Raw genomic sequence first — 55,727 nt, forward strand, 5'->3', positions numbered from 1 at the left:
GGGGCACCGCGCCCCCGTCCGGCCCGCCGCCGCGCCGGGGCGGCAGTGGAGGCTCGGGTGGGCCCGGCGGCCGCAAGCCGGGGGCGAAAGGCACGGCGGCCAAGAAGAAGTCGCCGTGGCGCATCGTGCGCCGGGTGCTCTACGTGTTCATCGCGCTGGCCATCGTCGTGCCCAGCGCGACGTTCCTGGTCGCCTACTCCACGGTCTCGGTACCCAAACCGGGCGACCTCAGAACCAATCAGGTGGCGACCATCCTCGCCTCCGACGGCAACTCGGTGATCAGCAAAATCGTTCCGCCGCAAGGCAATCGGACCGATGTGACGATCAACGACATCCCGCCGCACGTCCGCAACGCGGTGCTCGCGGCCGAGGACCGCTCGTTCTACACCAACCCCGGCTTCTCCATCTCCGGCTTCGCCCGCGCGCTGCGCGACAACCTGCTGGGCAAGGAGAGCGCGGGCGGTGGCTCGACGATCACCCAGCAATACGTCAAGAACTCGATGGTCGGCAATCAGCACTCGCTCACCCGCAAGATGCGCGAGCTGGTGATCTCCGCCAAGATGGCGCGGCAGTGGGGTAAGGACGACATCCTCACCGCGTACCTCAACACGATCCCGTTCGGCCGCGGCACCTTCGGCATCGACGCCGCCGCGCACGCCTACTTCGGCAAGAGGGTCCAGGACCTGACGGTCGAGGAGGGCGCGATGCTGGCCGCGACCATCCAGCAGCCCTACGGCCTGGACCCGGAGAACAATCCCAAGGGCGCCGAGACCCGGTGGAACTACGTGCTCGACGGCATGGTCGCGATGAACAACCTGCCCGCCGCCGATCGCGCCAAGATGACCTACCCCAAGGTCCAGCCCTCCAGCGCGAACGAGGCCACCAACGACAGCTCCGGCCCCGAGGGCCTGATCAAGCGGCAGGTCATGCGCGAGCTGTCCGAGGCCGGTATCTCCGACACCCAGATCAACACCGAGGGTCTGCAGATCACCACGACCATCGATCAGAAGGCGCAGGACGCCGCGGTCGAGGCGGCCCGCAAGAACATGAAGGGCGAACCCGACAACCTGCGCACCGCGGTCGTGTCGGTGGACCCGAAATCCGGTGCGGTGCGGGCCTATTACGGCGGTGAGAACGGTCAGGGCTACGACTTCGCCAACGCCGGTCTGATGCCCGGTTCGGCGTTCAAGGTGTTCGGCCTCGGCGCGAATCTCGAGATGGGCAAACCGCTTTCGACGATGTACGACAGCTCCCCGCTGTCGGTGCACGGCATCAAGATCACCAACGTGGAGGGCGAGTCCTGCGGCACCTGCACCATCGCCGAGGCGCTCAAGCGGTCGCTGAACACCAGCTTCTACCGCATGGAGCTGGACATGGGCGAGGCCAACGGCCCGCAGAAGATCGCCGACATGGCACACAAGCTCGGCATCCCGGATGAGATTCCGGGCGTGGGCAAATCGCTGTCCGAACCCGACGGCGGCCCGCCCAACACCGGCATCATCCTGGGCCAGTACCAGGCCCGGCCGCTGGACATGGCCTCGGCCTACGCGACGATCGCCGCGCTGGGCCAGTACCACAAGGTGCACTTCGTGCAGAAGGTCGTCACCGCCGACGGGCAGGTCCTGCTCGACCGCGGCGACGTGGCGGGCGAGCAGCGCATCTCGGATGCCGTGGCCACCAACCTGATCGACGCGATGAAGCCGATCGCGCAGTGGTCGCGCAACCACAACCTGGCGGGTGGCCGCGAGTCGGCCACCAAGACCGGTACCGCGCAGCTCGGCGACACCGGCGAGAACCGCGACGCCTGGATGGTGGGCTTCACCCCGTCGCTGTCGACCGCGGTCTGGGTCGGCACCGAGCAGGGCGACAAGCTGCGCAACGCCAGCGGCGGCATGGTCTACGGCTCGGGTCTGCCCGCCGACATCTGGAAGGACACGATGGACGGCGCCCTCAAGGGCACGACCAACGAGAAGTTCCCGCCGCCCAAGCCGATCGGCGGCCAGGCCGGTGTGCCGTCCTGGACCGCGGCCTACACCCCGCCGTCGAGCACCGTGCCGGAGTTCGTGCCGCCGGTGGTCGTGACGCCGAGCGAGGTGGAGGTGCTGCCGGGCGTGCGCATCCCGGTGCCGGGCCTCGCGCCGAATCCGCAGTCGCGCCAGCAACAACCGCAGGCCCAGCAGCAACCGCAGGATTCGGGTGCGGGCCCGCTGCCCGGACAGCCGGTCGCACCCGCCGACGGCGCCTCGCCCTCGGCCACCGAATCCGGCGGCAACACCCGGCCGACGGCCGGTGCGGGACACGGCAATTCCGGTCCCCGGTAGCCTCGGGTGCCGTGATCGAGCAGCCACTGGTGACCGACGCGGCCGCCGGGAACGAGAAACCGGATACGCCAACCGGATTCACGTCCCCGGCGCCGCTGGCACCGGATCTGCGGTCGGCGGACCGGCGGGACAAGCCCAGCCGCACCGACTCGCTGACCGCCCAGTTGTCCACGATCGCGGGTGGTCCGGTCGGCCATCACGCGCTGATCGGCCGGGTCCGGTTCTGGACGCCGCTGCGGATCGTGCTCGCCTTCGCGGTGGTGTTCCTCGCGCTGGGCTGGGCCGGTAAGGCGGGGTGCGTTCAGCAGACCACCGACGGCTCCGGACATCTCACGCTGGACTGGAACAACGGCCGCCAGTACGTGGCCATGTGCTACTCGGACACGGTTCCGCTCTACGGCGCCGAACATCTCAACGAGGACGCGTTCCCGTACAAGAAGCGGTGGACCGAATTCGGCGCCGACGGCCAACCGCAGACCCGGTACATGGAGTATCCGGTGCTGTCGGGGCTGTACCAGTGGCTGGCGATGAAGATCTCCAACGGCTGGCTGCAACTGCGGTTGCCGGCCGCGCTGCCGGTGGTGGTGTACTTCGACGTCGTCGTGGTCGGGCTGGCGCTGGCCTGGCTGGTGACGGTGTGGGCGTCGACCCAGCTGGCCGGGCGGCGGATCTGGGACGCGGCGCTGGTCGCGCTGTCCCCGCTGGTGCTGGTGCACGCCTTCACGAATTTCGACGCGCTCGCAACGGCTTTCGCGGCCACCGGGCTGTTGGCATGGGCGCGGCGGCGGCCGGTGCTCGCGGGTCTGCTGCTCGGGCTCGGCGGGGCGGCGAAGCTGTATCCGCTGCTGCTGCTCGGGCCGATCGTGGTGTTGTGCCTGCGCAGCGACAGCCGTCAGCGGTTGCCCGCGCTGTGGGATCACCTGCGCCACAACCGTTCCGATCGGCTGGCCGGGCTGCGCGAGTACCTGGACGGCACCCGCGTGCGGCCGCTGCGCGCGGCCGGGGTGACCGTGGTGGTGGCGCTGGGCACCTGGCTGCTGGTGAATCTGCCGATCGCCGTGCCGTTCACCGACGGGTGGCGGGAGTTCTTCCGGCTCAACACCGAACGGCACGCCGATCCGGACTCGATCTACAACGTGATCACCTCGTTCACCGGCTGGTCCGGATTCGACGGTCCGCTGGCCCCGTCCGACACCCCGACGATCCTGAACGCCGTCTCGCTGCTGCTGTTCCTGCTGGCCTGCGCGGGCGTGGCCTACGTCGGGCTGACCGCGCCCCGGCGGCCGCGGGTGGCGCAGCTGGCCTTCCTGGTGGTGGCGGCGTTCCTGCTCACCAACAAGGTGTGGAGCCCGCAGTACTCGCTGTGGCTGGTGCCGCTGGCCGTGCTGGCGCTGCCGCATCGGCGAATCCTGTTGGCGTGGATGACGATCGACGCGCTGGTGTGGTTCCCGCGGATGTACTACTACCTGGGCACCGACAAGAAGGGCGTGCCCGAGCAGTGGTTCACCGGCACGGTCGTCCTGCGCGATCTGGCCGTCCTGGGCATCTGCCTGCTGATCGTGCGGCAGATCTACCGTCCGCTCGAGGATCCGATCCGCCGCGACGGCGTCGACGACCCGGTCGGCGGCATCCTCGACCGCGCGGCCGACCCACTCCTCCCCTGGCTGCCGAGCCCCCTGCGCCCCCGGCTCGCCCCCACGACCCTCACCCGTGTCCCCGTTCCGTCGGGGGTATCGGGGGGCCTCTGAGGCCGGGCCGTCGGGTTGGGCCGGGGGCGGGCGCGCGGGATACGGCGCTGGCGTACCGGTGGTCGGTAGGCGAGGATCGAACCATGAGCGCATTGAGCGACAAGGCCGCCGCATTTCTCGAGTTGCATCGACCCGGTGATCCGGTGATTCTGCCGACCGTCTGGGACGCCTGGTCGGCCGGATTCGTCCAGGAGGCCGGGTTCGCGGCCCTGACCGTGGGCAGCCATCCGCTCGCCGATTCGCTGGGCCGATCCGACGGCGAGGGGATGACGTTCGCGGAGTCGATGGGCCGGATCGCCGAGATCACCGCGGCCGTCGACCTGCCGGTGTCGGTCGATATCGAATCCGGGTACGGGCTCGAGCCCGCGAAGCTGGTCGAGGGCCTGTTGGCGGCGGGCGCGGTCGGGCTGAACATCGAGGACACCGTGCACGGCGAGGGCGGCCGGTTGCGGGAGGCGCGCGAGCACGCCGATTTCGTGGGTGAGCTGCGCCGGGCCGCCGACGCCGCCGGCGTGCACGTGGTGGTCAACGCCCGCACCGACCTGTTCCTGCGCGAGATCGGCGACCCGGCCGACCGGCTCGACCGCGCGCTCGAGCGGCTGCGCCTGGCCGCCGAGGCGGGGGCCGACGTGCTCTACCCCGTCGGCCGCCACGACCCCGACACGCTGCGGCGGCTGTGCGCGGAACTGCCGTTGCCGGTCAACTCGATCGCCCTGCCGGATCAGGGCGATCGTGCCGGATTCGCCGAATTGGGCGTGGCCCGAGTCAGTTTCGGGCCGTTCCTGCAACGCGCGCTGACCACCGAGGCGAACCGGCTGCTGGCGCGCTGGCGCTGAGGCTCAGACCAGCCCGCCGGTCACCATGCGCGGTTCGGACAGGCCCGCGGTCGCGGCCTGCCACTGATTCTGCGCGAGGTGTTCGAGCAGGCAGATCAGCAGCATCTTCCGATTGCGTTCGCCGCCACCCATTTCCGTGTGCGCCGCCAGTTCGGCGGTGATCGAGTTGCCGACCGGCGCGTCGGGCGCCGACAGGGCCCAGAACATCTCGGGCCCGAGCAGCACCGACGCGCCGCCGGTCTCGTTGAACCAGCGGCCCGCGTAGGCGATCAGCATGTCGGTGAACATCTGCGGGTTGGCCACCGCCTCGATGAGCTGGTTCAGCGCCCCGGCCCGCTCGGGGCCGGACTGCATCAGCGACGCCAATCGGCCTGCCAGTTCGCGATACTGACCCATATCCTGGTGCTGCACAACGCTTGTCGACATGCATCGGCTCCATCGGTCGAGTTCGGACGGTACGGGTGTGTTCAGGAGTGCACGAGCGGGCGGTGCTCCAGCGACGGCGCGAACCGCTTCGGCTGGGTGAGCGCGGCGTCGATGAACTGGCTCGCGGCGGGACGATCGGGTTCGGTGGGGAGGTCGGACATGTCGAACATGTCGGGCACCGAGAACTCCGCCGGATTCACGATCGGCTCCGCGGTGCGTTCGCGCCGCCGCCGCGCCCACAGCATCAGGGTGAGATGGACGGCGAACATCATCGTCATCGGCATTCCCGCGTAGATGCCGAGGGAGACGAAGTCGCCGCCGATCTCGCGGGCGTATTCGATGTTGCCCAGGACCGACAGCAGCGTCGACAGCACGAACAGCACTGTGGCGTACCACCATCCGAGCCCGCCCTTGCGGAACGACGCCGTGGCGATGATCGATCCGACCATCAGGCCGTCGGTCACGATCGGCACATTCGCGGCCAGTTCCGGTGCGACGAGATTGCGGATGGCCAGATTGTGCAGTGCGGCATAGGACATTTCGAACGATTTGTACGCCACCACACAGGAAACCACCGCCGACGCGTGCAGCGGGCCGGGACGGAACGCGATAACCCGCCGAATCCAGGAGGTCCGCTGCCGAGGCTCCGCACGGGGCGGTTCGGCGGCAATGGCCGCCTCCGAGGCGATGAGGGTCATAGACGGGCAGCGTAGCGGCTGCGGCTCCGAATTCGGATGAGCCGGTGGCCGCGCGTTTTTCGTTTCGCGCTCAGGCCGCCGGATAATCGGTGTAGCCCTCGGCGGTGCAGCCGTAGAGCACGTCCTCGCGAATCGGCGACAGCGGCCGCCCGAGCGTGATGCGCTGCACCAGATCGGGATTGGCGATGTACGCGCGGCCGAACGACACCAGATCGGCACGGCCCGAACGCAATACCGCCTCGGCCGCCGCGGCGGTGGTGGCGGGGCGATTCTCGCCCACATTCGCGATGAGCGTGCCGTGCCAGCGCGGACGCAGATCCGCGAGCGCGGGATAGTCGTCGTTGTCGATCAGATGCAGATACGCCAGCCCGTATCGATCCAATTCCGTCACCAATTCCCGATACAGCGGGGCCGGATCGTCCTCGCGCATCCCGAATTGCGGATTACCCGGCGACAGCCGAATCCCGGTGCGGTGCGAACCGGCCACGGCGACAACGGCTTCGGTGACCTCCAGCGCCAGACGCATCCGCCCGATGTGGGTCACACCGTATTCGTCGGTGCGCAGATTCGTGTTGTCGGCGAGGAATTGATGGATGAGATAACTGTTCGCGCCGTGGATCTCCACGCCGTCGAATCCGGCGGCGAGCGCGTTGCGCGCGGCGGCCGCGTAATGGCCGACAGCCGCGGCGATATCGGCGCGGGTCATGACGCGCGGGGTCAGCGAACGCGCCTTGCCGCCGTCGATCAGATGCAGCACGTCGTCGTCGGACACCGCCGACGGGCCCGCGGGCAGCGTGCCGTCGATGCGGGCCCGCGGGTGTCCCTTGCGGCCGCCGTGCATGAGCTGGGCGAAGATCCGCCCGCCCGCGTCGTGCACCGCGGTGGTCACCCGGCGCCACGCCGCCACGTGCGCGTCGGTCTGCAGACCCGGCACCCACGCCTCGCTCTGACCCGAGCTGTGCGGCCAGATGCCCTCGCTCACAATGAGTCCCGCGGTCGCGCGCTGGGCGTAGTAGTCGGCCACGTCGGCGGTGGGCGAGCCGTCGGGGTGCGAGCGCAGCCCGGTCATGGGGGCCATCACCACCCGGTTCGGAACTGTGAGGTGGGGCGTGCGGTATTCGGTCAGCAGCATCATGGGCGTACGGTAAAACCTGACATCAATGTCAGAGGCAAGGAGTGAAACGTGCGGATCGGTGAGCTCGCGCGCCGCACCGGGGTGAGCGTGCGGTCGCTGCGCTACTACGAGAGTCAGGGGCTGTTGACGGCCTCGCGCACGCCGGGCGGCCAGCGCGAGTATCCGGAGTCGGCGGTGGACCGGGTGATTCGCATCCAGGAGATGTTCGCCGCGGGCCTGCACAGCCGCACCCTGGCCGAACTGCTGCCGTGCGTCCACGACGCCGACGGCACGCCGAACGCCCGCGCCACCCCGTTCCTCACCGAAACCCTTGCCGCCGAACGGAACCGGATCGACGCCTGCATCCGGGATCTGCACCGCACCCGCGACGTGCTGGACGGGGTGATCCGGGCCGCCGAGGGCGCGGCCGACTAGGCCGGAACCGGTTCGCGCACCGGGGTTCTCGCCCGCGCGCGCTGGGCGGCGAGCACCATGCCGAGCACGCCGACCGCCAGCCCGGCGACGGTGAGCGGCCGCAGCGGCTGATCGATGATCACCCAGGCCAGCACCGCGGTGACCGCGGGCGTGGCGAAGAACAGTTTGCCGACGCGGGTGGTGTCCCAGCGCCGCAACAGGGCGTTCAGCAGCAGGAACGCGCCCATCGAATTCACCAGCACCATCCAGACCAGCGATTCGGCCAGCTTGCCCGCGTCGTATACGCGAATGTCGTTGTGCGCCAGCGCCAGCAGCCCGACCACCGGCGCGCTGACCGCGACGTGCAGCGCGGTCGCCGACCGGGAGTCGACGGCCGGGGTGAACCGCTTCTGATAGACCGTGGCCACGCTCAGTCCGAGCAGACCGACCACGCACAACACCAGGCCCGACACCGAGAGCCGGGATTGATCGGCCACGGCCAGACCGACTCCGACGCCGCCGACCCCGAAGCCCAGCCACTGCCGAGGTGTCACCGTCTCGCCCAGCACCCGCCCCGCGAACACCGCGATCACCACCGGGTTGAGCCCCTGGACCAGCGAGATGACCGCCGCCGACACGTGTTCGGCCATCGCGGTGTAGAACGCCGCGAACTGCACGAACTGCATCAGCAGGCCGGCCACGATCACATGGCCGAGTTCGGCCCCGCGCGGCCACCGCGCCCGCACCGCCAGGGCGTACAGGGTCAGCGCGATCGCCGCGAGGGTGAAGCGAACCAGCAGTACCAGCAGCGGCGGCGCCGCGCCGACGCCGATGATCCCCGCGATGAAGGCGCTGCTCCACATCAGGACGAAGGCCGTCGGCGCGACCACATCCAGCATTCGTGCGTGCACGAGTCCTCCCGTACATAACCGGTTCAGATGGTTACTACCGTCCCATCGCAGCCAACAACCTGTCAAGGTGGTTACTATGGGAGCGTGTTCACCTTCGTCAGCGGAAACCTCGCCCTCGACTTCGCGGGCACGGTGGGCAGACGCACGACCACGTACGAGGACTCCCTGGGCGGCCCGGCCGATCTCGCCCGCTGGCTCGTCGAGGCGCGGCTGGTCGACACCGCGCCCGACTGCGACGCGCCGGATCTGGCGCGCGCGGTCGAACTCCGCGAGGCGGTCTATCGATCGGCCACCGCCGTGCGCCTCGATCGACCCCTCGACCGGGCCGACCGCGCACTGATCAATCGTTTCGCCGCGGGCGCCCCGCCGAGCGTGGCACTCGACGACCACGGAAACGTCCGGCGCACCGGCGATCTCGACGCGGCCCTGGCCGCGATCGCCCGCGCGGCGGTCGAACTCCTGGGCGGCCCCGATCGCGGCCGCGTCAAGGAGTGCGAGCAATCCGACTGCACCCGGCTCTACCTCGACACCTCGCGCGCGAACTCCCGGCGCTGGTGCGATATGGCCCGCTGCGGCAATCGGATGAAGAGTGCCGCGTTCCGTGCCCGGCAGGCGCGCTGAATCAGGAAGCGACGCCGACCAATTCGCCGGATTCGGTGCTCGCGGCTGGGCGCGATTCGCGCGGCGTCCGGCTTCGCGCCCGCAGGAACAGGAAGAACAACAGCACCAGCAGCAGCGCGCGCCCCCACACGCCGAAGACGACGACGCGCTCCTCGACCTGGTACGGCTCCCCCATCCCCAGCGCGTAGAAGTAGCGGAACACCCCCACCCCGATGGCCGCGTCGGCCACCAGATACGCCCCGATCGCCGTCCAGGGCACCTCGAGCAGCACCAGGAACGGAATCAGCCACAGCGTGTACTGCGGCGAATGCACCTTGTGGAACAGCAGGAACCCGCACAGCATGGCCCCGCTCACGCCGACCCAGGGGAACTCGCCGGTGTCCTGAAACCGCTTCCAGCCCAATAACACCGCCAGCGCGAAGGCGGCCAGCACCAGCAGCGGCGACGCGGTGGACACCACGTTCTGGAACGTCGCCTCCCCGTGCGGGCCGTGGTCGAACAGCGGCCGCAGACCCCAGTACCAGATCGAATTCGTGGTGATGTCGGCCTGCCGCAACTGCTGGAAGGTGAACGAAGCGCGCCACCCCTCGTAACCGGCCAGGGCGAAGGGCAGATTGATCAGCGCGACCGTCGCGACCGCGGCGCCCAGCACGGCCAGCGCGCCCCGCATGTCGCGGCGGCGGTCCGCCCGCGGCTCGCCGACCAGCACGTACAGCGCGAGGGGGATCACGAAGATGCCCGGATACAACTTCAGGCAGAAGCCGATCCCCAGCAGGATCGCGGCCAGAATTCCCTTGGTGCGCAACGGGTATCGGCTCGGCCGGGCGACCACATACACCGCGGCCACCGACGTGCACACCACCGGCAGCTCCCAGTTGTGGAAGGCGTAGAGCACCAGCGGCGGACCCGCCGCCCACAGCAGCGCGGCCGCGCCCGACAACCGGCCCAGCAACCACGCGGTCACCAGCGCGAACGGGGCCAGCAGCAGCGCCGAGTGCAGCAGGAAGGCCGCGTCGTCGTGCGCGCCCGCCGCGCCCAGCCACATGAGCAACCCGCTGAGCACCGGATACTCCACGGCCCCGCCGGTGAGCGTGCCGTCGGGGGTGATGCCGCCGGTCACGTACGGGAAGACGTGCTCGTTGATGCCGCGACCCAGCCACAGGTACTGGATGTCGGAGTAGCAGACCTGCGCGTCCTTGATCCGGTCGAACATCTCGCTGCGACCGTCGGCAGTGAACGGGGGCCCCGCGCAGCGCGCCTTGTTCAGATAGGCGGCGATCAGCGCCAACCCGCACAGCACGGTCGCGACAACACCGGCGGCGGGTCGGTTGGGCATGCGCACCACGATAAGAGGGTTACCTCCTCGCCGCCCGCATTCCGTCCGCGGGGTATCGATTTCGCTGGTGGGAACCCGTTCATGTAGCCTTGTCGGGTTGCTGACGCGACGACCCTCCTGCCCACGGACCGTCCGTGGGCCGTTCCCAGTCCACAGGAGGTGATGGGTTCCCGTGCGTCATTACGAAGTGATGGTCATTCTCGATCCGAACCTGGACGAGCGCACCGTCGGTCCGAACCTGGACAAGATGCTCAGTGTGGTCTCCCAGCAGGGTGGCAAGGTCGACAAGGTCGATCTGTGGGGCCGCCGCCGGCTGGCCTACGAGATCGCCAAGCAGAGCGAAGGCATCTACGCGGTCGTCGACGTGACCGCCGAGCCCGCCACGGTCAGCGAGCTGGACCGTCAGCTGGGGCTGAACGAGTCGGTGCTGCGCACCAAGGTGCTGCGCCAGGACAAGAAGTAAGTCCCCCTCCCCCGTCATCGCTCGTAGTCGTCGGTGCCTGTCTCTAGGCTCTAGCGCGACAACGCGAGTGCATGCGGACTGCACCGGAGACCAGGAGGAACCATGGCAGGCGACACGGTCATCACCGTCATCGGAAATTTGACGGCCGATCCAGAGCTTCGATTCACGCCCGCGGGCCAGGCGGTGGCGAATTTCACCGTCGCCTCGACACCCCGTGTGTTCGACCGCAACAGCAACGAATGGAAAGACGGCGAGGCGCTTTTCCTGCGCTGCAACATCTGGCGTGAAGCTGCGGAGAATGTCGCCGAGAGCCTGACCCGAGGCGCTCGCGTGATCGTGAGCGGACGGCTCAAGCAGCGCTCCTACGAGACCCGCGAGGGTGAGAAGCGCACGGTCGTCGAGCTCGAGGTCGACGAGGTCGGTCCCTCGCTGCGCTACGCCACCGCAAAGGTCAACAAGACCTCGCGCGGCGGTGGGGGCGGCGGCGGTTTCGGTGGCGGCGGCAATTCCGGTGGCGGTGGGAATTTCGGAGGCGGCAACTCCGGGGGCGGTCGCGGCGGCCAGAGCGCCGGCGACGACCCCTGGGGCAGCGCGCCCGCGGCCGGCTCCTTCGGGGGCGGCATGGACGACGAACCGCCGTTCTAGACAACGGCTTTCACGAGTAACGGAGTAAGACAATGGCCAAAGCACCGGCGCGCGAAAAGGTGCTGAAGAAGAAGGCGTGCACCTTCTGCAAGGAAGGCAAGTCCGGCACGGTCAACATCGACTACAAGGACACGGCACTGCTGCGCAAATACGTCAGCGATCGCGGCAAGATCCGCGCCCGCCGCGTCACCGGCAATTGCGTGCAGCATCAGCGGGATATCGCGATCGCGGTCAAGAACAGCCGCGAGGTCGCCCTGCTGCCGTACGTGTCCACGGCTCGCTGAGAACGGGAGGCATCACGATGAAGCTGATTCTGACCGCCGATGTGGACAACCTCGGTGCCCCCGGCGACACCGTGGAGGTCAAGGACGGTTACGGCCGCAACTTCCTGCTGCCGCGCGGCCTGGCGATTCCCGCCACCAAGGGCGCGCAGAAGCAGGTCGAGGGCATCCGCCGGGCGCAGGACGCCCGCCGCGTGCGCGATCTGGACCACGCCAACGAGCTCAAGCAGGCCATCGAGGGCCTGACCGGGGTGAAGCTGGCGGTGAAGACGGCCGGCACCGGCAAGCTGTTCGGCTCGGTCACCGCGTCCGACGTCGCGGGGGCCATCAAGGCCGCCGGCGGTCCGGTCGTGGACAAGCGCAGCATCGAGCTGCCGAAGGCGCACATCAAGAACACCGGCAAGCACGGCATCGTGGTGCACCTGCACCCCGATGTTGCCGCCAAGGTCGACCTGCAGGTCGACGCCGCCGAGTGACCGCCCGGCGCTAGGGCATTCGCCGAAGACCACCCTCGTTCGCGCGAGGGTGGTTTTCGGCTGCCCGCGATTCTTGATAGCTATTCGGTAGCTGAATCTTCGCTTCCGAATAGCGTCCTCGCTGTGCATGTCTCGTGCCGAGTTCCGGATCGGGTTCGGGACGAAATGGGGACAACTTCTGGAACCGACCAGCCGTATTGTGATCCAGGTCATAATTTTCGAGAGCACTGTTAACCCAACACGCCCGGCCGTTCATCTCGAGCGACACGCCGGGGGTATATCGATCCACAGGCCGAGAAATTCGGAAATGGGCCGCTATCAGGGCTTTGTAGTGCATTTCGAGGGTTTTTCCCCAGTTCTTACACAGGGCCTGCACAACAGTCGGTGAACTGTCCCCAGATTATCCACAGAGGTGTGCACACCGCGGTTTGGTAGTCCCCAGATCGATCCCTAAGGTTCTTTCCGGCACCGGGTTCCGGTGTCCCGGAGTGTCGCGTTTCGCGTTCCCCACCAGGCACACCATCGGTTTGCTATCCCTCGCCGCCGGGTTCGGGCACCCCGGTCCCGCGGCCCGGGACCGAACCGGAACGTGTCGTACCCCGGGCGTACAACGGGACATCAATACCCTGTGGAACCGGGCGTGACGAGAGAGGACGGTCGAGTCGGGTGGCAGTCGTCGACGATCGCGGACACTCGGAGTACTCCGAGGCTCCCGGCGAGGATTTCGGCCGGCAGCCTCCACACGACATGGCCGCGGAACAGTCCGTCCTCGGCGGCATGCTGCTGTCCAAGGACGCCATCGCCGACGTCGTCGAGGTGCTGCGCCCCGGCGACTTCTACCGCCCCGCCCACCAGGCCGTCTACGACGCCGTCCTGGACCTCTACGGCCGCGGCGAACCCGCCGACCCCGTCACGGTCGCCGCCGCCCTCGACCGCCGCGGCGAACTCAAACGCATCGGCGGCGCCCCCTACCTCGTCACCCTCACCCAAACCGTCCCCACCGCCGCCAACGCCTCCTACTACGCCGAGATCGTCGCCGAGAAGTCGGTCCTGCGCAGACTGGTCGAGGCCGGCACCCGCATCGTCCAATACGGCTACGCCGGCGCCGACGGCCAAGACGTCGCCGAGGTCGTCGACCGAGCCCAGGCCGAGATCTACGAGGTCACCGAACGCCGCTCGAGCGACGACTTCCTCCCCCTCGAGGAACTGCTCCAGCCCACGATGGACGAAATCGACTCCATCGCCAGCCGCGGCGGCATGTCCCTCGGCGTGCCAACGGGTTTCACGGAGTTGGACGAGGTGACTAATGGTCTGCATCCGGGTCAGATGATCATCGTGGCGGCGCGGCCGGGTGTCGGGAAGGCACTCTCCTTGGACACGCCGCTTCCCACTCCCACCGGCTGGACCACCATGGGCGAGGTCGCCGTCGGCGACGAACTGCTCGACGCCCACGGCCGTCCCACCCGGGTCGTGGCCGCCACCGAGGTCATGTCCGACCGCCCGTGCTACGAGGTCGAATTCTCCGATGGCACAGTCATAGTCGCGGACGAACAGCACCAGTGGCTGACCGAGACCCGTTCGTCGCGACGCTCGACCCGCCGGACCGCCGCGGTCCGGACCACGGCCGAGATAGCCGCATCCATCCGCTGCGACACCGCCGATCGTCGCCTGAACCACTCGGTGGCCAACACCGACCCGCTCCAACTTCCCGAGCGTGATCTCCTCGTCCCGCCCTACACGCTCGGCGCGTGGCTCGGCGACGGCAGTTCGGCCTGCGCTCAATTGACGACCGCCGATCCGGAGATCGTCGCGCGCGTCGAGGGCGAGGGTATTCACGCGGTGCCGTCGTCGGTGCCGCTCCGATACAGCCTGCGACTTCCGCCCGCCGAACCCGTTCGAGCGCGGAACTGTGTGGTCTGCGGGAACGAATTCGTCCCGTACACAAGCGAAGTCCGGACCTGTGGCCGTTCGTGCGGCGGGAAGGCGCGCTTCGTCTCCGCGGCCGTGCCGCGGCCGACGTGTTCGCGCTGCGGTGGGCCGTCGATCGGCTTACGCCTGTGCCAGGCGTGCCGGAACGCCGTCGGAACGGTTCAGGCGCGACTGCGGACACTTGGGGTGTTGGGCGACAAGCATATTCCGATGGAATATCTGCGGGCTTCCGAGCGGCAACGGCGGGATCTGCTCGCGGGACTGCTCGATACCGATGGCACGGTGACGCACGGGGGTTCGGTTCAGTTCTCGGTCACCAATGAGCGGTTGGCGCGGGACGTGGAGGAGCTGATCGTCGGCCTGGGTTATCGCTGCCAGCTGTCGACCAAGCGGGTCGCCGGGCGCTCGGAGCGGTCGTCGGTGGCGTACACGCTGACGTTCTCGACCGATGAACAGGTCTTCGGCCTGCACCGAAAGCACCTGCTGCACAAGCAACGTCGGGCGAGCGTCAGCACGGTCCGCTCGGGGTCGCGCTACATCGTCGATGTGCGCCGCGTCGAAAGCGTGCCCGTGCGTTGCGTCGAAGTCGACAACCCCGACCATCTCTACCTCGCGGGCCGGTCGATGATCCCGACGCACAACTCCACGCTCGGTATGGATTTCATGCGGAGCGCGTCGATCAAGCACGGTCTGGCCAGTGTCATCTTCTCGCTCGAGATGAGTCGTACGGAAATCGTGATGCGGCTCTTGTCCGCCGAGGCGAGGATCAAGCTCGGGGATATGCGGTCCGGGCGGATGAGCGATGACGACTGGACGAAATTGGCGCGGCGGATGAGTGAGATCTCGGAAGCGCCGTTGTTCGTGGATGATTCGCCGAATATGACCATGATGGAGATTCGGGCGAAGGCTCGCCGGTTGAAGCAGCGCCACGATCTGCGGCTCGTGGTCGTGGACTACCTCCAGCTGATGACCTCCGGCAAGAAGGTCGAATCCCGCCAGCAGGAAGTCTCGGAATTCTCCCGAAGCCTCAAACTGCTCGCCAAGGAACTCGAGGTCCCGGTGGTCGCCATCAGCCAGCTGAACCGAGGCCCCGAACAACGAACCGACAAGCGCCCCATGGTCTCCGACCTCCGCGAGTCCGGCTCCTTGGAACAGGACGCGGACATGGTCATCCTGCTGCACCGGCCGGACGCGTTCGAGCGGGACGATCCCCGCGGCGGTGAGGCGGACTTGATTTTGGGCAAGCACCGAAACGGCCCGACGGCGACGATCACCGTGGCGCATCAGCTGCATTTGAGCAGGTTTGTGGATATGGCTCGGGGCTGACCCGTAAATCGGTAAGGTCTCAGAACTCGGTTCGAGGTTCCGCTCTCTCTGCTGGTTGGTTCGTAGATAATCTCCGCCAGTTGGCTTCCACAGGAACAGGTTCGAGTTACCGACCACAAATTGACTCTGCTACAGCTTTCGAATGATCCGGCAGGGATTTCCTGCGGCGAAGACCCGTTCCGGCAAGTTCTTCGTCACGACGCTCCCCGCGCCGACAACCGTGTTCGCGCCGATCGCGACGCCGGGACAGACGATGACACCGCCACCCATCCACACGTTGTCGCCGATGGTGATCGGCGCCGCCGTCTCCCAACGCTGGCGGCGCAGCTCATGGTCGTCCATCGGGTGCAGGGCCGTCAGTAACTGGGCACGTGGACCGATGGATACGTCGTCACCGATCACCACCGGGGCGCAGTCCATCACGATCGCGTCGTAGTTCGGGAAACTGTTGCGGCCCATCCTGATCAGATGACCGTAGTCGCATTGGAACCGAGGCATGATCCACGAGCCCTCGCCGATGGCGCCGAGCAACTCTTCCAGGATCTCGCCGCGCTCGACATCCTCACCCGATCGAGTCGCGTTGAACCGATCCAACAACTCTTGACAGGCACGACGTTCGGCAACCAGCTCCGGATCGTTGTCCCGATACAGCTCACCGCGCAGCATGCGCTCCTTCTGCGTCATCACGCAACAATCCTGCCCGAACCCGACCATTCCAAGCCTGGTGGACATCGCTCGAACACCACCAGCCGATCCAAATTGCTCTGTGCTGGTGCCCGAGGGTAGAAACCGCGGAACGAATAGAGAAGCGCTATTGAACTGAGACAGATCCCGCTGGCTAAGACGTGAGGCAAGCTCGGATAAATTGCCCGCTGGCGCGTCAGGAGGGGTCAACGGATGTCGCTGAAGGCCATTCGCGCATCGAATTCTTCAGGGCGGAAAGACCATCCCCGGCAAGTTGTTCCACCGCGATCGGGCGTCCGGTCGCCAATAGCAGCAGGGCCGTCATCGGGCCCTCGATCGGGTGGCCCGCGCCTGCGGTCCACTCGATATCCGTGGCGCTCAATCGAAATCCCCGCAATCGCCGCCGGGCCCAGAATGGCCATCCCATCTCCCATACCCGGGTAGCCGCCAACGCCGCCGCCTCGGGCGGGATCGGGAGGGTGCGGCCCAGGGGGAGAGCGATGTCCTGGCCGTGGACCAGGGTGTCGAAGAGGATATTGCGGATGTTGGTCACCTTCGGGAGGGTGCGGCAGGGGGCGGCGGCTCGGAGGGCGGCGGCCAGGTCCGGGCCGGGGCGGGTGGCATATTGGCGGGTCAGGTCGTCGACCATCAGGTTGTAGCGGCCGCGGGCGCGGGTGAAGGCACGCAGCATCTGGGCGGGGGACGGGGGATCGGGGGCGGTGAGGAGGTGGGCGGCGACGTCTCGGATGCGCCAGCCCGCGCACAGGGAGGGGGTTTCCCATTCCTCGTCCGTCAGGGTCGCCAGCAGGTCCGCGATGGCGATGCGGTGTTGTGCCACGGTTCGCCAGCGGAACTCGTCGTCGGCCTGCATCGGAACCTCCGGTAGGATAAGTCAAAGTCTCTGACTAGTTTAATCAGTTCTTCTGACTATCTGCAAGGGAGTGGGCGTGGCCGACGAGGATATGAATGTCGGGGTGTTGATGTTCATCCCGTATCGGGCCATGGAGAGTCGGGTGTTGGGGGCGATCGCGGGGGCGGGGTTCGAGGACATCACGCTCGCGCAGGCGCGGATGATGGCGCGTATCGCGCCGAAGGGGAACCGGCTCACCGAGTTGGCCGAGCAGGCTCAGGTGACCAAGCAGACGGCCGGATTCCTGGTGGATCAGTTGGAGCGGGCGGGCTATGTGGAGCGGGTGCCCGATCCGAGCGACGGGCGAGCGCGGCTCGTGCGGCTCGCCGAGCGCGGGGAACGAGCGCGGCGGGTCGCCAACGACGAGGCGGCGGCAGTGGAGCGGGAGTGGGCGGCGCATCTGGGGGTCCAGCGGATGCGCCAGCTGCGGGACGCGCTGACGCGACTGCGGGAGATCACCGATCCCTACGCGTGAGGTTCGGCGCCGAACGCACCGCCGACAGCCGGTGACGCCGAACACATCCCGAGCCCCGGAAACAGCGAACGCGACCGAAACCCGTGCCATCCGGTAACGATCACCGGCCCGCCACCGACATGAGGGGTGCCACCGTGGCCCGTCGGGGGGCCTGTTCGTTTGTTTCTGTCAGTGAAATGGGGATCGGGACATGTCCTTTCGTGAGTTCCTCCGGCGTCATCGAATCGCCTCGGCGGTCGCGGCGCCCGCGGCGTTGGGAATAGCGGCTGTCGTCGCCGTTTCGCTGACGCCGCTGACCACGCACCGGACCGCGGATACGCAATTGAAGGCATCGGTCACGGAATGCCATGACATGGTGACCATCTCGGTGGCCGGGCGCGGCGACTCGCCGGCCCAGGGCACCACGAAACTGCTGGTCGGACCCAATGGCGAGGAATTGCCCGCCGCCCTGACCGACGATTACAAGAGCCCCTGGCTGGATCCGGTGGTGAATGCCCCGGCCGGTTCCGTCGACGATCCGAATGGGTATGCCGCCGTTTACATCGCGTATCCCGCGAATATGGCGACCTATGAGGACGCCGTCAATGCGGGCGTGCAGAATACCGAACGCGTCATGACGGAAATCCGAAAGGCTTGCCCCGATACGAAATTCGCGATCGTGGGCTACAGCGAGGGCGCCGACGTCGCGCGCCGGGTGGCCATGCAGGTCGGGAATCAGCAGGCGGGCGCGGACGGCAGCTACGGCATCGTCGACCCGGACAAGGTCGTCGGCGTGGTGATCCTCGCCGATTCGGGCCGGTCCGCGGGCGAGGGCCCGTTCCCGGGCGCGCAGGATCCGAACCATCCGGACAACTTCGATCAGCGGTACCAGAACGGCGGGGTCCGACCGGTTTCCGGGCAGGGCGCGTTGCCGGGTAACAGCGGCGGCTTCGGCAAACTCGACGGCAAGGTCGCGTCGTTCTGCTCCGAGGGCGATCTGACCTGCGCCGCGCCGCAGAACATCTCGTTGTTGCAGCTGGTGGTCAATGTCGGCCGCCAGATCAACGCCGACGCCCTCGAGCGCGAGGGGCTCACGCCCGCGACCGGTCAGGACGTCGCGGTCGTGCTCGGCCGGATCGCGCTGGCGGCCTTCGCCGACATCTCCTCGCAGCCGAACTGGATGGCCAGCGACGAGACCTTCCTCCAAGTGCTGCTGCGGGTCTCGGATCCGAACTACAAGCCGGGCCAGGCCCCGAAGCCGACCACCCCGGCCGACAGCATCGCCAAGGACGACATGGCTCCGCTGGCCTATCTGCCGCGCAAGGTGTTCAACGAGATCGTCGGCCTGATCGTGACGAACCAGAACACGATCCCGGTCATCATGAGCGATCCGTACCAGCTCACCCTGGGCCCCAACGCGACCGGACATCACTTCGACTACTGGCGCAACGCCGATCCGGCCAACGGGCGGCCCATGACCTCGGCCGAGTACGCCGCGGCCTGGCTCACCCACCTGGCCCAGGAAGCGCAGAACGGTAAGCAGGTCGACAAGAACTACCAGCCGACCCAGGCGGATCTCGACGCCGCGTACCAGGCCGCGCAGTCGGCGAAGCAGGAACGCACGAACGCTCCGGCCACCACCACGACCGCGACCTCGACGACCACCACATCGTCGACCACGACCACGACGGCCCCCGCGACCACGACCACCACCACGACGACCACGTCGGGCTCGACCACCACGACCCCGCAGACGGCCGCCCCGGTGGCGAAGGAGACCACCACCGCGGTCCCGCAGACCACGACCACCCAACCGACCACGACCACCCCGGCCCCGACGACCACCACCACGACATCGGCGGCGGCCACGACCACCGGCCGATAGTCCGACCACTCGGAAACGGGCGCGGGACATCATGTTCCGCGCCCGTTCTCATATCCGTCGCGGCCCGAGCGCGCGCGGCCGGAACGGTGTGCGGCTCGCGTACTCCTCCGCCGCGTGCGCGAGCCAGCCCGCGGTCCGGGCGACGGCGAAGGTCGTCTGCCCCGATCCGGGCGGCATGCCGAACATCGTGGTGAGCAGCCCGAGCGGGAGGTCGATATTCGCCTCGGGCAGCCGCCGGGTGCGCAGCTCGCGCAGGATCGCCTCGGCCACAACGAGTTTCGGATGTTCGGGAGCGATCTCGCGCAGCCGGTCGAACAATCGCGTGCCCCGCCCGTCACCGTGCCGATACACCGCGTGGCCCGCGCCCGGGATCCGCTCGCCGCGCCGCAGCCGATCACCGATCGTCCGCGACACGTCGGCGGGGCGGTCGATCTCGGCGAGCAGGCGTTCCACCCCGAGCGACGCGCCGCCGTGCATCGGCCCGCCGACCACGCCGAGACCCGTGCTGACCACCGCGTAGGGATCGGCGCGCACCGAAGCGGCCACCCGGGCGGCGAAGGTGGACGCGGCCAGCTCGTGATCGGCGAGCAGGATCATCGCGGTATCAAGGCATTTCAGTTCCGGCGCGCCGGGCGGCGGCGCGGGGGCCAGGCGCGACCACAGCAGCGCCGCCAGGGTCGCGTCCACCGGTTCGGAGCGTTCGGGCAGGGCCGTGACCATGCCCGCGAGCAGGGCCGGGGCGACGGCGAGGGCATCGCGGTCGCCGCGCCGGGGATCCACGGCGGCCAAGGCGGTCACGACGAGCTGCAACCGATCCAGGGGCAGCAGATCCGCGGGCAGGCCGCGCTGGATCCGGCGGGCCACCGCCACGGCCGCCGCGTCGGCGCGCCACGGTTCGGCGTCGCGTAAGACGTTGCCCCACAACCATTCCGCGACATCCTCGAAGCGGTGCCGCGCGGCGAGTTCGAGCGCGTCGCGGCCGCGGTAGTAGGGCCGATCCGAACCCAGTGTGGTGACCCGGGATTCGACGGCGATCTCGGTGGGGGCGGGTTTGCGCCGCGGTTTGCCGCGCCGGGCGAGTTGTTCGATCTCTACCGGATCGAACAGGCTGCGGCGCGTGCGCGGATCGTAGCGGCGGCGCAGCACGCCCCGGCTCACGTAGGCGTACAGCGTCGCGGGTTTGACGCCGAGCCGCTCCACGGCCGCCGCGGAGTCGATCCAGTCCGGCATCGGTTGATCATAATCAATATTGATTACCTCCGTGCGGGTCGGGCACAGTGCGGATATGTCACTCGCCTCGTATTGCCGGTCGCAGGCTCGGGCCTGCGCCGTGCTCGGTTCCCCGCGCTACGCCGCGCTGCTGACGGAGGTGGCGCGCGATGTCGAGTCCGGCGGGCCGTGCGCCGCCGCGCTGGCCGGATACGCGGACGCGGCCTTCGACGCCGCGATCCCGCTGCGGTTCATGGCCGCGGTCCACGGGCTCGCGCTGTCCGGCCACGCCCCGGAACTCGCCGCGCACTACGCGGCCGCCGACGTACCGGAAGACGTTGTGTGGCAAGCCTTCCGGGACGCGGTGGCCGCGTGGCCCGAGTGGATCGCCGACTGGCTGACCCGCCCGCCGCAGACCAACGAGGTCGGCCGGGCCGTTCCCCTGCTGGCCGGACTGCTCGCCGCCGTGGACGCCACGCCGCTGCCGATCCGGCTGTTCGAACTGGGCAGCAGCGCGGGCCTGAACCTGCGCGCCGACCATTTCCATTGGGCCGCGGGCGATCTCGCCTGGGGTCCGGCGGACTCCCCCGTCGCCTTCGCCGACGCCTGGCGCGGCGATGTGCCCGAGTGGCTGCGGGGCGCGGCCGAGCGGCATCCGCGGGTCGAGATCGTCGAGCGGGCGGGCTGCGATCCCAGCCCGCTCGATCCCCGCTCACCGCGCGACGCGCTGGCCCTGCGCGCCTACGTGTGGCCCGATCAGCCCGCCCGGCTGGCCCGGCTGGACGGGGCGCTGCGGCTGGCCCAGCGGATTCCCGCGCGCGTGGAACGCGCGGGCGCCGCCGCCTTCCTGTCCGAGATGTCGCTCGTCCCGGGCACACTCACGATCGTGTGGCATTCGGTCATGCGGCAGTACGTGCCCGCCGACGAATGGTCGCTCGTGCGAACCCATCTCGATCGGCTGGCGGCGGCGAGCACCCCGGACGCGGCCTTCGCCCATATCGCCTTCGAGCCCACCGGAACGGCCGAGGATCGCGACGGTTTCCGGCTCACCGTCCGCCTCGGCGCGGCCGACCCGCGGATCCTGGCACACGCCGCGCCGCACGGGATTCCGGCGTTCGAGCGCTCAGCCCCGCTCGTGCAGCAGCAGTAGCGAGTACGCGGCGACGGTCTGCGCGCCGGTGATCTCCCCGGCGCGGATCATCTCCTCGACCACGTCACGGTCGAACCACGCCGAGCGCATGTCCTGTTCCTCCGGTTCGCGATCCGGTTCGCCCTCGGTGAGGTCGGTGGCGAGGAAGACCGCGCCGCGCTGGGCCAGCGATCCGGGCGCGGCGTCGACCGTGCCGAGACGCAGCATCCGGCCCGCGCGCAGCCCGGTCTCCTCGCGCAGTTCGCGGTGGGCGAGGTCGAGCGGATCGCCGACCGCGCGGCCGGGCAGCGTGCCCGCCGGAAACTCCCAGCAGCGCCGCCGCTGCGCGTAGCGGTACTGCTCGACCAGGTGCAACCGGTCGCCGTCCAGCGGCACCACCATGGCGAAATCCGCGCGATGCACGACGCCGTAGATGCCGGTGGAGCCGTCGGACCTGCGCACCCGATCCTCGCGGACCTCCATCCAGGGATTGACGTACACCGTCTTCGTTCCGAGCGTCTCCATACCGCGATTGTGCCGTCCCGGACGGTAGGGTGGCGGCGTGCGGGAGTCGGTCGAGGTCGAGCATCCGGATGTCGCGCGCACGCGCGCGGGCTACGACGCGGTGGCGGAACAGTACGCGGCGATGTTCGCGGGAGCGATGGCGGAGCGGCCGTTCGATCGGGCCGTCCTCGCCGCGTTCGCGGATCTGGTCCGCGGCACGGGCTCGGTCGCCGATATCGGTTGCGGCCCCGGCCGAATCACCGGCGACCTGCGCGATCTCGGGCTCGACGTCTTCGGGATCGATCTGTCGCCGGAGATGGTCCGGCTCGCCCGCCGCGCCCACCCCGACCTCCGCTTCGAGGAGGGCACGATGACGGCGCTGGCCCTGCCCGATCGGTCGCTGGCCGGAATCGTGGCCTGGTACAGCGTCATTCACACCCCGCCCGAGCGGCTGCCCGCGATCCTCGCCGAATTCGACCGCGTCCTGACCGACGACGGCCGGGTGGTGCTCGCCTTCCAGACCCACCACGGCGACGAGGATGTGATCGCCCACGAGCACGCGGTCGCCCCGGCGTACTGGTGGTCAGTGCCCGGCCTGGAGAAGGCGTTGCGCGCCAACGGATTCCGTCCGATCGCGCGCATGTCCGCCGAACCCGTGCCGCCGGATCGGGGTCCGCAGGGCTACCTCGTCGCCGCCCGGTCCGATGCGGGCTGACTACGACGCCGTCATCGTCGGCGGCGGGCACAACGGCCTCGTGGCCGCGGCGTATCTGGCGCGCGCCGGACGGTCGGTGCTGGTGCTGGAGCGGCGGTCGCACACCGGCGGGGCGGCGGTCTCCGAGCGGGTGTTCCCGGACTTCGACGCGCGGCTGTCGCGGTATTCGTATCTGGTCAGTCTGCTGCCGTCGCGGATCGTGGACGAGCTGGGCCTGCGGTTCCGCACCCGGCGGCGGCGCATCTCCTCCTATACGCCGGTGGGCGCGGGCGGGCTGCTGGTGGACACCGGCGACGCCGAGCGCACCCGCGCGAGTTTCGCGCGACACACCGGATCGGACGCGGAATTCGATGCGTGGCAACGGTTCTACGGCACGACGGCCCGACTCGCGGAGCGCGTGTTCCCCACCTTGACCGAACCGCTGCCCACCCGCGCCGAACTGGCCGCGCGGATCGACGACACCGCGGCCTGGGAGGCGATCTTCGAACGGCCGCTGGGCGAGACGATCGAGGCGAGGTTCGCCGACGACACCGTGCGCGGGATCGTGTTCACCGACGCGCTCATCGGCACCCACACCCACGCCCACGATCCGGAGCTGCGGCAGAACCGCTGCTTCCTCTACCACGTGATCGGCGGCGGCACCGGCGACTGGGATGTGCCGGTGGGCGGCATGGGCGCGCTCACCGACGCCCTCGCCGACGCCGCCCGCGCGGCCGGGGCCGACCTGGTCACCGGCCGGGCCGTCACCGGGATCGAGACCGACGGCGGGCGCGCGGAGGTGCGGTACGAGGGCGGCGCGGTCGGCGCGCGCCACGTCCTGGTCAATGCCGCCCCGTACGAGCTGGCGCGGCTGCTGGGCACGCCGCTCCCGGCGAAACCCGAAGGGGCGCAATTGAAGATCAATATGCTGTTGCGCCGCCTGCCCCGACTGCGCGACGACATCGATCCGCGTGAGGCGTTCGCGGGCACCTTCCACATCGCCGAGGGTTACGCCGAACTCGACCGCGCCTATCGCGAGTCGGCGGCCGGGCGACCGCCGAGCGCGCCGCCGTCGGAGATCTACTGCCACACCCTCACCGATCCGTCGATCCTCTCCCCCGAACTCGCCCAGCGCGGCGGGCACACCCTCACGCTGTTCGGATTGCACACGCCCGCAGGGCTTTTCGCCACCGACCCCGAGGGCATCAAGGCGCGCCTGGCGGAAGCCACACTCGCGCAACTGGATTCGGTGCTGGCCGAACCGATCCACGACTGCCTGGCCCGCACCCCGGACGGCCGCCCCTGCCTGGAGGCGCGGTCGCCGGTCGACCTGGAACACGAACTCGGCCTGCCCGGCGGCCACATCTTCCACCAGGACCTGAGCTTCCCGTTCCGCGCCGACGACGATCCGGATCCGGCCGCCCGCTGGGGCGTGCGCACCGACCACGCCAATGTCTTCCGGTGCGGCGCGGGCGCGGTCCGCGGCGGCGGGGTGAGCGGGATCGGCGGGCACAACGCCGCCATGGCGGTGCTCGAGTCGCGCTGACTCAGGCCACGACGGCGCGAATCACCAAGGTGCGCAACGGCATATCGAACTCACCGGTGGCGGTCTCGGGCCGCTCGCGCAGATAGTCCGAGATCCGGCCCAGCACCTCGGCGCGTTCCTCGGGCGAGATCACCAGCGTATGCGAATGGGTTCCGATGGTGGCGGTGAGGGTTTCGGCCGTCTGCCGCTGCGTGTGCGGGAACTCGGCCCGCTCGAACGGCCGGAACAGCGGATGGGCGGGCAGTTTTCCGTCATCGTCGGGCGGGGCCGAGACGCGCGAGCGCGCCACCCGTTCCAGTCCCGCGACCCACGCCACGCTCGGGTCGTCGCGGTTCCACAGCGCCGCGAACACCCCGCCCGGCCGCAGCACCCGCGCGATCTCCGGGAAGGCCCGCTCCGGATCGAACCAGTGGAACGCCTGCCCGGCGAACACCGCGTCCACCGAATGATCCGGCAGCGGAACGGCTTCCGCGCTGCCCGCCAGCACCGGCACCTCGCGCTGCTGCCGGGCGAATTCGGCGCGCATGGCCTCGTCGGGTTCGACGGCGGTGACCCGCAGGCCCGCCGCGACCAGATTCGAGGTCAGTTTGCCGGTGCCCGCGCCGAGGTCGAGCACCTCGGCGGTGGCGGTGTGGCGCAACGGTTCCAGCGCCCAGGAGATCGCCGCCGGGGGGTAGTCGGGACGGTAGCGCGCGTAGGCCGCGGCCTGCGGCCCGAAGGAGCGGGCGCGGTCGCGGCTCGGTCCGCTCATCCGCCGAAGTTCGGCCGCACGACGGTGTCGGAGGTGACCCGGTACGCGGTGAGCACCACGCCGTTGTCGAGGACCTGCGCGTCCTCGAGCGCCAGCGTCGCCTCGGCCTCGGCCGGGTTGAACAGCCGCAGCCCGTGGCCGAGCAGCACCGGGTAGATCACCAGCCGGTACTCGTCGACGAGATGATGCGCCCGCAGATAGTCCACGAGCGTGCCCGATCCGAAGACCAGCAGATTCCGCTCGGCGCGCAGTTTCGCGATGCCCTCGGTGACGTCGGCCTCGATGCGCTGGGCGTTCCACTCCAGCCGGGTGAGGGTCGTCGTCGCCACGTGTTTGGGCATGGCGTTCATCTTGTCCTTGTAGGCGCCCTCCTCCGGATGATCCGGCCAGGACGCGGCGAACATCTGATAGGTCGCGCGGCCCAACAGCAGCGCGTCGGCCTCCCGCAATTCCGCGGCCTTGAAATCGGCGATCCGGTCGTTCCAGAACGGAGCCGTCCAGGCGGGGTCCTGGATGAAACCATCGAGCGAAACGAATTCTGCGACGACGACTTTGCCCATGAGACACGGTAACCAATCGGACCGCGTCGGCGGGTCGGTCCGCGCGATCTCAGTGCGCTTCGGGCAGCGGCGATCCGGGGTCGGACAGCCACAGCAACCAGGGCGCGACGATGAGCGCGGCGAATTCCTCGTAGCCGGGGGCGCCGGGATGGTATCCGTCGCCCGCGCGCAGCGCGCGCATCCACACCTCGCTCTGGCGTAGGGGTTGGTGCACCCGGACGTACGGAACCCGTTCGGCCGCACAGACTTCGCCGAACCGCGCGTCCAATTTCTCGATGCGCGCGTTCTGTTCGTCGTCGTCGACCGGCGGCGGGGCCACCACCATCGCCGACCAGCCACGTCCGGCGGCCCCGCGCAGGACGTCGGTGAGCGCGGCGACCGATCGTTCGGCGGCCACCCGCACCCGGCCGTCGTCGGCGAGGGTGTCGTTCACGCCGAAGGAGAACACGATCCGGCCGTCGCTGCCGTCCGGCAGCCGCGGGGCGCACTCCCGTTCCCAGCGCGCCGCGATGTCGAGCGAGGTCTGTCCGTTGACGCCCAGGTTGTAGTGGACCACCGGGCGGCCCGCCCCGATCGCCCGCGCGGCCAGCCGACCCGCCCAGCCCAGGCACTGCCGGTCGCCGTGGCCGGCGACCAGCGAGTCACCGACGAAACAGATTCGGACATCTCGGGTCATCGTGCGATCGTCGCACACCCCTATGATCAGCCCGGGTCCGTCGGGAGGGAGTTGGTGATGAGGACCGAGACGCCCACCGGCCGCGCGGGCCCGCGACGGCGTGTTGCCGTCCGGCTGTTCCGGGCCCTGCTGCATACTCACACCCGAGCCGACAGCGGGACCGACGCCGCTCCCCCGATCCGAAAGTTCCGATACGACATGCGAGTCGACGGGCGGGAGATTCCCGTCTCCGGCAGCCTGCTGCAGCCGCGGATCCGGCGCACCAGCGACATTCTGCGCGTGGTGCTGTCGGCGCTGCTGGTCGCGCTCGTCGTCGCGGCCTCGCTGATCACCCGGCCGCGCTGGGAGGCGCTGGAGCGGTCGGTCTCCGACATCCTCGGGATCCTCACCCCCGAACAGTCCAATCTCGTGTACCTGCTCTACGGCATCGCGATCTTCGCGCTGCCGTTCGCGATCCTGGTCCGGCTGATCTTCCGGTTCCAGTGGAAACTGCTCGGCGGCTATCTGACCGCGGGACTGCTCGCGGTGCTGGCGCTGTCGATCACCGGCACCGGGATCTCCGCGCCGCAGTGGCATCTGGCCGAGCCCCGGCAGCTCGACACCTTCCTGTCCCAATTCCTCGACGATCCGCGCTGGATCGCCATGCTGGCCGCGGTGCTCACCGTCGCGAGCCCCTGGCTGCCCGCGTCCTGGCGGCGGTGGTGGTGGGCACTGCTCGGGGCGTTCGTGCCGCTGCACCTGTTCGTGAGCCTGGTGGTGCCGTCGCGGGCCATGTTCGGGCTCGCGGTCGGCTGGTTCGTCGGCGCGGTCATCGTGCTGCTGGTCGGCACACCCGCGCTGGAGGTGCCCCTCGACGCCGCGGTGCGGGTGCTGGCCGCGCGCGGCTACACCGTCACCGGCTTCACCGTCATCCGCCCGGCCGGGCCGGGACCGCTGCTGCTGTCCGCGCAGACCGGGCCGGAGCACCGGCTGATCGTGGAGATGTACGGACAGAACCAGCGCAGCTGGGGCATGCTGCGACAGCTGCGGCGCTGGTTGACCTTTCGCAGCGGCGAACGGCCCGCCGCCTTCGCCTCGCTGCGCCGCGCGGTGGAGCATCGCGCGCTGATGGGCATCGCGATCGGCGACCGCGGGCTGGCCAACAACAAACCGCTCACGGTCGCCGCGCTCGATCGCGGCTGGACGCTCTACGCGCACACCGTGCCGCGCGGCGCGGTGCTCTCGGCCGCCGACAACGAGGTGGTGCTCGCCAATGTCTGGCGGGCGCTACAGAACCTGCACCGCGCCCAGATCTCGCACGGCGATCTGCGCGCCGACGAGATCCGGGTGGCCGATGGGCGAATCCTGTTCGGCGGGTTCATGTCCGCCGAGTTCGGCAACTACCCCGCGCGCTTCTCCACCGACGTCGCCCAGCTGCTGCTGACCACGAGCGCGCTGTACGGCGCGAAGACCGTGGTGCGCGCGGCGCTCGAGGTGGTCGGCGAGCAGGGCGTGGTGGACGCCTCGCGGCGGCTGTCCCGCTCGGCGCTGTCGGCGGCGGTGCGCAAATCGGTGCCCGAGTCCGGGGAGCTCATGAAGGCGATCCGGGAGGAGGTGTTGCACCAGACCGCGGCCGACCGCATCGAGGCCGCGCGCATCACCCGCTTCTCCCGCAATCAGATCATCCAGCTGGTCCTGCTGATCGGCCTGGTCTACGTGGCCTACCCCTACATCAGCCAGGTGCCGACCTTCTTCACCGAACTGCGCACGGCCAACTGGTGGTGGGCGCTGCTCGGCCTGATCCTGGCGGGCACGACCTATCTGGGAGCGGCGATGGCCTTGTGGGGCTGCGCCTCCGAGGGCGTGAACTTCCGCAATCTCGCGCTCACCCAGGTGGCCAAGACGTTCGCGGCCACCACCACCCCGGCCGGGGTCGGCGGGCTCGCGCTGGACGTGCGCTTCCTGCAGAAGAACGGGCTGGGCGCGGTGCGGGCGACCGCGGCGGTGGCGTTGCAGCAGGCCGTGCAGGTGGTCACGCACGTGGGCCTGCTGATCATGTTCAGCGTAGCGGCGGGCGTATCGGCGAATCTGGCGCACATCGTGCCCAGCCCGACCGTGCTCTATCTGGTGGCCGGTGCGCTGCTGGGCCTGCTCGGCATCGCCCTGTTCGTGCCGAAGGTGCGGCGCTGGCTGCGCACCGAGGTCCGGCCGCAGCTGGCCGAGGTCGTGCGCGAACTGCGCGATCTGGCGCACACGCCCCGGCGGCTGTTCATGATCGTGGTCGGCAGCGCCGCGATCATCCTCGGCGCGGCGGGCGCGCTGTGGGCGAGCATCGAGGCGTTCAACGGGTCGGCCACCTTCGTCACCGTCACCGTGGTGACCATGATCGGCGGCACGCTGGCCTCGGCCGCGCCCACGCCGGGCGGGGTGGGGGCGGTCGAGGCCGCGCTGATCGGCGGGCTGGCGGCGTTCGGGGTGACGGCCGCGCTCGCGGTGCCCGCGGTGCTGCTCTACCGGGTGCTGACCTGTTGGCTGCCGGTGTTCTGCGGCTGGTTCATCATGCGCTGGCTCACCGCCCACGACATGATCTAGGCGGCTTGCGCTTCCAGCGCCTGATCCGCGGAAAGGCAACCGGCCGTGGTCAATTCGAGATTCGCCAGCGACGCCTCGTGCGCCTCGGGGGTGGCGGCGGCGACGCAGTCCGCGACGGGATGCACGACGAAGCCGAAATCCGTTGCGTGCCGGGCGGTCTGCTCGACGGTGAGATTGGTGGCGACGCCGGTGATCAACAGCGTGCGCAGCCCGCGCTGGCACAGCCACTCGCCCAGGGAACTCCCCGCCAGACCGGACAGTTTCTGATTGTCGAACACCGCGCCCGCGGCGACCTGCCCGGCCATCTCCGGAATGATCTGGGCGCCAGGGCCTTCCGGGCGGAACTCGGTCTGCGCCGCGGCCATTGACCGCATGAATCCGGTATTGCGCACGAGGGCGCCCTCGCCGACCGGAATCGTGAAGCGGGTGAACAACACCGGGATCCCGGCCGCCAGCGCGGCCGCGTGGAACGCGGCCGCGCGGTCGATCACACCGCTCTCGGCGACGGGTCCGGCGAGCATGGGCCCGAAGAACCCCTCGGACTTGATGACATTGACCTGCCAGTGCAGCGCCAGCACGGCCGTGCGCGCGTGATCGGATTCCATGAAAACCATGGTGCCCCACCGGACCCCGGGGTTCGACCGAATCGGGTCAGGCCGAATAGTCCTTGCGCAGTTGCACCTTCACGACCTTGCCGCTGGCGTTGCGCGGCAGTTCGGGCACGATGATCAGTTCCTTCGGGTGCTTGTAGCGGGCCAGGTTCTCGTTGAGGAACGGCTCGAGCTCCGCGAGGGTGAGCCCCTCGTCCGGATTCACCAGGGCCACAATGGCTACCGGCACCTCGCCCCACTTCTCGTGGGCGCGGCCGATGACCGCCGCCTCGTGGATCTTCGGATGGCCGAACAGGACGTTCTCCACCTCGGCGCAGTAGATGTTCTCACCGCCGGAGATGATCATGTCCTTCTTGCGGTCGACCACCCAGATGAAGCCCTCCTCGTCCTGGCGGACCAGGTCGCCGGAGTGGAACCAGCCGCCCGCGAACGCCTCCGCGGTGGCCTCGGGCTTGTTCCAGTAGCCCTGCATCAGGGTCGGCCCGCGGTAGACGATCTCGCCGACCTCCCCGGGCGCGACGTCGTTCATCTCGTCGTCGACGATGCGGGCCTGGATGGTGGGGATCGGCTTGCCGACCGAACCCAGTTTGCGCAGCGCGTCCGCGCCCTCGAGCACGCAGGTGATCGGCGACATCTCGGTCTGACCGAACACCGCGACGTTCTGCGCCTCGGGGAAGCAGTCGGCCATCGCGCGCAGCACCGTGTCCGAGGCCGGGGCCGCGCCCCAGCTGAGCATCCGCAGCGCCAGCTTGCGCTGCTTGACCGTCGGCTCCTCGCAGATCATCTGCCACTGCGCGGGCACGCAGAACGCCGCGGTGGCCTGTTCGGCCTCGATGGCGTCGAGGAATTCGGTGGGGTCGAACGCGCCCAGCGGATGCAGCACGGTCTTCACGCCGAGCATGAAATTCGGTGCGAGACTGCCCAATCCGGCGATGTGGAACAGCGGGGAGGTGCAGAAGGCGACCGTATCGGGGGTGACCTCGGTGGCCCGGATGCAGGTCAGCGCCTGGGCGTTCAGATTGCCGTAGGACAACACCGCGCCCTTGGGGCTGCCGGTGGTGCCCGAGGTGTACATGATCAGGCAGGGGGTGTCCTCCGGAATGTCCAGCGGCGTATGCGATTCCCCCTCCTCGGCCAGCGCGTCGTCGTAACCGAGCACGCCCTCGCCGGTCGTCCCGCCGATCACCACGCAGGTCTCGAGCGCCGGGGACTGCGCCATGACGCCGGTCGCCAACGGCCGCAACAGGCTGTCGGTGACGATCGCCCGGGCGCCGGAGTCGGCGACGATGTAGGCCACCTCGGGCGGGGTGAGCCGGAAGTTCACCGGCACCGCGATCGCGCCGAGCTTGGTGATGCCGAAGACCGCCTCGATGTACTCCGGATGGTTCAGCGCGAGGATGAGCACCCGGTCACCGAATCCGACCCCGCGCCGGGCGAGCGCGTCGGCGAACCGCGACGATCGCTCGTGCAACTGCTTCCAGGTGGTGTCCTGACCACGGAACCGGATGGCGACGGCATCGGGACGCATGAGCGCGTGCGTGGCCAGCTGGTTGTTCCAGTGGTTACGTCGCGACCGGATCGGCTCGTCGAGCGCCTGGGTCATATGAACTCCTCTCGAACCCGGGTGAGAATACCAACTAACTTTTCATCGTGACAAGGGTTACAGAGAAGAATTGTGTCGTTTCGTCTCATCTGATCATTGCGCAGCTCATGGCCGATTACGAAGGCGAGTCGAACGCGCTCCAGCCATGACCGATTTCCGCTGAATCGGAACCGATTCGCAAACTGTGACTTACATCCCGGTTGTCGGCGGCGTCGGCGTCGTGCCAGTATCGACGGCGACCGGGCGTAGGCGCGTCCGCGCGGGCAGGAGGACAGACAGATGTTGCGGACCAGGTTCACCGAGCTGTTCGGGGTCGAGCATCCGATCGTGCAGGGCGGCATGATGTGGGTCGGCCGGGCGCCGCTCGTCGCCGCCGTCGCCAACGCCGGTGCCCTCGGCTTCATCACCGCCCTCACCCAGCCCACGCCGGACGAGCTGCGCCGCGAGATCGAGCGCACCCGGGAGCTCACCGACAAGCCCTTCGGCGTCAACCTGACCATCCTGCCCTCGATCAACCCGCCGCCGTACGAGGAGTACAGCCGGGCGATCATCGAATCCGGCGTCAAGATCGTCGAGACCGCGGGCGCCAACCCCGAACCGTTCCTGCCCGCCTACCGGGAGGCCGGAATCAAGGTGCTGCACAAGTGCACCAGCGTCCGGCACGCCCTCAAGGCGCAGCGGATCGGCGTGGACGGCGTGAGCATCGACGGCTTCGAATGCGCGGGCCACCCGGGCGAGGACGACGTGCCCGGCCTGATCCTGATCCCCGCCGCGGCCAAGGCGCTCGACATCCCGATCATCGCCTCCGGCGGCATCGCCGACGCGCGGGGTCTGGTGGCCGCGCTCGCGCTGGGCGCGGACGGGGTGAACATGGGCACCCGCTTCATGTGCACCCAGGAGTCGGGCGTGCACCAGAAGGTCAAGGAGCAGATCGTCGCCAACAGCGAGCGCAGCACCCAGCTGATCTTCCGCACCATGAACAACACCGCCCGGGTCGCCGACAACGAGGTGAGCCGCAAGGTCGTCGAGATCGAGCGGTCGGGCGGCGTATTCGAGGATGTGCGCGATCTGGTCGCGGGCGCGCGCGGGCGCCGGGTGTTCGAGGACGGCGATATGAACGCGGGCATCTGGAGCGCGGGTCAGGTGCAGGGCCTCATCGACGACATCCCGACGTGTGGCGAGCTGGTCTCCCGCATCGTGGCCGAGGCCGAGGCGCTGATCAACGACCGGTTGGCGTCGTTCGTCGCCTGAGCCGGTGCGCTGGGCGGGTGGCCGTAATTCGGTGGACAGGGCGGATATAACTGCCCTGTGACCGAAATCCTGTTCTGCGGAACCGAACTCGCCGAACGCGTCGAGCGCGCGGAGACCGAACTCATCACGGCCGGTACGGAGGCCGCCCGGCGTCGTCGTCCCGACGGCGCCGGTTTCGTGCTGCCGGTCGCCGGGGGCGCGGCCTGTTTCGGTGAGCCGGGTTCGCCGCTGAACAAGGTGGTGGGACTGGGTTTCGGCGGGACGCCGACGGCCGCGGAACTGACCGAACTGGAACGCGCGTACGCCGCCCGCGACGCCGCCGTGCAGGTCGAGCTGGCGCAGCTGGGCGATCCGGCGCTGGCCGCGCTGTTCACCGAGCGCGGGTACCGGCTGGTCGCGTTCGAGAACGTCCTGGGCCGCGTCCTCGAACCGGACCTCACCCGAAACATCCCCGCCGACATCGAGATTCGGCTCGTCACGGACGCGGACGCCGCGGCCTGGCTGGACGCCGTGGTCGACGGCTTCGCCCACCCCGACGACCAGGGCATCGCTTCGCACGAGGAATTCCCGCGCGACGTCCTCGCCGCCGTCACCACCGATATGGCCTCGGCCGAGGGCGCGCGCCGCTACCTCGCGCTGCGCGGGGACGCGGTGGCGGGCGGCGCGAGTATGCGGCTGTCCGGGTCGATCGCCCAGCTCAACGGCGCCGCGACCGTGCCCGCGCACCGCCGCCGCGGGGTGCAGGCGGCATTGCTGTCGGCGCGGCTGGCCGACGCGGCGCGCGCGAATTGCGAACTGGCCGTGGTCGTCACGCTGCCGGGCTCCAAATCCCAGCACAACGCCCAGCGCAGCGGTTTCCAGTTGCTCTACACGCGGTCGATTCTGATCAAGTCCTAGGCGCGCGCGGCGACCGCCGCGAAGTCGTGGCTCGCGATGACCTCGATGCCCTCGGGCAGCGCGTGCAGGCGCTGGATGGTTTCGAAGGTGAGGTCGCGATCGGCGTCGAAGAGTTGGCCGGGCAGCGGCGCCTTCTCGCGAATCAGCCGGATCTGCAAGGCGTTCCAGACCGCGTCGCCCGCCAGCAGCACACGGGTGCCGTCGTCGACGGCCAGCAGCACGCCGAGGCTGCCGGGGGTGTGCCCGGCCAGATCGACCAGGATCACCGCGCCGTCGCCGAACAGGTCGTGACTGCTGCCGAAGGTGAGCACCGGCGGGCCGTCGAGTTCGACATGGCCGACCGCGCGGTCGGCCAGTGGGGCGCGCACGACGCCGTAGGGAGCGATGTCGCCGGACATGGCCCACTCGTATTCCTCTGCGGGAACCCGCAATTCGACCGACTCCGGCAGCTCGAGCAGGCCCGAGACATGGTCCCAGTGCAGGTGGGTGGCGAGGGTGAAATCGATGTCCGCGCCGGTGAGATCGCGGGCGGCGAGGGCGTCGGCCAGGCCCAGCACCGGCTTGTCGGGGGCGACCAGCAGCCGCGCCGGCAGCGGCATATCGGGCAGAACCCGTTGGTGCACACCGGCACACAGCGCCGGGTCGACGAGGAAGCGGGCCTTCGGATGTTCGATCAGGAAGGCGCCCATCGTCATCGGGACGGTGCCGAGGCTGCGCGCGCCCTCGGCCACGATCGTGGTCGGCGCGGACATGCGCGCCTGCAACAGCGCGGTGAGGCGAACGGTGTTGCGCGCCTGGGGAACCGAGGCCGAGGTCAGATTCGCCAGAAAGGCGCTGTCGGGCCGGCGCGGCCGCAGCAGTTTCGCGGGCGTCGCGGCCAGGGCGGCGCAGCAGCGGGCCAGGGTGATCAGGGCGCCGGGTTGCCCGTCGGTCACGGCTGTCGGTTTCGAGGACACAGCGACACCGTAGGACATCGCGCGCCACGCCGGAAGCACTTCTCGTTCCGGCCGCTCCTCGGCCATAATCGCTGGGGGTACCCGACTGCCGGCGCGTGCGCCGGAGGGCAGGGAGGGAGTACGGACGGTGACCGATCCCGCGCCCGCATCTCCCTCGGTGTCGATCATCGGGATCGGTTGCCGGATGCCGGGCGTCGCGGGGGTGCCACGGTTCTGGGACCTGCTGCTCACGGGCGCGACGGCCGGGCTCGACCACACCTTCGACCACGAGTGGTTCGGCATCGACGCGGCCACGGCCGCGCGGCTGGATCCGCGGGAGCGGCTGAGCCTCACGGTCGCGGTCGAGGCCGTCGACGACGCGGGGATCGGTTACCGCGCACGGGGGTCACCGGCGGCGGTGTTCTTCGGGGCGAGCGGTTCGAACATGATCGCCAACCGGGTGTCGCGGGCGCTGGATCTGCGCGGGCCGAGTCTGGTGCTGGACAGCGCCGGGACGTCGTCGCTGGCGGCGGTGGATCTGGCCGTGCGCCTGCTGGCCGACGGCACCGCGCCGTGGGCGCTCGTCGGTGGCGTCGACGCCGCCGACGCGGACGGTCGCGGCGGCGCCTGCACGGTGCTGGTCCTGCAACGCACCGCCGACGCGCGGCGGGAGGGCAACCGAGTGTATGCCGAAATCCTCGGCACCGCGGTGGGTTCCGACGGCCGGTTGACCGACGGCCGGACCCGACGCCGGGTCATCCGCGCGGCGTGGGAGCGGGCCGGGCTCGATCCGCACGCCGCCGGATACTTCGAATGTCACGGCAGCCCCGCCGCTTCGGTGGACGCCGCGGAGATCGACGCGCTCGCGCGGGTGCTGCACAGCGGGAGCCCGCCGTCGGCGAAGATCTGGGTCGGCTCGGTCACCGCCGACCCGGCACCGCTCGTGGCGGCGGCCGGGGTCACCGGGCTGGCCAAGGCGGCGCTGTGCGTCGAGCGCGGAATCATCGTGCCCGCCCGCGGTTTTCGCGACGACGACGCCGCGGCACGGCTCGGCGAGCGCGGGCTGCGGGTACCCAGCGAACCCATCGGCTGGCAGGAGGCGCCCGCGCCCGACCGGATCGCGGGCGTCGGCTCGGTCGGCATCGGCGGCACCACCGCGCACGCCGTACTGCGCGGTGTCGCGCCACCTCCGGCGCATCGCGACGCCGGGCCGCCGACGCTGATCCCGCTGAGCGCCGCCACCCCGGAACGGCTGCGCGAGCTGGCGGGGCGCTGGGCGGATCTGCTGCTGGCCGACCATCCGCCGCTCTCCGAATTCGCCTCGGCGGCAGGCCGATTGCTGCCCGAACCGGTGCGCGCGGTGGTGCTCGCCGACAAGCACGCGGAGGCGGCGGCGCGGCTGCGGGCGCTGGCGCGCGGGCAGACCGCGGGGAGCGTCCGGCCGGAACGACGTCCGGGTGGCGTGCTGTTCCTGTTCGGCGAATGGACCGCGGGTCCGCCGCGGGCGGGACGGGCGCTCGCGGCCCGGTATCCGGTGTTCGCCCGCGCGGTCGCCGACGCGGCCGACGCGGTGGTACGCGCCGGGGGTGAGCGGGTGTGGACGCCGAAAAACGGTTTCGACGACGGTCCGGTGGCGCGGTTCGTCTTCCAGGTGGCGCTCGCGGAACTGGTGCGGGCGTGGGGGATTCGGCCGGACGCGGTGGCCGGGTACGGGCCCGGGGAGATCGCGGCGGCGGTGACGGCCGGGGCCGTCACCCTGGGCGACGGGGCCCGGCTGGCGCTGGCCCGGGCGGCCGTGGAGCGGGTCACGACGGGCGTCGTCGTGCTCGAGACGACGCCGTACGAGGCGGAGCGGCTGATCGAACCCCTGCGCGGGGAGGTGCGGATCGAAGCCGTGCTCGGGCCGGACACGGTGGTGCTCACGGGTGTGGCGCGGCGGCTCGACGCGGTCGTGCGCAAGGCGCGCAGGCGCGGTGTACCCGTGCGTTCCGTCGACACCGCGACCTCGTTCGCGGGGACACCGGAGTTCGACGCGCTCACGCCGAGTGTGCCCGAGGTGCCGCTGTATTCGACCACCCGGCGCGGGACGGTCATCACGACGGCGCAGCTCGACGCCGCGTACTGGGCCGAGAACGCCCGCGCCACCGTGCATTTGGCGGCCGCGCTGGAATCGGCCGCGGCGGACGGCGTCTCGACGGTGCTCGAACTCGCCGCGGCGCCGGAACTGACGCCCGTGGTGCGCGAGTACCCGGATTTCCGGGAGTCGACGCACGAGCTGTGCGGACGGGACGAGGCCACGGCGTTCCGCACCGCGATCGGGCGGCTGTATCTCGAAGGGCGCGAGGTGAACTGGTCCGCGCACGGAACGTTCGCGCGACGGCCGCCCGAACGGCGTTGGCGCCCAACGCCTCCGGTCACCGCGCCCGCCCGGGTGACGGCCGCCGCGACGGAGGCCGCCCGGGGTTACGACCCGACCGTGGCCACGGCCCTCGAATGGGCCGCCACCGTGCTGCGCACCGAGACCTGGATTCCGATCGCGCCCGCGACCGGCGAGCGGCCGGAGGTGCGGGGCGCCTTGGTGATCGGCGAATCGGCGCTGGCCGTCGCGCTCGCGCGCATGCTCGATCGGCGGCTGCCGACCCGGCGGGTGGCGCGGGCGACGGCGGGTGCGTTGGCCGCACTGCGGGAACCCACAGCCGCCGTCGTGGTCTGGTCGGGTCCGGACGACACCCCGGCCGCGGCGGCGGCGCGGGCGGCGGACCTGCTGCGCGCGATACGGGACAGCCCCGCCGTGACGGCGCTGACGGTCGTGCTGCGCGATCGCGCGGCGCTGACGCAGCACGCGGTGGCCGGGATGGTGCGGGCGATGCAGCCGGACGCGGCGCCGCCCACCCGGCTGGTGTGGTCGGCCGGGGACGATGCGCGGGCGGTGGCCCATGCGCTCGCGAATCATGATGCGGGCGAGGAGCTTTCGGTGGACGGTCCGACGGTCACCGCGCGCCGCTTCCGACCGGTGGGACCGCCCGCCCGCCCGCGTGCCGTATCGACGGCGGGCACCTACGTGGTGACCGGCGGGCTCGGGACGCTCGGCGCGGTCGCCACCCGCTGGCTGCTGCACGCGGGCGCGCGCGACGTGGTGGTCCTGACCCGCACGCCCCGGCCGCTGCCGCCGGTGCTGGCCGGTCTGGAGGAACGGATCGTGGTGGCCCGCTGCGATGTGACCGACCGCGACGATCTCGCCGCCGCGCTCGACGACATCCGGGCGTGCGGATCGGAGATCCGCGGCCTGGTCCACGCCGCCGGGGCCGGGGCCGGGCTCGAAAACGGTTCGGCGCGTGGGCTGGAACGCGTCTTCGCCGCCTCGGTGTCGGCCGCGCTGGACCTGCTCGAGCTCACCGCCGCGGACGCGATCGACTTCGCGCTGCTGTTCGGGATCGCCGCGGACACGCTGGGCGGCCCGGGTTCGGGACCGCGGGCGGCGGTGGCCGCCGCACTCGACGCCGTGGCCCGCGCCCGGCCCGATCAACGGGCGACCGCGATCGCCTGGGGCGCATGGGAATCCGATCGACCGGCGGGCGAGCTGCGCCGGGCGGGCCTCACGCCGTTCGACGCGGCGCGGGCGACGGCCGTGCTGATGCGGATCCTCGAGCATCGGGAGACGAGCGTGCTCGCGGTGGATCACCGTCCGGCGCCCAATCACGTCCCGGCCAACCGGCGGCTCACGACCTTGTTCGGCACCTGAGGCGACGGGCAATCCGGCGGTCAGTGCGAGTCGCGGCCCAGCAACCGATCCGTCTCGCGCCGTTCGCGTTTGGTGGGCCGACCGGAGCCGCGATCGCGCCGGGGCATGGACGCGACGATCTCCCTGGGCGGGGGCGGCGGGCTCTTATCGATCAGGCAGGTGGCGGCGATGGCCGCGCCCACGCGCTTGGTGAGGACACGCTCGACGACGACGATGCGTTCCAGTCCGTTGACCCGCACCCGCACCTCGTCACCGGGTTTGATCTGATGCGCGGGTTTGACCGCCACGCCGTTGACGCGCACATGGCCGCCGCGACAGGCCGTCGCGGCGGCGGAGCGTGTCTTGAACAGGCGGACAGCCCAAGTCCAGGAGTCGACCCGGGCCGTATCCATTCGCCGTACCTCTCGTGCCCGGCCGCGGGGGCGGACCGGGCACGGCGCGGAACTAGGCGACCCGGCGAGCGGTGACGACCGAGTCGGGGTTCAGCGGGGCGTAGCTCACGGTCTCGCCGGACTGCGGCGCCTGCAGAATCTTGCCGTCGCCAGCGTACATGGCCACGTGCCCGCCGCCGTTCTGGATGACCAGGTCACCCGGCTGCAGCTGCTCGAAGGCCACCGGCTTGCCGACGTGCGACATCTCGAAGCTGGTGCGCGGCAGATTGATTCCGGCCTGCTTGTAGGCCCACTGCACCAGACCCGAGCAATCGAACGACGAGGGGCCCGAGGCGCCCCACACGTATTCGGAGCCGATCTTGGTGCGGGCGGCGTCGAGGGCGACGTCACCGGCGGTGTTCTGGTGCTGCTGTTCGAACAGGCCGGGCATGGGCGGCGCGAAGTTCGGCAGTCCGGGCGCGGCCTGACCGGGCGCGACGGCCTGCGGCGCCAGCGCCTGCTGGACCTGCTTGATCTGATCGGCGTGATCGGAGAGCGCCTGATTGACCTGACCGACCTGCTGATCGTCCAGGGGCACATCGAAATTGCCGATGCCGGGAACGTTGATGGTCGCGGCCATGGCCGGAATCGCCGGCATGGCACCGGTCGTGGCTGCCACCGCGCCGAAAACGAGCGCGCCCTTCACGGAATTCGGTAGCCGGGGCTCCCGTTGCAAGCTGTGTTTACCCACCGAGCTGAGTCTCCTGTTTCTTCCTGCCCGTACCGCCGACCGAGTTAGCTGACGGGTTCGGGCCGGGAAGATCGGCCCTACCCCGACGACCTTGCGGCCGTAGGGGATTCACCCCAACACATTGGGTCCCCGGCTCGGTGTTCGAGCTGCCCACTCGACCACCGATTAGGCGGATGACCTCCCGGGCCGCCTCTCCGGTGAGGCGACGGACTCCGTGAAGTCACGAGAAGATTACGGCCACGCCGCCCTCTTGTCCACCGGTGCGCGCCAACGGATCCGCGCGAATCGCCCGGCACCGGGCCCTGCCTGCGGTTTCGCGAACCGGCTCGGTGGGTAACAAGCCGGTCTCGGGGCAGTCACGGTTGATATCGCGCGCGCGGGCATGTCCGTTACGCCCGTTCTCCGACCGTTCGCTCCAAATCCTCGATGCGCCTGCGCGCCTGCGCGAGTTCGGCCTCCAACTGCCCCAGCGCCATGACCAACGGACCCACCGCCAGATCCGCCACCAATTGCGGGTCGTCGTATCCCTGTTCGATCGCCGCCAGGATGTTGTCCCGGATCCGCCCCGCCACGGGCGCCTCCGCGGGCACGTTCCACGCTTCGACCACCTCGGCCACCGTGGGAATCGACTCCTCGGCCATGACCCTCTCCCTGCACTGGGAACCGTTCGAGAACAGTTCCAAGGGTAGGGGTGTCGGCTCGGCGGCGGCGATATCGAACAATAGCCGCGTCTACGGCTTTTCATAGATACCCACAGATTCCGCTCGCGACCGCTACGGTGTACGGGCATGGACCCCGTGCGGAATCCCTATGCCCCCGGCGCCGGGCAGCGGCCGCCCGAGCTGGCCGGGCGGGCCCGGCAACTCGACGCGTTCGACGTTGTGCTGGAACGGGTCTCGCGGGGACGTCCGGAGCGCAGCGTGGTGCTCACCGGGTTGCGCGGGGTGGGGAAGACCGTGCTGCTCAACCAGTTGCGGTCCACCGCGCGCGGACGGGGCTGGGGGACGGGCAAATTGGAGGCCCGGCCGGATCAGGAGCTGCGCCGACCGCTGGCCTCGGCGCTGCACATGGCGGTGCGCCAGATCGCGGTGGCGCACCGGAATCCGGAGATGGTGGACGATTTCCTGGGGATCCTCAAGGCATTCGCGCTGCGGTCGACCGCGGACAAGGGGATGCGGGAGCGGTGGCAGCCCGGTATCGACGTGCCCGCGGTGACCGGCCGGGCCGATTCCGGGGATATCGAGATCGATCTGGTGGAGCTGCTCATGGAGGCGGGCCAGGTGGCCCGCGACATCGGGGTGGGCATCGCGATCTTCATCGACGAGATGCAGGACCTCGGCCCGGCCGATGTGTCCGCGATCTGCGGGGCGTGCCACGAACTGAGTCAGGAGGGCGCGCCGCTGATCGTGGTGGGGGCGGGCCTGCCGCATCTGCCCGCGGTGTTGTCGGCGTCCAAGAGCTATTCCGAGCGACTGTTCAGCTATCACAAGATCGATCGGCTGGACCGGGCGGCGGCGGATCTGGCGCTGATCGCCCCCGCCGAACGCGAGGAGGTGAAGTTCACCGAGGACGCGTTGGACGCCTTGTACCGCAAGGCCGATGGCTACCCCTATTTCGTGCAGGCGTACGGCAAGGCGACCTGGGACGCGGCCGCGCAGAGCCCGATCGGCGTGGAGGACGTGGAACTCGCCGCCCCGGCCGCGGAGGAGGAGTTGGCGGTGGGCTTCTTCGGTTCCCGCTACGAGCGAGCGACCCCGGCCGAGCGAGAATACATGCGCGCCATGGCCGATCTGTCCGGCGACGACGGCCCGGTCGCCACCGCCGCGGTCGCCCGGGAACTCGGCCGCAAACCCGCCTCGCTCTCGCCCGCGCGCGACGGGCTCATCAAGAAGGGCCTGATCTACTCCGCTGAACGCGGCACGATCGGCTTCACCGTGCCGCATTTCGGCCGGTACCTGCGCAGCGTGAGCTGACTGCGGCGCGATTCCCCGAGCGCTACCCCTACCGGCGGGTAACCCGGACTCCTACACTCGAATGTGATTCTCATCACGTCCGAGGGAGGCAGCATGGCCACCACCGCGAAAGTCGACGCCACCGAGGAACAGGCCCGCGCGCTGGTCGAGGAATCGCGCGAAACCACATGGGCGAAGCCGTCGTTCGCGAAGGAGATGTTCCTCGGCCGGTTCCGGCTCGATCTGATCCATCCGTTTCCCGAGCCGCCCGCGGCGGATACGGCCCGCACCGAGGCGTATCTGCGGCGGCTGCGGGCCTTCGCCGAGACCATCGACGGCGCGGCCATCGAGCGGACCGCCAAGATTCCCGACGACGTGGTCCGGGGGTTGGCCGAACTCGGCTGCTTCGGGCTGAAGATCCCCGAAGAGTATGGCGGACAAGGGCTTTCGCAGGTCGGCTACAACAAGGCGCTGATGGTCGTCGGGTCCGCGCATCCGAGCCTGGGCGTGCTGCTGTCGGCGCATCAGTCCATCGGCGTGCCCGAACCGCTCAAGCTCGCGGGCACCCCCGAGCAGAAGCGGGAGTTCCTGCCGCGCTGCGCGAAAGGGGCGGTGAGCGCGTTCCTGCTCACCGAGCCCGACGTCGGATCCGATCCCGCGCGAATGGCCTCCACCGCCACCCCCACCGAGGACGGGCAGGGCTACGAGCTGAACGGCGTGAAGCTGTGGACCACCAACGGGGTCGTCGCCGAACTGCTCGTGGTGATGGCCCGGGTGCCGCGCGGCGAGGGGCATCGCGGCGGCATCTCCGCGTTCGTGGTCGAGGCCGACTCCCCCGGCATCACCGTCGAGCGGCGCAACGCCTTCATGGGCCTGCGCGGCATCGAGAACGGGGTCACCCGGATGCACAACGTGCGGGTGCCCCGGGCCAATCTGATCGGCCGGGAGGGCGACGGGCTGAAGATCGCGCTCACCACCCTCAACGCGGGACGGCTGGCGATTCCGGCGCTGTGCACGGCCGCGGCCAAGTGGTCGCTCAAGATCGCCCGCGAGTGGTCGGCCACCCGGGTGCAGTGGGGCCGCCCGGTCGGCGAGCACGGCGCGGTGGCCGCGAAACTGTCCTATATCGCCGCGACCACCTTCGCCCTGGAGGCGGTGCTCGATCTGTCCGCGACCATGTGCGACGAGGCCCGCAACGACATTCGCATCGAGGCCGCGCTGGCCAAGCTGTGGGCCTCGGAGATGAGCTGTTCGATCGCCGACGAGCTGGTGCAGATCCGCGGCGGGCGCGGCTACGAGACCGCGGCGTCGCTGGCCGCGCGCGGCGAACGGGCCGTGGGCGCCGAGCAATTGGTGCGCGATCTGCGCATCAACCGGATCTTCGAGGGCTCCAGCGAGATCATGCGACTGCTCATCGCCCGCGAGATGGCCGACGCGCACATGGCCGCGGCCGGGGCGCTGGTCGAGCGCGACGCCGCCCTGAAGGCGAAGGCCAAGGCGGCCGTCGGGGCGGGCGGCTTCTACGCCAAGTGGTTCCCGCAGCTGGCCGTCGGTCCGGGCACGGTGCCCGCGTCGTACGGCGAATTCGGGGCGCTGGCAACGCATCTCAGGTTCGTGGAGCGGATGTCGCGCAAACAGGCCCGCGCGCTCATGTACGCGATGGCCCGCTGGCAGGCGAAACTCGAATACCGCCAGGGCTTTCTGGGCCGGGTCGTGGACATCGGCGCGGAGCTGTTCGCCATGGCGGCGGCCTGCGGGCGCGCCCGGGCCCTGCGGGCGGCGGACAGTCCCGAGGCCGACGCCGCCGAGCGGCTGGCCGACACGTTCTGCGCCCAGTCCCGCCTGCGGGTGCGTCGCCTGTTCGACGCCCTGTGGGACAACACCGACGACGCCGACACCGCCCTCACCCGAGCCGTCCTCGACGGCCGTGTGCGCTGGCTCGAGGACGGGGTGCTCGACCCCAGCGAGGGCACCGGCCCCTGGATCGCCGAATGGCAATTCGGCCCGTCCACCGAACCGAACCTGCTGACCCCGTTCCTGCCGTCCACGAAAACCACCGCGCACCCCTAGAACTCGCGTCGAACGGCCGGGGTCGGTGGCGAACTCCGGCCGCCGCGCCCGAGGGTCGGGTCAGTGACGCTCGGCGAAGAAGGCGCGGAGGTCGGCCGCGTAGGCGGTGGGCTGGTCCATGGTGATGAAGTGGTGGCCCGGGGGGTTGGTGGTGGGCCAGTGCACGATGTGGGCGGTGCGTTCGGCCAGGCGGCGGATGCCGGGGGCGCCGCTGTAGACGCCGGTCGGGACGGTGGACGAGCCGGTGGGCCAGCGGAATTCGGTGGTCTCGTAGTAGGGCCAGGACGAGGTGGCGAAGGTGCGGGTGAACCAGTAGACGCTGAGGTTGGTGAGCAGGGCGTCGCGCGCGATGCCGCCGAGTCCGCCGAAGTCGCCGAATTTCTGGAGCATCCAGGCCAGCGCCGCCGCCGGGGAGTCGTCCCAGCCGTACGCGAAAGTCTGTGGGGCCGAGCGCAACAGCGCGTGATGGTCGACGCCGTGCACCCAGTCCGCGGACATCATCGCGTCGTGGGCCGCGCGTTCGGACGGCGAGAGGTCCGGCACATCCTCCGGCGTGGGGAAACCCAGCCCGGCGGTGACGTACAGCCCCGCCACCCGGTCCGGCGCGGTCTCGGCCAGCGCGGTGGCGACGTAGGCGCCGAGGTCGCCGCCCTGCACCCCGTAGCGCCCGTAGCCGAGCCGGGCCATGAGCTCGTGCCACATGCGGGCCACCCGCTCGACGGTGCAGCCGCCACGCGGGGCGGCGGAGAAGCCGAAGCCCGGGACCGAGGGCACGACCACGTGGAAGGTCTCGGCCAGCGGTTCGATCACGTCGGCGAACTCGACGAACGAATTCGGCCAGCCGTGGTCGAGGATCAGCGGCAGCGCGGCGGGGTCGGCGGAGCGGACATGCAGGAAATGGACGTCGAGGCCGTCGATCTCCGTGAGGTACTGCGGAAACCGGTTCAGCCGGTCCTGCTGTGCGGCCCAATCGAATTCGGTGGCCCAGTACTCGGCCCACGCGCGCACCTCCGCGACCGGCACGCCCCGGCCGTCGCCGGGCAGGGACCGGGACCAGCGGGTCCGGATGAGGCGGTCGTGCAGGTCGTCGAGGTCGGCGCGGGGGATCTCGATGCGGAAGGGGCGGATCTCGGTGCTCATACGAAGGACCGTAGGAGCGCTCTAGGACTGATTCGGTCCTAGATGATCTCCTCATTTTATCCACTTCTCTCGCGATGGCACTAGATATCTCTATACAAAGACAGAAGGGCGTGCCTTGCTGTTTCTAAGTAGATCTACGCGAATGACTAGAAAGACCTAGATTACTGTCGAGAGCCGACCCGACCGCGCGGTCTATCCCCGGCACCGGTTCGGCAACGTGTGCATAACAGCAGGTTCGAGGGGTTAACGAGACGGCAACTCCCATCGACATCCGGGCAAGAGCGGACTCTCCAGGAGCACGTCATGTCCCCCATCGCCCTTCGCACCGTCGCCCCCGACGGCCGCCGCGTCGTCGTCACCGCCGACGACGGCACCCCGATCGTCGCGCGCGACTTCGGTTCCCCCGACGCGCCGCTGACCGTGGTGTTCGTGCACGGCCACTGCCTGCGCACCGAATCCTGGTCGCTGCTGCGCGACGAGTTGCTGGGGCACTGGGGCGCCGACACCCGGATGGTCTTCTACGACCATCGCGGGCACGGCGAATCCGGCGCCGCGGATCCGGCGACCTACACCATCGACCAGCTCGGCCACGATCTGGACGCCGTGCTGCGGACCGTCGTTCCCACGGGACCCGTTGTGCTGGTGGGACATTCGATGGGCGCGATGGTCGTGCTGGCCTTCGCCCGGCTGTTCCCCGAGGCCATCGGCACGCGGATCGCGGGCATCGGGCTGCTCGCCGGGGCCGCGGGCGGGCTCACCGCGCTCGGCCCGGCCCGCTTCCTGAACCGGCACACGGTCGGCTCGCTGCGTCTGGCCGTGCGGCGCGCGCCCCGGATGATGCTGGCCTCCAAGCGCCTCGGCGGCCGCATCCTCGAACCCATGATGCGGGAGGCGGCCTGCGGCGCCCGCCGGGCCGGACCGCGCCTGACCGCCGTCGCGACCGCCGTCCTCAACGACACCCCGCTGCTGACCATGGCGTCGTTCCTGGACTCGCTGATGCGCTTCGACGAGACCCCTACGCTGCGCCTGCTGAGCGATCTGCCCGCCCTCGTACTGGCCGGATCGGCCGACGTGATGATCCCGTTCGCGCATTCGGTGGTGCTCGCCTCGCAGCTGGCGGGCGCGGAGCTGGTCCGCCTCGACGGCGCTGGTCACAGCGTCATCGGCGAGCGGACCGCGGAGGTCGCCGCGGCCGTCTCGGCGCTCGTGGAGCGGGCGCTGGGCAGCGTCACCGGACCGACCACAGCGTTGGCCGCCGCGGGTTGAGGGTTTTTCACAGCCTTTTGCTACGGCCGAATCCGCGATCTTCGCGTACTGTGTTAAAGATCACCTTGTGTGGTCGATCACACGGTTCGAGGAGGATTCCATGACCCGTAGCGAGATTGCCGAACTGCGCTTCGCGGTGGGCCAGCTCCGGCACTGCATCGGCGCGCTGCGCTCCCACTACGGAGACGCCAACACCGTCCGCCGCCTGGAGAACGACCTCGAGCGGCTCGCCATCGATGCCGAGGACTTCGAGCAGTCGCCGCCGCCGGAGGTCGCCGACCGGCGCGCCCAGGACGTCATCTACGTCCCCGACGCCAAATCGGACGAGGCCGCGTGGATGGGCGCCCAGGACGAGGGCCTCGGCTTCCACTCCCGCCCGCGCACCAAGTAGGGAGGCCCGCCCGCGTCGGGCGGCGTTGCTGACAAGTGGCGGGACAATCGGGCCGGAACCGGCCCCGATTGTCCCCACTGTCCGAAATGCCTTGTAGTACAGCACAATTCGTGCGTGTTGCTTACGGTTCACTACCCCGGACCGCGCGCCCGCAAGATCAGAAAATGTGGCGCAAATCATATGACTCGAGGCGGGTCGATATTTCCGGGACCCGTCACACGTCATAGCCCGGTTGTCGTATGGTGCTCGGCATCACATTCGATGCCGGAGGTAACGATGACGTTCCACGGGGTAGATCAGCGAGGCATCCTGCAGTGAGCGCACCCACACGCGCCCCCGAACCGGGCACGGGAGTATTCAGCAAAGGCCGAGCGGCCATCTCGCCGCGAACACTGCGCACCGATCGCTGGTGGATCCCACCGCTGGTCACCGTGCTGGGCCTGGCGGCATTCATCGTCTACGCCACCATCAGAGCCTTTGTGCGCACGGCGTATTGGGACGACCGGTACCACTACCTGACGCCCTTCTACTCGCCGTGCGTGAGCACCTCGTGCGCCGACGGCTCGAGCCACTTCGGCCACTGGGTGGGCGCGCTGCCGATGTGGATCCCGTTGGGATTCCTGGTGTTGCCGTTCCTGCTGCTGTTCCGGTTGACCTGCTACTACTACCGCAAGGCCTACTACCGCGCGGTCTGGTTCTCGCCCCCGGCCTGCGCGGTCGCCGAACCGCACGCGAAATACACCGGGGAGACCCGGCTTCCGCTGATCATCCAGAACGCGCACCGCTACTTCTTCTACGTCGCGGTCGTGGTGTCGGTGGTCAACACCTACGACGCGATCAAGGCGTTCCACGGCGAGGACGGCGGATTCGGTTTCGGCCTGGGCAATCTCGTGCTCTGGGTGAACGTCATCCTGCTGTGGGTCTACACGCTGTCGTGCCACTCGTGCCGCCACATCGCGGGCGGGCGGCTCAAGCACTTCTCCGCGCATCCGGTCCGCTACTGGTTCTGGACCCAGGTCTCCAAGCTCAACACCCGGCACATGCTGCTGGCCTGGACGACCCTGGGCACGCTGGTGCTCACCGACTTCTACGTCATGTTGGTCGCCAGCCACACCATCTCGGATCTGCGATTCGTCAACTAAGGAGTATTCGGTTCCATGCCTGAAGTCGAGCGGCACAAGTACGACGTCGTCGTGATCGGGGCCGGTGGCGCCGGATTGCGCGCGGTGATCGAGGCCCGCGAGCACGGTCTGTCGGTCGCGGTGGTGTGCAAGTCGCTGTTCGGCAAGGCGCACACCGTGATGGCCGAGGGCGGCTGCGCGGCGTCCATGGGCAATGCCAACGAGAAGGACAACTGGCAGACCCATTTCAAGGACACCATGCGGGGCGGCAAGTTCCTCAACAACTGGCGCATGGCCGAACTGCACGCCCAGGAGGCGCCGGATCGGGTGTGGGAGCTGGAAACCTATGGGGCGCTGTTCGATCGGACCCCGGACGGCCGGATCAGCCAGCGCAACTTCGGCGGCCACACCTATCCGCGCCTCGCGCACGTCGGCGACCGCACCGGCCTCGAGATCATCCGGACCATGCAGCAGAAGATCGTCTCGCTGCAACAGGAGGACTTCGCGGCGACCGGCGACTACGAGTCGCGCATCAAGGTTTTCGCCGAGTGCACGATCACCGATCTGCTGAAGACCGACGGCAGGATCGCCGGAGCGTTCGGATATTGGCGCGAGTCGGGCCGTTTCATCCTGTTCGAGACCCCCGCGGTGGTGCTCGCGACGGGCGGGGTCGGCAAGTCCTACAAGGTCACCTCGAACTCCTGGGAGTACACCGGCGACGGACACGCGCTGGCGCTGCGGGCCGGGGCGACGCTGATCAACATGGAGTTCCTGCAGTTCCATCCGACCGGCATGGTCTGGCCGCCCAGCGTCAAGGGCATCCTCGTGACCGAGGGCGTGCGCGGCGACGGCGGCGTGCTGAAGAACAGCGACGGCAAGCGGTTCATGTTCGACTACATCCCCGCGGTCTTCAAGGGTCAGTACGCCGAGACCGAGGAGGAGGCCGATCAGTGGTTGCGCGACAACGACTCCGCGCGCCGCACCCCGGACCTGCTCCCCCGCGACGAGGTGGCCCGCGCGATCAACGAGGAGGTCAAGGCGGGTCGTGGCACCCCGCACGGCGGGGTGTACCTGGACATCGCCTCGCGGTTGCCCGCGGCGGAGATCCTGCGCCGCCTGCCGTCGATGCAGCATCAGTTCAAGGAACTCGCCGACGTCGACATCACCAAGGAGCCGATGGAGGTCGGGCCGACCTGTCACTACGTGATGGGCGGCATCGAGGTCGATCCCGACACCGGCGCGGCGACCGTGCCCGGATTGTTCGCCGCCGGTGAGTGTTCCGGCGGTATGCACGGTTCCAACCGGCTGGGCGGCAACTCGCTGTCGGATCTGCTGGTGTTCGGGCGCCGGGCGGGTCTGGGCGCGGCCTCCTACGTCGAGGAACTGGGCGACGGGCGGCCCGCCATCGCCGACGACGATATCGCCGACGCCGCGAAAACCGCGCTGGCGCCGTTCGATCCGCCCGCCGAGGGCACCGGGGAGAACCCCTACACGCTGCACACCGATCTGCAGCAGGCGATGAACGATCTGGTCGGCATCATCCGCAAGGAACACGAACTGAAGCAGGCCATCGAGCGGCTGGCCGAACTGCGCGAGCGGTTCGACCACGTGACCGTCGAGGGGCATCGGCAGTTCAACCCGGGCTGGCATCTGGCCCTGGACCTGCGGAACATGTTGCTGGTCAGCGAGTGTGTCGCGCAGGCGGCGCTGCTGCGCACCGAGAGCCGCGGCGGACACACCCGCGACGACCACCCGCAGATGGATCCGCAGTGGCGCAACAAGCTGCTGGTGTGCCGCATGGATCCGGACGGGGTGGGCCAGACCGTGCCCGCCGTGACCGTCACGCCGCAGGATCAGGTGCCCATGCGCGCCGACCTGCTCGCCCTGTTCGAACTGGGCGAGCTCGAAAAGTATTACTCCTCGGCAGAACTCGCCGGACATCCGGCCGCTGCCGCGAAAGGGGATGCGTAGCAATGGGTTACGACGCCCGATTCCGGGTCTGGCGCGGCGACGACGAGGGTGGCGCGCTGCAGGACTACACCGTCGAGGTGAACGAGGGCGAGGTCGTCCTCGACATCATTCACCGGTTGCAGGCCACCCAGGCCCCGGACCTGGCCGTGCGCTGGAACTGCAAGGCCGGTAAGTGCGGTTCGTGTTCGGCGGAGGTGAACGGCCGCCCGCGCCTGCTGTGCATGACGCGGATGTCGACCTTCACTCAGGACGAAATCGTCACTGTGACACCGATGCGCACGTTCCCGGTCGTGCGGGATCTGGTGACCGATGTGTCGTTCAACTACGAGAAGGCCCGGGAGATCCCGTCTTTCACGCCGCCCGCGGATCTGAAGCCCGGCGACTACCGGATGAAGCAGCAGGATGTGGAGCGCTCCCAGGAGTTCCGCAAATGCATCGAATGCTTCCTGTGCCAGAACACCTGTCACGTGGTGCGCGATCACGAGGACAACAAGAACGCCTTTGCCGGGCCGCGCTACCTCATGCGCGTGGCCGAACTCGAGATGCATCCGCTCGATGTCGCCGACCGCCGCGAGATGGCCCAGGAGGAGTTCGGGCTCGGCTACTGCAACATCACCAAATGCTGCACCGAGGTCTGCCCCGAGCACATCAAGATCACCGACAACGCCTTGATCCCGCTGAAGGAGCGCGTCGTCGATCGCCGGTACGATCCCATCGTCTGGCTGGGCAACAAATTGTTCCGGCGCTGACGCGCCGATCCGGAAACAATTGAGCGGCAGGGGTTCTCACCCCTGCCGCTCGATTTCGTCAGAGCATCGACACCACACCGACCGCGACCACCGCGACCAGCATCCCGAACAGCAGCGACGACAGAACGGCTCCGGTCAGTACATATACACCTGCCGCAGATACCGCGAACAGCAAACCTACGATCAGTCGTTCGACCCAATCACCGGGTAGCAGCTTGCGGTCCCGGGGAGAGGTGTTTCTCAACCCACGGTCCACGAACAATGGAGTACCCGTCCGTTACGTCCGCAAACATCGCTTCGTTGCGAAACAGCCGTCGAGTCGTAATCTCCGTGCGCACAGCGGGTTTCGGACATTCCTCGCCGAACCGACCGCTGCTGAGAATTTGCCGCAAATCCTCCCGGATCTGCCGAAAATCCACCCACCGGCGGGTCGGCTGAGGGATGCTAGGAGTGTGCCCGGAGCAGTAAGACGCTCGGTCCCTTCGCACTCCTGAACCCTCCGGGCGCGTTCAGGATCCGTCGCAGGAACGAGGAGTCATGGCAGTACTGCGCTTTGCCCCAACCGGTTTCGGCTCGCGGACGGAGGTGGCGGCATGCAGCTGACCAACCTGCACACACCCGTGGCCGCGCTGCTGCGCTGCGGCGCCGATCCGGGCGTCATGACCGTCGAACAGGCCCATGCCGCAATGCAACTGCATCTGGAGTGCGCGGTCGACACCTGCAAGGTGCGCCGCCGCGCCCGCGCGGTCCTGGTGGAGGAAGGCCGCTGCGTCCTCGACGAACGGGCGCTGCCGTGACCGCGCCGCGCGCGGGACGGCACGCCGCCCGGCAGCGGCACGCGGGCGGGCGACACGCCCGCACCCACGGCCGCGGCCCGCGCCCGCTCTATCCGACCCGCTCCGGTCCCGCCCGCCACGCCGCGCGGCCCGCGGTTCGCCAGCCGCGTTCGCGCACCGCGCTGAATCGATACGATCGCTTTCTGATCTGGAGTGCCGGATGGTTGCTACATCTGCGGATCGTGCTGCTCGGTGAAAATCCGGTGAGTTGGGACCGGTAGCTCCCGCCGACAAGATCGAATAACCCGCTCCGGAACGAAGGGGTTGCGGGCATCGCTGGGCCCCTTATCCTCTTCGTTATCGGGGCGGGTACGTTCGTCGAGGTTCCTGCACGAGTGATGTGAGAGGAACCGCATGGCCAGAAAGCAGTCTTCGGAGATCGAACGCTGGCCGGAGGTCGACGAGGAGCGGTGGCCGGTGGTGGAACCCGACGAGGATCGCTGGGAGGCGGCGCGCAATCGCCGCCGGGCGGCCGAACCCGAGGAGGAGCGCTGGGAGGACGAGCGCTGGGAGTCCCCGGCCCGACGGCGCACCGGACGACTCCGGGTCGAGGTGCCGCCCATCGTCAATCCCTACGCGATCGTGGCTTTGGTGGCCGCCCTGGTGGGACTGTTCCCCGTGGCCATCGTGTTCGGGCTCATCTCCTTCAGCCATCCGCGCGGGCGGGCGATGGCCCTGTTCGCCTTGATGATCGGCGTCGCGGAGGTGATGCTGCTCGCGGGCGTGATCGTGCTGTCCGGTTTCACGCTGCCCCGCCCCGAACTGCGCGGCGCATCGACCACGGTGGCGACCACGGTCGTGACGGTCGCGAGCCAGCCCCCCACCACCACCGCCGCGCCCCCGAGTTTCGCCGCCCCCGCGCCCACCTCCTCCGCCACGCTGACCCCGACCGTGGTCACCAAGGGCGAGACCTGCGCCGAGACCCAGGCCGCGCTGATCGGCACCGCCGCGGACGGCAGCACCCTGCTGTGCCTGCGCGGCGGGAGCGGCTATCGCTGGAGCGGCCCCTACGCGGTGTCCACCGCGGTGAATTCCGTTGGCGCCAAATGCGTTCCGAGCACGGACAAGACCGCCCGCACCGCGGACGGCCGGGCGCTGGTGTGCGAGCGCAACGTCTGGACGCTGTGGGTCGAGTAGGCGATTAGGCTCGGTACGTTCCGACGTACCTACCCATCGCAGAGAGGCGAACCCATGGTGGACAGAGTCGCAGTCGTATCCGGAGCGGCCCGCGGGATCGGGGCGGCCGTCGCACGGCGGCTCGCCGCCGACGGCCTGCGCGTGGGCGTGCTCGATCTGGACGCCGCGGCCTGCGCCGACACCGTCGAGGCGATCACCGCCGCGGGCGGAACGGCCCTCGCGCTGGGCGCCGACGTCGCCGACGAGGAGTCGGTGGCCGCCGCGGTGCGGCGGCTCGAGGAGGAGCTGGGCGGGCCGACCGTGGTCGTCAACAACGCCGGGATCCTGCGCGACAACCTGCTGTTCAGGATGAGCGTCGACGACTGGGACGCGGTCATGAACGTCCATCTGCGCGGCGCGTTCCTGCTCACCCGGGCGACGCAGAAGTACATGGTCGAGGCGAAATGGGGGCGCATCGTCAACATGTCGAGCACCTCGGCGCTGGGCAATCGCGGTCAGGTGAACTACTCCGCGGCCAAGGCCGGGATGCAGGGCTTCACCAAGACCCTCGCGCTGGAACTGGGCAAGTTCGGGGTGACCGCCAACGCGATCGCGCCCGGTTTCATCGTCACCGACATGACCGCCGCGACCGCCGAGCGGGTCGGCGTGTCGTTCGAGGAGTTCCAGAAGGCCGCCGCCACACAGATTCCCGTGCAGCGCGTGGGACGGCCCGAGGACATCGCGCACACGGCGTCGTTCCTCGTCAGCGAAGGGGCGGGTTTCGTCTCCGGCCAGGTCATCTATGTCGCGGGCGGGCCGCGGGATTGACGGCGGGTTAGGATTGGTACGGCGCGATGAGTTTACGAACGTGAGCACAGCGCGCCAGGGATGATCTTCCGAACATCGGAGTAGGGCCTCATGATCCCAGAACCGATCCGCACCGAACTGGTCGAGTCGCGCATCGCCGACCGCGGACCGACGGCCCTGCGCATCGCCATCGGCGGGCAGCTGCGCAAGATGCGCCAGGAGCGCGGCATCACGCGCGAGGCGGCGGGCGATCACATCCGCGGTTCGCACGTCAAGATCAGCCGACTCGAGTTGGGCCGCACCGGTTTCAAGAAGCGCGACGTCGAGGATCTGCTGACGTTGTACGGGGTCACCGATCCCGAGCAGCGGGCGCTGTTCATGAAGCTGGTGCGCAAGGCGAATCAGCCGGGCTGGTGGCATCAGTACTCCGATCTGCTGCCGCCCTGGTTCGAGACCTACCTCGGCCTGGAGAGCGCCGCGAAGACCATCAGAACCTTCGAGGGCCAACTGATTCCGGGCCTGTTGCAGACCGAGGACTACGCCCGCGCGGTGGTCTCGCTCAGCATGGACAACGCGACCGCCACCCGGCGGGTCGAGCTCCGGCGCAAACGCCAGGAGGTGCTCGACCTGCCCGGGGCGCCGTCGCTGTGGGCGGTGCTCGACGAGGCCGTGCTGCGCCGCCCGATCGGCGGCCGCGAGGTCCTGCGCGAACAGCTGCGGCATCTGGCGAAGATGTCCGAGCGGCGCAACATCATCCTGCAGGTGCTCCCCTACCACGCGGGAGCCCATGCGGCGGCGGGCAGTTCGTTCACCATGCTCCGCTTCGCCGAACCCGAGGTGCCCGACGTGGTGTACCTGGAACAGCTGACCAGTGCGCTGTATCTGGACCGTCGGCCCGACCTCGAGCTCTACCGCGTCGTCATGGAACGGCTCGTGGTCCAGGCCGAGACGCCGGAACGCTCGCGGCAGCTGTTGCTCGAGGCCGCCGACCAGCTCTGAGCGCACGGCGGTAGCGTCGCTCAGCATGAATCGTCGGCTGCGCCGGGCGGGGACGAGTTATCTGTTGTTGCTGCCGAGCCTGATCGGTGTCGGCGGTTTCCTGCTGCTGCCGATCGCGCTGGTGGCGTGGCTCAGTCTGCACAGCTGGAACTTGTTGGGGCCCATGGCTTTCGCCGGATCACGGAACTGGCGGTCGGTGCTGGGCGACGGCGAGTTCGGGCACGCGCTGCTGGTGACGCTCGCGCTGACGGCGCTGGTGGTGCCGGTGCAGACCGCGCTGGGTTTCGCGGTCGCGCTGCCGCTGGCGCGGCGGCGGGGCGGGGCGGCGTTGCGGGTGCTGTACGCGCTGCCGTGGATGTGCGCGCCGGTGGCGGTCGGGGTGGTGTGGCAGTGGCTGTTCGCGCCGAGCGACGGGGCGCTGAACGCGCTGCTGGGGCGGCGGATCGAGTGGCTGTCCGATCCGGTGCTGGCATTGCCGTCGGTCGCGGCGGTGAGCGTCTGGGCGAACGTGGGTTATGTGGCGTTGTTCTTCGTGGCGGGGCTGCGGGCGATTCCGGCGGAGATCTTCGACGCGGGGGCGATCGACGGGGCGACCGGGTGGCGGCGGACGTGGTGGCTGACGCTGCCGCTGCTGCGGCCCACCCTGTTCTTCGTGCTCGTCACCGGAACCCTCACGGCCTTTCAGACTTTCGACACGGTGTACGCGCTCACCAAGGGCGGGCCGGGCGGGCGTACCGAGGTGGTGGCGATGCGGATGTTCACCGAGGCGTTCGACGCGGCCCGGCCCGGGCGGGCGGCGGTGATGGCGCTGGTGGTCTTCGCGGTGATGTTCGTGATCACCCTCGTGCAGCATCGATACCTCCGGGAGCGGGCGGATGCGAACTGAGTTGGCGCGCGGGGCGATCGCCTATGTGGTGCTGTCGATCGGGGCGGTGCTGACGGTCGCGCCGCTGGTGTTGAGCGCGCTGACGGCGGTGAAGACGTCCGAGCAGTTCGGGGCGGAATCGCCGTTGTCGTGGCCGGATCCGGTGACCGGCGACAACTTCCGGACCGTGCTCGACCAGGGGTTGGGGCGGGCGCTGGCGGTGACGGCGGTGATGACGGCGTTGATCACGCTGGGGCAGTTGGTGTTCTCGGTGCTGGCGGCGTACGCGTTCGCGCACACCGAGTTTCCGGGGCGGGAGGCGCTGTTCTGGATGTATCTGGCGACGATGATGGTGCCGCCGATGGTGACGTTGATTCCGTTGTATCTGATGTTCGCGCGGCTGGGGCTACTGAATACGTTCTGGGCGTTGGTGTTGCCGTTCGTGTTCGGCTCGCCGTACGCGATCTTCCTGCTGCGGCAGTTCTTTCGCGGGATTCCGGCGGAGCTGATCGGGGCCGCGCGGGTGGACGGGGCGTCCACGCTGGATGTCATTGTGCACGTGGTGGTTCCGATGAGCAGGCCGGTGCTGGCGACGCTGGCCGTGATCACCGTGGTGTCGCAGTGGAACAACTTCATGTGGCCGCTGGTGGCCAGTAGTGGGCGGACGTGGCAGGTGCTGACGGTGGCGACGGCGAATCTGCGGACCGAGTACGACGCGCGGTGGACGCTGGTGCTGGCGGCGACGACGCTGGCCATCGCGCCGTTGGTGGTGTTGTTCCTGGTGTTCCAGCGGCAGGTGCTGCGGTCGATCTCGTGGACGGGGCTGAAGTGAAGACCTCCACCCGAGCCGTGCTGGGGATCGCGTTGACGGCCGTCGTGCTGGTGGCGGCGGCGTTGTGGCTGGGGCGGGGCGGCGATTCGGCCGGGCGGACGGTGCTGCGGATGCGGATCTGGGACGCGAGTTTCGTTCCGGTGTACCGGGATTCGCTGGCGGCGTTCGAGCGGGCGAATCCCGATGTGCGGGTGGAGGTCACGGTGGTGCCGTGGGCGTCGTATCCGCAGAAGCTGCGGCTGGACGTGGCGGGTGGGACGGCGGACGACCTGTTCTGGACCAATGCGTTCGAGGATTACGCGGACGCCGGGCGGCTGGTTCCGATCGACGGGT

At 69.5% G+C, this 55,727-nt stretch carries 54 protein-coding genes and 1 riboswitch (1 of these 55 running past the window's edge); of the genes, 34 read left to right on the forward strand and 20 right to left on the reverse strand.

Annotation, left to right across the window (positions count from 1 at the left end):
* The 3 genes from ACWDSJ_RS03165 to ACWDSJ_RS03175 form a co-directional block, all read left to right on the forward strand.
* Window positions 1–2,321: transglycosylase domain-containing protein (locus tag ACWDSJ_RS03165; protein ID WP_450029027.1), on the forward strand; the 2,321-nt coding region annotated here is incomplete at its 5' end.
* An 11-nt stretch (window positions 2,322–2,332) separates the two neighbouring features.
* A complete protein-coding gene (locus tag ACWDSJ_RS03170) occupies window positions 2,333–4,069 on the forward strand; it encodes a glycosyltransferase family 87 protein (protein ID WP_450029028.1) in 1,737 nt (578 codons plus the stop codon).
* An 83-nt stretch (window positions 4,070–4,152) separates the two neighbouring features.
* Complete coding sequence (locus ACWDSJ_RS03175; RefSeq protein WP_450029029.1) at window positions 4,153–4,905, forward strand: isocitrate lyase/PEP mutase family protein; 753 nt, start codon at window positions 4,153–4,155, stop codon at window positions 4,903–4,905.
* Between the two features lie 3 nt (window positions 4,906–4,908).
* Here the strand turns inward: ACWDSJ_RS03175 and ACWDSJ_RS03180 are convergent, their stop codons facing one another.
* The 3 genes from ACWDSJ_RS03180 to ACWDSJ_RS03190 all read right to left on the reverse strand — a co-directional run bounded on the left by ACWDSJ_RS03180 (window position 4,909) and on the right by ACWDSJ_RS03190 (window position 7,164).
* Window positions 4,909–5,331: a hypothetical protein gene (locus ACWDSJ_RS03180; RefSeq protein WP_387358239.1), complete on the reverse strand. Its 423-nt coding sequence runs from the start codon at window positions 5,329–5,331 to the stop codon at window positions 4,909–4,911.
* 41 nt (window positions 5,332–5,372) lie between these two features.
* On the reverse strand, window positions 5,373–6,029 hold the full coding sequence (locus ACWDSJ_RS03185; RefSeq protein WP_387358241.1) for a DUF2637 domain-containing protein: 657 nt from the start codon (window positions 6,027–6,029) through the stop codon (window positions 5,373–5,375).
* A gap of 70 nt (window positions 6,030–6,099) precedes the next feature.
* The gene (locus ACWDSJ_RS03190) at window positions 6,100–7,164 is read right to left on the reverse strand and encodes an oxidoreductase (RefSeq protein ID WP_450029030.1); all 1,065 of its coding nucleotides are present in this window, start codon (window positions 7,162–7,164) and stop codon (window positions 6,100–6,102) included.
* Between the two features lie 48 nt (window positions 7,165–7,212).
* Between ACWDSJ_RS03190 and ACWDSJ_RS03195 the strand changes: the two genes are divergently transcribed.
* The gene (locus ACWDSJ_RS03195; protein ID WP_450029031.1) at window positions 7,213–7,578 is read left to right on the forward strand and encodes a MerR family transcriptional regulator; all 366 of its coding nucleotides are present in this window, start codon (window positions 7,213–7,215) and stop codon (window positions 7,576–7,578) included.
* On the opposite strand, the gene ACWDSJ_RS03200 is transcribed toward ACWDSJ_RS03195, so the two are convergent.
* On the reverse strand, window positions 7,575–8,468 hold the full coding sequence (locus ACWDSJ_RS03200) for a DMT family transporter (protein WP_450029032.1): 894 nt from the start codon (window positions 8,466–8,468) through the stop codon (window positions 7,575–7,577). The genes ACWDSJ_RS03195 and ACWDSJ_RS03200 overlap by 4 nt on opposite strands.
* Window positions 8,469–8,552: 84 nt before the next feature.
* Here ACWDSJ_RS03200 and ACWDSJ_RS03205 point away from each other — a divergent pair, with 84 nt between their 5' ends.
* Entirely contained in the window at window positions 8,553–9,089 is a 537-nt protein-coding gene (locus tag ACWDSJ_RS03205) for a CGNR zinc finger domain-containing protein (RefSeq protein ID WP_450029033.1), read from the forward strand.
* Window position 9,090: 1 nt separating this feature from the next.
* On the opposite strand, the gene ACWDSJ_RS03210 is transcribed toward ACWDSJ_RS03205, so the two are convergent.
* Window positions 9,091–10,425 (reverse strand): glycosyltransferase 87 family protein, encoded by a 1,335-nt coding sequence (locus ACWDSJ_RS03210; protein WP_450029034.1) that lies wholly within the window; start codon window positions 10,423–10,425, stop codon window positions 9,091–9,093.
* A 172-nt stretch (window positions 10,426–10,597) separates the two neighbouring features.
* Here ACWDSJ_RS03210 and rpsF point away from each other — a divergent pair, with 172 nt between their 5' ends.
* The 5 genes from rpsF to dnaB all read left to right on the forward strand — a co-directional run bounded on the left by rpsF (window position 10,598) and on the right by dnaB (window position 15,545).
* On the forward strand, window positions 10,598–10,888 hold the full coding sequence (rpsF, locus tag ACWDSJ_RS03215; protein ID WP_387358253.1) for a 30S ribosomal protein S6: 291 nt from the start codon (window positions 10,598–10,600) through the stop codon (window positions 10,886–10,888).
* Between the two features lie 102 nt (window positions 10,889–10,990).
* Window positions 10,991–11,533: a single-stranded DNA-binding protein gene (locus ACWDSJ_RS03220; RefSeq protein ID WP_387358255.1), complete on the forward strand. Its 543-nt coding sequence runs from the start codon at window positions 10,991–10,993 to the stop codon at window positions 11,531–11,533.
* A gap of 32 nt (window positions 11,534–11,565) precedes the next feature.
* The gene (gene rpsR / locus ACWDSJ_RS03225; protein ID WP_387358257.1) at window positions 11,566–11,817 is read left to right on the forward strand and encodes a 30S ribosomal protein S18; all 252 of its coding nucleotides are present in this window, start codon (window positions 11,566–11,568) and stop codon (window positions 11,815–11,817) included.
* 17 nt (window positions 11,818–11,834) lie between these two features.
* Window positions 11,835–12,290, forward strand: coding sequence for a 50S ribosomal protein L9 (gene rplI / locus ACWDSJ_RS03230; RefSeq protein WP_387358259.1), 456 nt, complete (start codon window positions 11,835–11,837; stop codon window positions 12,288–12,290).
* 666 nt (window positions 12,291–12,956) lie between these two features.
* Window positions 12,957–15,545: a replicative DNA helicase gene (gene dnaB / locus ACWDSJ_RS03235; protein WP_450029035.1), complete on the forward strand. Its 2,589-nt coding sequence runs from the start codon at window positions 12,957–12,959 to the stop codon at window positions 15,543–15,545.
* A 129-nt stretch (window positions 15,546–15,674) separates the two neighbouring features.
* Here the strand turns inward: dnaB and ACWDSJ_RS03240 are convergent, their stop codons facing one another.
* Both ACWDSJ_RS03240 and ACWDSJ_RS03245 read right to left on the reverse strand, forming a co-directional pair.
* Entirely contained in the window at window positions 15,675–16,229 is a 555-nt protein-coding gene (locus ACWDSJ_RS03240; RefSeq protein WP_450029410.1) for a sugar O-acetyltransferase, read from the reverse strand.
* Between the two features lie 196 nt (window positions 16,230–16,425).
* Window positions 16,426–17,100, reverse strand: coding sequence for a maleylpyruvate isomerase family mycothiol-dependent enzyme (locus ACWDSJ_RS03245; protein WP_450029036.1), 675 nt, complete (start codon window positions 17,098–17,100; stop codon window positions 16,426–16,428).
* A gap of 76 nt (window positions 17,101–17,176) precedes the next feature.
* Between ACWDSJ_RS03245 and ACWDSJ_RS03250 the strand changes: the two genes are divergently transcribed.
* Together ACWDSJ_RS03250 and ACWDSJ_RS03255 are read left to right on the forward strand one after the other, a co-directional pair.
* Window positions 17,177–17,614 (forward strand): MarR family winged helix-turn-helix transcriptional regulator, encoded by a 438-nt coding sequence (locus ACWDSJ_RS03250; RefSeq protein WP_450029037.1) that lies wholly within the window; start codon window positions 17,177–17,179, stop codon window positions 17,612–17,614.
* 190 nt (window positions 17,615–17,804) lie between these two features.
* Complete coding sequence (locus ACWDSJ_RS03255; protein ID WP_450029038.1) at window positions 17,805–19,478, forward strand: cutinase family protein; 1,674 nt, start codon at window positions 17,805–17,807, stop codon at window positions 19,476–19,478.
* Between the two features lie 48 nt (window positions 19,479–19,526).
* On the opposite strand, the gene ACWDSJ_RS03260 is transcribed toward ACWDSJ_RS03255, so the two are convergent.
* The gene (locus ACWDSJ_RS03260; protein ID WP_450029039.1) at window positions 19,527–20,708 is read right to left on the reverse strand and encodes a citrate/2-methylcitrate synthase; all 1,182 of its coding nucleotides are present in this window, start codon (window positions 20,706–20,708) and stop codon (window positions 19,527–19,529) included.
* 55 nt (window positions 20,709–20,763) lie between these two features.
* Here ACWDSJ_RS03260 and ACWDSJ_RS03265 point away from each other — a divergent pair, with 55 nt between their 5' ends.
* Window positions 20,764–21,837, forward strand: coding sequence for a DUF2332 domain-containing protein (locus ACWDSJ_RS03265; protein ID WP_450029040.1), 1,074 nt, complete (start codon window positions 20,764–20,766; stop codon window positions 21,835–21,837).
* Here the strand turns inward: ACWDSJ_RS03265 and ACWDSJ_RS03270 are convergent.
* A complete protein-coding gene (locus ACWDSJ_RS03270) occupies window positions 21,811–22,341 on the reverse strand; it encodes an NUDIX domain-containing protein (protein WP_387358273.1) in 531 nt (176 codons plus the stop codon). The two genes, ACWDSJ_RS03265 and ACWDSJ_RS03270, sit on opposite strands and share 27 nt — an antisense overlap.
* Window positions 22,342–22,378: 37 nt before the next feature.
* Between ACWDSJ_RS03270 and ACWDSJ_RS03275 the strand changes: the two genes are divergently transcribed.
* Window positions 22,379–23,035 carry a class I SAM-dependent DNA methyltransferase gene (locus ACWDSJ_RS03275; RefSeq protein ID WP_450029041.1) on the forward strand — a complete coding sequence of 219 codons (657 nt, stop codon included), beginning with the start codon at window positions 22,379–22,381 and terminating at the stop codon, window positions 23,033–23,035.
* On the forward strand, window positions 23,025–24,560 hold the full coding sequence (locus ACWDSJ_RS03280) for a phytoene desaturase family protein (protein WP_450029042.1): 1,536 nt from the start codon (window positions 23,025–23,027) through the stop codon (window positions 24,558–24,560). The genes ACWDSJ_RS03275 and ACWDSJ_RS03280 overlap by 11 nt, the downstream gene beginning before the upstream one ends.
* Window position 24,561: 1 nt before the next feature.
* Here ACWDSJ_RS03280 and ACWDSJ_RS03285 read toward each other — a convergent pair whose 3' ends face one another.
* Genes ACWDSJ_RS03285 through ACWDSJ_RS03295 form a run of 3 tightly spaced genes read right to left on the reverse strand, consistent with a single transcriptional unit; the run spans window position 24,562 to window position 26,547 of the window.
* Window positions 24,562–25,311 (reverse strand): class I SAM-dependent methyltransferase, encoded by a 750-nt coding sequence (locus ACWDSJ_RS03285; protein ID WP_450029043.1) that lies wholly within the window; start codon window positions 25,309–25,311, stop codon window positions 24,562–24,564.
* Window positions 25,308–25,871, reverse strand: a complete 564-nt coding sequence (locus ACWDSJ_RS03290; RefSeq protein ID WP_387358281.1) for a dihydrofolate reductase family protein — start codon at window positions 25,869–25,871, stop codon at window positions 25,308–25,310. Before ACWDSJ_RS03290 ends, ACWDSJ_RS03285 begins: the two co-directional genes overlap by 4 nt.
* 49 nt (window positions 25,872–25,920) lie before the next feature.
* Window positions 25,921–26,547: a GDSL-type esterase/lipase family protein gene (locus ACWDSJ_RS03295; protein WP_450029044.1), complete on the reverse strand. Its 627-nt coding sequence runs from the start codon at window positions 26,545–26,547 to the stop codon at window positions 25,921–25,923.
* A 198-nt stretch (window positions 26,548–26,745) separates the two neighbouring features.
* Here ACWDSJ_RS03295 and ACWDSJ_RS03300 point away from each other — a divergent pair, with 198 nt between their 5' ends.
* Complete coding sequence (locus ACWDSJ_RS03300) at window positions 26,746–29,118, forward strand: lysylphosphatidylglycerol synthase domain-containing protein (RefSeq protein ID WP_450029412.1); 2,373 nt, start codon at window positions 26,746–26,748, stop codon at window positions 29,116–29,118.
* On the opposite strand, the gene ACWDSJ_RS03305 is transcribed toward ACWDSJ_RS03300, so the two are convergent.
* A complete protein-coding gene (locus ACWDSJ_RS03305; protein WP_450029045.1) occupies window positions 29,115–29,723 on the reverse strand; it encodes a cysteine hydrolase in 609 nt (202 codons plus the stop codon). The genes ACWDSJ_RS03300 and ACWDSJ_RS03305 overlap by 4 nt on opposite strands.
* 46 nt (window positions 29,724–29,769) lie before the next feature.
* The gene (fadD5, locus tag ACWDSJ_RS03310) at window positions 29,770–31,332 is read right to left on the reverse strand and encodes a fatty-acid--CoA ligase FadD5 (protein ID WP_450029046.1); all 1,563 of its coding nucleotides are present in this window, start codon (window positions 31,330–31,332) and stop codon (window positions 29,770–29,772) included.
* Between the two features lie 279 nt (window positions 31,333–31,611).
* Here fadD5 and ACWDSJ_RS03315 point away from each other — a divergent pair, with 279 nt between their 5' ends.
* Window positions 31,612–32,583 (forward strand): NAD(P)H-dependent flavin oxidoreductase, encoded by a 972-nt coding sequence (locus tag ACWDSJ_RS03315; RefSeq protein ID WP_450029047.1) that lies wholly within the window; start codon window positions 31,612–31,614, stop codon window positions 32,581–32,583.
* Window positions 32,584–32,640: 57 nt separating this feature from the next.
* Window positions 32,641–33,480 (forward strand): GNAT family N-acetyltransferase, encoded by an 840-nt coding sequence (locus tag ACWDSJ_RS03320; RefSeq protein WP_450029048.1) that lies wholly within the window; start codon window positions 32,641–32,643, stop codon window positions 33,478–33,480.
* Here the strand turns inward: ACWDSJ_RS03320 and ACWDSJ_RS03325 are convergent.
* Entirely contained in the window at window positions 33,477–34,436 is a 960-nt protein-coding gene (locus ACWDSJ_RS03325; protein WP_450029049.1) for an MBL fold metallo-hydrolase, read from the reverse strand. The genes ACWDSJ_RS03320 and ACWDSJ_RS03325 overlap by 4 nt on opposite strands.
* A gap of 127 nt (window positions 34,437–34,563) precedes the next feature.
* Between ACWDSJ_RS03325 and ACWDSJ_RS03330 the strand changes: the two genes are divergently transcribed.
* Window positions 34,564–38,157 (forward strand): SDR family NAD(P)-dependent oxidoreductase, encoded by a 3,594-nt coding sequence (locus ACWDSJ_RS03330; RefSeq protein ID WP_450029050.1) that lies wholly within the window; start codon window positions 34,564–34,566, stop codon window positions 38,155–38,157.
* A gap of 20 nt (window positions 38,158–38,177) precedes the next feature.
* On the opposite strand, the gene ACWDSJ_RS03335 is transcribed toward ACWDSJ_RS03330, so the two are convergent.
* The 3 genes from ACWDSJ_RS03335 to ACWDSJ_RS03345 all read right to left on the reverse strand — a co-directional run bounded on the left by ACWDSJ_RS03335 (window position 38,178) and on the right by ACWDSJ_RS03345 (window position 39,920).
* Window positions 38,178–38,549: an RNA-binding S4 domain-containing protein gene (locus ACWDSJ_RS03335; RefSeq protein ID WP_387358295.1), complete on the reverse strand. Its 372-nt coding sequence runs from the start codon at window positions 38,547–38,549 to the stop codon at window positions 38,178–38,180.
* Window positions 38,550–38,601: 52 nt separating this feature from the next.
* Window positions 38,602–39,234, reverse strand: coding sequence for a C40 family peptidase (locus ACWDSJ_RS03340; protein ID WP_450029051.1), 633 nt, complete (start codon window positions 39,232–39,234; stop codon window positions 38,602–38,604).
* A 63-nt stretch (window positions 39,235–39,297) separates the two neighbouring features.
* Window positions 39,298–39,461: riboswitch (cyclic di-AMP (ydaO/yuaA leader) on the reverse strand.
* 207 nt (window positions 39,462–39,668) lie between these two features.
* Window positions 39,669–39,920: a hypothetical protein gene (locus tag ACWDSJ_RS03345; RefSeq protein ID WP_387358299.1), complete on the reverse strand. Its 252-nt coding sequence runs from the start codon at window positions 39,918–39,920 to the stop codon at window positions 39,669–39,671.
* Window positions 39,921–40,067: 147 nt separating this feature from the next.
* Between ACWDSJ_RS03345 and ACWDSJ_RS03350 the strand changes: the two genes are divergently transcribed.
* Together ACWDSJ_RS03350 and ACWDSJ_RS03355 are read left to right on the forward strand one after the other, a co-directional pair.
* Entirely contained in the window at window positions 40,068–41,252 is a 1,185-nt protein-coding gene (locus tag ACWDSJ_RS03350) for an AAA family ATPase (RefSeq protein WP_387358301.1), read from the forward strand.
* Between the two features lie 93 nt (window positions 41,253–41,345).
* Window positions 41,346–43,301 carry an acyl-CoA dehydrogenase family protein gene (locus ACWDSJ_RS03355; RefSeq protein WP_450029052.1) on the forward strand — a complete coding sequence of 652 codons (1,956 nt, stop codon included), beginning with the start codon at window positions 41,346–41,348 and terminating at the stop codon, window positions 43,299–43,301.
* 60 nt (window positions 43,302–43,361) lie between these two features.
* Here the strand turns inward: ACWDSJ_RS03355 and ACWDSJ_RS03360 are convergent, their stop codons facing one another.
* Entirely contained in the window at window positions 43,362–44,441 is a 1,080-nt protein-coding gene (locus ACWDSJ_RS03360) for an epoxide hydrolase family protein (RefSeq protein ID WP_450029053.1), read from the reverse strand.
* 303 nt (window positions 44,442–44,744) lie between these two features.
* Between ACWDSJ_RS03360 and ACWDSJ_RS03365 the strand changes: the two genes are divergently transcribed.
* The 5 genes from ACWDSJ_RS03365 to ACWDSJ_RS03385 all read left to right on the forward strand — a co-directional run bounded on the left by ACWDSJ_RS03365 (window position 44,745) and on the right by ACWDSJ_RS03385 (window position 49,939).
* Window positions 44,745–45,707, forward strand: coding sequence for an alpha/beta fold hydrolase (locus tag ACWDSJ_RS03365; RefSeq protein WP_387358307.1), 963 nt, complete (start codon window positions 44,745–44,747; stop codon window positions 45,705–45,707).
* Window positions 45,708–45,807: 100 nt separating this feature from the next.
* On the forward strand, window positions 45,808–46,098 hold the full coding sequence (locus tag ACWDSJ_RS03370) for a hypothetical protein (protein WP_387358309.1): 291 nt from the start codon (window positions 45,808–45,810) through the stop codon (window positions 46,096–46,098).
* A gap of 314 nt (window positions 46,099–46,412) precedes the next feature.
* Window positions 46,413–47,240, forward strand: a complete 828-nt coding sequence (locus tag ACWDSJ_RS03375) for a hypothetical protein (RefSeq protein ID WP_450029054.1) — start codon at window positions 46,413–46,415, stop codon at window positions 47,238–47,240.
* A gap of 15 nt (window positions 47,241–47,255) precedes the next feature.
* Window positions 47,256–49,190 carry a fumarate reductase/succinate dehydrogenase flavoprotein subunit gene (locus ACWDSJ_RS03380; RefSeq protein ID WP_387358313.1) on the forward strand — a complete coding sequence of 645 codons (1,935 nt, stop codon included), beginning with the start codon at window positions 47,256–47,258 and terminating at the stop codon, window positions 49,188–49,190.
* A gap of 2 nt (window positions 49,191–49,192) precedes the next feature.
* Window positions 49,193–49,939: a succinate dehydrogenase/fumarate reductase iron-sulfur subunit gene (locus tag ACWDSJ_RS03385; RefSeq protein ID WP_450029055.1), complete on the forward strand. Its 747-nt coding sequence runs from the start codon at window positions 49,193–49,195 to the stop codon at window positions 49,937–49,939.
* Between the two features lie 58 nt (window positions 49,940–49,997).
* Here ACWDSJ_RS03385 and ACWDSJ_RS03390 read toward each other — a convergent pair whose 3' ends face one another.
* The gene (locus ACWDSJ_RS03390; RefSeq protein WP_387358317.1) at window positions 49,998–50,195 is read right to left on the reverse strand and encodes a hypothetical protein; all 198 of its coding nucleotides are present in this window, start codon (window positions 50,193–50,195) and stop codon (window positions 49,998–50,000) included.
* Window positions 50,196–50,532: 337 nt separating this feature from the next.
* On the opposite strand from ACWDSJ_RS03390, the gene ACWDSJ_RS03395 reads away from it, so the two are divergent.
* From ACWDSJ_RS03395 to ACWDSJ_RS03430, 8 genes are all read left to right on the forward strand, one after another.
* Window positions 50,533–50,736, forward strand: a complete 204-nt coding sequence (locus ACWDSJ_RS03395) for a hypothetical protein (RefSeq protein ID WP_450029056.1) — start codon at window positions 50,533–50,535, stop codon at window positions 50,734–50,736.
* Window positions 50,733–50,996: a hypothetical protein gene (locus tag ACWDSJ_RS03400; RefSeq protein WP_450029057.1), complete on the forward strand. Its 264-nt coding sequence runs from the start codon at window positions 50,733–50,735 to the stop codon at window positions 50,994–50,996. The genes ACWDSJ_RS03395 and ACWDSJ_RS03400 overlap by 4 nt, the downstream gene beginning before the upstream one ends.
* Before the next feature lie 133 nt (window positions 50,997–51,129).
* Window positions 51,130–51,912, forward strand: coding sequence for a DUF4190 domain-containing protein (locus ACWDSJ_RS03405; protein WP_450029058.1), 783 nt, complete (start codon window positions 51,130–51,132; stop codon window positions 51,910–51,912).
* Window positions 51,913–51,966: 54 nt separating this feature from the next.
* Window positions 51,967–52,719 carry a 3-oxoacyl-ACP reductase FabG gene (gene fabG / locus ACWDSJ_RS03410; RefSeq protein ID WP_450029059.1) on the forward strand — a complete coding sequence of 251 codons (753 nt, stop codon included), beginning with the start codon at window positions 51,967–51,969 and terminating at the stop codon, window positions 52,717–52,719.
* Window positions 52,720–52,809: 90 nt separating this feature from the next.
* Window positions 52,810–53,697, forward strand: a complete 888-nt coding sequence (locus ACWDSJ_RS03415) for a helix-turn-helix domain-containing protein (RefSeq protein WP_450029060.1) — start codon at window positions 52,810–52,812, stop codon at window positions 53,695–53,697.
* A 25-nt stretch (window positions 53,698–53,722) separates the two neighbouring features.
* On the forward strand, window positions 53,723–54,583 hold the full coding sequence (locus tag ACWDSJ_RS03420; RefSeq protein ID WP_450029061.1) for a carbohydrate ABC transporter permease: 861 nt from the start codon (window positions 53,723–53,725) through the stop codon (window positions 54,581–54,583).
* The gene (locus ACWDSJ_RS03425) at window positions 54,573–55,394 is read left to right on the forward strand and encodes a carbohydrate ABC transporter permease (protein WP_450029062.1); all 822 of its coding nucleotides are present in this window, start codon (window positions 54,573–54,575) and stop codon (window positions 55,392–55,394) included. Before ACWDSJ_RS03420 ends, ACWDSJ_RS03425 begins: the two co-directional genes overlap by 11 nt.
* Window positions 55,391–55,727, forward strand: the beginning of a protein-coding gene (locus ACWDSJ_RS03430; protein WP_450029414.1) for an ABC transporter substrate-binding protein. The gene runs 926 nt beyond the window's last position; only the first 337 of its 1,263 coding nucleotides appear in the window; it begins with the start codon at window positions 55,391–55,393; its stop codon lies beyond the right edge, outside the window. Before ACWDSJ_RS03425 ends, ACWDSJ_RS03430 begins: the two co-directional genes overlap by 4 nt.

Source organism: Nocardia sp. NPDC003482, assembly GCF_053588115.1.

Excerpts from the sequence above, each read along its gene's own strand:
- ACWDSJ_RS03345 (WP_387358299.1), bottom strand. The coding sequence starts at position 39,920 with ATGGCCGAGGAGTCGATTCCCACGGTGGCCGAGGTGGTCGAAGCGTGG.
- ACWDSJ_RS03285 (WP_450029043.1), bottom strand. The coding sequence starts at position 25,311 with ATGAGCGGACCGAGCCGCGACCGCGCCCGCTCCTTCGGGCCGCAGGCC.
- ACWDSJ_RS03335 (WP_387358295.1), bottom strand. The coding sequence starts at position 38,549 with ATGGATACGGCCCGGGTCGACTCCTGGACTTGGGCTGTCCGCCTGTTC.
- ACWDSJ_RS03220 (WP_387358255.1), top strand. The coding sequence starts at position 10,991 with ATGGCAGGCGACACGGTCATCACCGTCATCGGAAATTTGACGGCCGAT.
- fadD5 (WP_450029046.1), bottom strand. The coding sequence starts at position 31,332 with ATGACCCAGGCGCTCGACGAGCCGATCCGGTCGCGACGTAACCACTGG.
- fabG (WP_450029059.1), top strand. The coding sequence starts at position 51,967 with ATGGTGGACAGAGTCGCAGTCGTATCCGGAGCGGCCCGCGGGATCGGG.
- ACWDSJ_RS03280 (WP_450029042.1), top strand. The coding sequence starts at position 23,025 with ATGCGGGCTGACTACGACGCCGTCATCGTCGGCGGCGGGCACAACGGC.
- ACWDSJ_RS03305 (WP_450029045.1), bottom strand. The coding sequence starts at position 29,723 with ATGGAATCCGATCACGCGCGCACGGCCGTGCTGGCGCTGCACTGGCAG.
- ACWDSJ_RS03405 (WP_450029058.1), top strand. The coding sequence starts at position 51,130 with ATGGCCAGAAAGCAGTCTTCGGAGATCGAACGCTGGCCGGAGGTCGAC.
- ACWDSJ_RS03260 (WP_450029039.1), bottom strand. The coding sequence starts at position 20,708 with ATGCCGGACTGGATCGACTCCGCGGCGGCCGTGGAGCGGCTCGGCGTC.
- ACWDSJ_RS03185 (WP_387358241.1), bottom strand. The coding sequence starts at position 6,029 with ATGACCCTCATCGCCTCGGAGGCGGCCATTGCCGCCGAACCGCCCCGT.
- ACWDSJ_RS03210 (WP_450029034.1), bottom strand. The coding sequence starts at position 10,425 with ATGCCCAACCGACCCGCCGCCGGTGTTGTCGCGACCGTGCTGTGCGGG.
- ACWDSJ_RS03175 (WP_450029029.1), top strand. The coding sequence starts at position 4,153 with ATGAGCGCATTGAGCGACAAGGCCGCCGCATTTCTCGAGTTGCATCGA.
- ACWDSJ_RS03415 (WP_450029060.1), top strand. The coding sequence starts at position 52,810 with ATGATCCCAGAACCGATCCGCACCGAACTGGTCGAGTCGCGCATCGCC.
- ACWDSJ_RS03300 (WP_450029412.1), top strand. The coding sequence starts at position 26,746 with ATGCGAGTCGACGGGCGGGAGATTCCCGTCTCCGGCAGCCTGCTGCAG.
- ACWDSJ_RS03240 (WP_450029410.1), bottom strand. The coding sequence starts at position 16,229 with ATGACGCAGAAGGAGCGCATGCTGCGCGGTGAGCTGTATCGGGACAAC.
- rpsR (WP_387358257.1), top strand. The coding sequence starts at position 11,566 with ATGGCCAAAGCACCGGCGCGCGAAAAGGTGCTGAAGAAGAAGGCGTGC.
- ACWDSJ_RS03255 (WP_450029038.1), top strand. The coding sequence starts at position 17,805 with ATGTCCTTTCGTGAGTTCCTCCGGCGTCATCGAATCGCCTCGGCGGTC.
- rplI (WP_387358259.1), top strand. The coding sequence starts at position 11,835 with ATGAAGCTGATTCTGACCGCCGATGTGGACAACCTCGGTGCCCCCGGC.
- ACWDSJ_RS03270 (WP_387358273.1), bottom strand. The coding sequence starts at position 22,341 with ATGGAGACGCTCGGAACGAAGACGGTGTACGTCAATCCCTGGATGGAG.
- ACWDSJ_RS03355 (WP_450029052.1), top strand. The coding sequence starts at position 41,346 with ATGGCCACCACCGCGAAAGTCGACGCCACCGAGGAACAGGCCCGCGCG.
- ACWDSJ_RS03315 (WP_450029047.1), top strand. The coding sequence starts at position 31,612 with ATGTTGCGGACCAGGTTCACCGAGCTGTTCGGGGTCGAGCATCCGATC.
- ACWDSJ_RS03395 (WP_450029056.1), top strand. The coding sequence starts at position 50,533 with ATGCAGCTGACCAACCTGCACACACCCGTGGCCGCGCTGCTGCGCTGC.
- ACWDSJ_RS03190 (WP_450029030.1), bottom strand. The coding sequence starts at position 7,164 with ATGATGCTGCTGACCGAATACCGCACGCCCCACCTCACAGTTCCGAAC.
- ACWDSJ_RS03245 (WP_450029036.1), bottom strand. The coding sequence starts at position 17,100 with ATGCAGGCCGACGACGAGTTCCGCTGGCGAACCGTGGCACAACACCGC.
- ACWDSJ_RS03365 (WP_387358307.1), top strand. The coding sequence starts at position 44,745 with ATGTCCCCCATCGCCCTTCGCACCGTCGCCCCCGACGGCCGCCGCGTC.
- ACWDSJ_RS03425 (WP_450029062.1), top strand. The coding sequence starts at position 54,573 with ATGCGAACTGAGTTGGCGCGCGGGGCGATCGCCTATGTGGTGCTGTCG.
- ACWDSJ_RS03350 (WP_387358301.1), top strand. The coding sequence starts at position 40,068 with ATGGACCCCGTGCGGAATCCCTATGCCCCCGGCGCCGGGCAGCGGCCG.
- ACWDSJ_RS03370 (WP_387358309.1), top strand. The coding sequence starts at position 45,808 with ATGACCCGTAGCGAGATTGCCGAACTGCGCTTCGCGGTGGGCCAGCTC.
- ACWDSJ_RS03290 (WP_387358281.1), bottom strand. The coding sequence starts at position 25,871 with ATGGGCAAAGTCGTCGTCGCAGAATTCGTTTCGCTCGATGGTTTCATC.
- ACWDSJ_RS03265 (WP_450029040.1), top strand. The coding sequence starts at position 20,764 with ATGTCACTCGCCTCGTATTGCCGGTCGCAGGCTCGGGCCTGCGCCGTG.
- ACWDSJ_RS03360 (WP_450029053.1), bottom strand. The coding sequence starts at position 44,441 with ATGAGCACCGAGATCCGCCCCTTCCGCATCGAGATCCCCCGCGCCGAC.
- ACWDSJ_RS03420 (WP_450029061.1), top strand. The coding sequence starts at position 53,723 with ATGAATCGTCGGCTGCGCCGGGCGGGGACGAGTTATCTGTTGTTGCTG.
- ACWDSJ_RS03180 (WP_387358239.1), bottom strand. The coding sequence starts at position 5,331 with ATGTCGACAAGCGTTGTGCAGCACCAGGATATGGGTCAGTATCGCGAA.
- ACWDSJ_RS03385 (WP_450029055.1), top strand. The coding sequence starts at position 49,193 with ATGGGTTACGACGCCCGATTCCGGGTCTGGCGCGGCGACGACGAGGGT.
- ACWDSJ_RS03380 (WP_387358313.1), top strand. The coding sequence starts at position 47,256 with ATGCCTGAAGTCGAGCGGCACAAGTACGACGTCGTCGTGATCGGGGCC.
- ACWDSJ_RS03295 (WP_450029044.1), bottom strand. The coding sequence starts at position 26,547 with ATGACCCGAGATGTCCGAATCTGTTTCGTCGGTGACTCGCTGGTCGCC.